This window comes from Caballeronia sp. LjRoot31 (assembly GCF_964253885.1).
Classification (GTDB): Bacteria; Pseudomonadota; Gammaproteobacteria; order Burkholderiales; family Burkholderiaceae; genus Caballeronia.
In genome coordinates, this window is the sequence record NZ_CAXURX020000002.1 from 1,658,342 (window position 1) to 1,716,012 (window position 57,671).

50 protein-coding genes, 1 tRNA gene and 4 riboswitches (2 of these 55 running past the window's edge) are annotated in these 57,671 nt (G+C 60.1%); of the genes, 8 read left to right on the top strand and 43 right to left on the bottom strand.

The window, feature by feature from the left end:
- The 5 genes in view from ACSQ8V_RS25825 to ACSQ8V_RS25845 are tightly spaced (at most 13 nt apart) and all read right to left on the bottom strand, a layout consistent with a single transcriptional unit that may run on beyond the window.
- A protein-coding gene (locus tag ACSQ8V_RS25825) for a tetratricopeptide repeat protein (RefSeq protein ID WP_436207582.1) crosses the window boundary here: on the bottom strand, positions 1 to 265 show its 5' portion. It extends 281 nt beyond the left edge of the window; the window shows 265 of its 546 coding nt (coding positions 1-265); it begins with the start codon at positions 263 to 265; its stop codon lies off the left edge, out of view.
- A complete protein-coding gene (locus ACSQ8V_RS25830) occupies positions 262 to 1,242 on the bottom strand; it encodes a vWA domain-containing protein (RefSeq protein WP_436207583.1) in 981 nt (326 codons plus the stop codon). Before ACSQ8V_RS25830 ends, ACSQ8V_RS25825 begins: the two co-directional genes overlap by 4 nt.
- Positions 1,239 to 2,111, bottom strand: coding sequence for a calcium incorporation protein MxaA (locus ACSQ8V_RS25835; protein ID WP_436207584.1), 873 nt, complete (start codon positions 2,109 to 2,111; stop codon positions 1,239 to 1,241). Before ACSQ8V_RS25835 ends, ACSQ8V_RS25830 begins: the two co-directional genes overlap by 4 nt.
- Complete coding sequence (locus ACSQ8V_RS25840; RefSeq protein ID WP_436207585.1) at positions 2,108 to 2,971, bottom strand: DUF58 domain-containing protein; 864 nt, start codon at positions 2,969 to 2,971, stop codon at positions 2,108 to 2,110. The genes ACSQ8V_RS25835 and ACSQ8V_RS25840 overlap by 4 nt, the downstream gene beginning before the upstream one ends.
- 13 nt (positions 2,972 to 2,984) lie before the next feature.
- Positions 2,985 to 4,004, bottom strand: a complete 1,020-nt coding sequence (locus ACSQ8V_RS25845; RefSeq protein ID WP_213765730.1) for an AAA family ATPase — start codon at positions 4,002 to 4,004, stop codon at positions 2,985 to 2,987.
- Between the two features lie 381 nt (positions 4,005 to 4,385).
- Between ACSQ8V_RS25845 and ACSQ8V_RS25850 the strand changes: the two genes are divergently transcribed.
- Positions 4,386 to 4,646, top strand: coding sequence for a hypothetical protein (locus tag ACSQ8V_RS25850; protein ID WP_436207586.1), 261 nt, complete (start codon positions 4,386 to 4,388; stop codon positions 4,644 to 4,646).
- Positions 4,647 to 4,978: 332 nt separating this feature from the next.
- Here the strand turns inward: ACSQ8V_RS25850 and leuD are convergent, their stop codons facing one another.
- Positions 4,979 to 5,620, bottom strand: coding sequence for a 3-isopropylmalate dehydratase small subunit (gene leuD, locus ACSQ8V_RS25855; RefSeq protein WP_436207587.1), 642 nt, complete (start codon positions 5,618 to 5,620; stop codon positions 4,979 to 4,981).
- The gene (leuC, locus tag ACSQ8V_RS25860) at positions 5,621 to 7,027 is read right to left on the bottom strand and encodes a 3-isopropylmalate dehydratase large subunit (protein WP_436207588.1); all 1,407 of its coding nucleotides are present in this window, start codon (positions 7,025 to 7,027) and stop codon (positions 5,621 to 5,623) included.
- Between the two features lie 146 nt (positions 7,028 to 7,173).
- Between leuC and ACSQ8V_RS25865 the strand changes: the two genes are divergently transcribed.
- Positions 7,174 to 8,091: a LysR family transcriptional regulator gene (locus tag ACSQ8V_RS25865; protein WP_436207589.1), complete on the top strand. Its 918-nt coding sequence runs from the start codon at positions 7,174 to 7,176 to the stop codon at positions 8,089 to 8,091.
- Positions 8,092 to 8,184: 93 nt separating this feature from the next.
- Here the strand turns inward: ACSQ8V_RS25865 and ACSQ8V_RS25870 are convergent, their stop codons facing one another.
- The 14 genes from ACSQ8V_RS25870 to ACSQ8V_RS25935 form a co-directional block, all read right to left on the bottom strand.
- Entirely contained in the window at positions 8,185 to 9,006 is an 822-nt protein-coding gene (locus tag ACSQ8V_RS25870) for an IclR family transcriptional regulator domain-containing protein (RefSeq protein WP_213765723.1), read from the bottom strand.
- Positions 9,007 to 9,098: 92 nt separating this feature from the next.
- The gene (locus ACSQ8V_RS25875) at positions 9,099 to 10,187 is read right to left on the bottom strand and encodes a porin (RefSeq protein WP_436207590.1); all 1,089 of its coding nucleotides are present in this window, start codon (positions 10,185 to 10,187) and stop codon (positions 9,099 to 9,101) included.
- Positions 10,188 to 10,314: 127 nt separating this feature from the next.
- Positions 10,315 to 11,661: an MFS transporter gene (locus ACSQ8V_RS25880; RefSeq protein ID WP_436207591.1), complete on the bottom strand. Its 1,347-nt coding sequence runs from the start codon at positions 11,659 to 11,661 to the stop codon at positions 10,315 to 10,317.
- A gap of 76 nt (positions 11,662 to 11,737) precedes the next feature.
- Positions 11,738 to 12,871, bottom strand: a complete 1,134-nt coding sequence (locus ACSQ8V_RS25885; RefSeq protein ID WP_213765769.1) for a CaiB/BaiF CoA transferase family protein — start codon at positions 12,869 to 12,871, stop codon at positions 11,738 to 11,740.
- 52 nt (positions 12,872 to 12,923) lie between these two features.
- Positions 12,924 to 13,700: a citryl-CoA lyase gene (locus ACSQ8V_RS25890; RefSeq protein ID WP_213765720.1), complete on the bottom strand. Its 777-nt coding sequence runs from the start codon at positions 13,698 to 13,700 to the stop codon at positions 12,924 to 12,926.
- A gap of 1,105 nt (positions 13,701 to 14,805) precedes the next feature.
- A complete protein-coding gene (locus ACSQ8V_RS25895) occupies positions 14,806 to 15,909 on the bottom strand; it encodes an extracellular solute-binding protein (RefSeq protein WP_436207592.1) in 1,104 nt (367 codons plus the stop codon).
- 57 nt (positions 15,910 to 15,966) lie between these two features.
- Positions 15,967 to 17,484, bottom strand: a complete 1,518-nt coding sequence (locus ACSQ8V_RS25900; protein WP_436207593.1) for an amidohydrolase family protein — start codon at positions 17,482 to 17,484, stop codon at positions 15,967 to 15,969.
- On the bottom strand, positions 17,481 to 18,371 hold the full coding sequence (locus ACSQ8V_RS25905) for a phytanoyl-CoA dioxygenase family protein (RefSeq protein ID WP_436207594.1): 891 nt from the start codon (positions 18,369 to 18,371) through the stop codon (positions 17,481 to 17,483). The genes ACSQ8V_RS25900 and ACSQ8V_RS25905 overlap by 4 nt, the downstream gene beginning before the upstream one ends.
- A gap of 25 nt (positions 18,372 to 18,396) precedes the next feature.
- Positions 18,397 to 19,476 (bottom strand): ring-opening amidohydrolase, encoded by a 1,080-nt coding sequence (locus ACSQ8V_RS25910; protein WP_436207595.1) that lies wholly within the window; start codon positions 19,474 to 19,476, stop codon positions 18,397 to 18,399.
- Positions 19,473 to 20,336, bottom strand: coding sequence for an ABC transporter permease (locus ACSQ8V_RS25915; protein ID WP_436207596.1), 864 nt, complete (start codon positions 20,334 to 20,336; stop codon positions 19,473 to 19,475). Before ACSQ8V_RS25915 ends, ACSQ8V_RS25910 begins: the two co-directional genes overlap by 4 nt.
- On the bottom strand, positions 20,329 to 21,219 hold the full coding sequence (locus tag ACSQ8V_RS25920; protein WP_436207597.1) for an ABC transporter permease: 891 nt from the start codon (positions 21,217 to 21,219) through the stop codon (positions 20,329 to 20,331). The genes ACSQ8V_RS25915 and ACSQ8V_RS25920 overlap by 8 nt, the downstream gene beginning before the upstream one ends.
- A gap of 11 nt (positions 21,220 to 21,230) precedes the next feature.
- Complete coding sequence (locus ACSQ8V_RS25925; RefSeq protein ID WP_436207598.1) at positions 21,231 to 22,331, bottom strand: ABC transporter ATP-binding protein; 1,101 nt, start codon at positions 22,329 to 22,331, stop codon at positions 21,231 to 21,233.
- Positions 22,332 to 22,427: 96 nt separating this feature from the next.
- Complete coding sequence (gene hydA, locus ACSQ8V_RS25930) at positions 22,428 to 23,918, bottom strand: dihydropyrimidinase (protein WP_436208014.1); 1,491 nt, start codon at positions 23,916 to 23,918, stop codon at positions 22,428 to 22,430.
- Complete coding sequence (locus tag ACSQ8V_RS25935) at positions 23,918 to 24,646, bottom strand: maleate cis-trans isomerase family protein (RefSeq protein WP_436208015.1); 729 nt, start codon at positions 24,644 to 24,646, stop codon at positions 23,918 to 23,920. The genes hydA and ACSQ8V_RS25935 overlap by 1 nt, the downstream gene beginning before the upstream one ends.
- Before the next feature lie 467 nt (positions 24,647 to 25,113).
- Here ACSQ8V_RS25935 and ACSQ8V_RS25940 point away from each other — a divergent pair, with 467 nt between their 5' ends.
- Positions 25,114 to 25,824, top strand: coding sequence for a GntR family transcriptional regulator (locus ACSQ8V_RS25940; RefSeq protein WP_436207599.1), 711 nt, complete (start codon positions 25,114 to 25,116; stop codon positions 25,822 to 25,824).
- Between the two features lie 244 nt (positions 25,825 to 26,068).
- Here the strand turns inward: ACSQ8V_RS25940 and ACSQ8V_RS25945 are convergent, their stop codons facing one another.
- From ACSQ8V_RS25945 to ACSQ8V_RS25995, 11 genes are all read right to left on the bottom strand, one after another.
- Complete coding sequence (locus tag ACSQ8V_RS25945; RefSeq protein ID WP_309788488.1) at positions 26,069 to 26,416, bottom strand: DUF190 domain-containing protein; 348 nt, start codon at positions 26,414 to 26,416, stop codon at positions 26,069 to 26,071.
- Positions 26,417 to 26,445: 29 nt separating this feature from the next.
- Positions 26,446 to 27,756 carry a voltage-gated chloride channel family protein gene (locus ACSQ8V_RS25950; protein ID WP_436184503.1) on the bottom strand — a complete coding sequence of 437 codons (1,311 nt, stop codon included), beginning with the start codon at positions 27,754 to 27,756 and terminating at the stop codon, positions 26,446 to 26,448.
- A gap of 76 nt (positions 27,757 to 27,832) precedes the next feature.
- Positions 27,833 to 27,899, bottom strand: a riboswitch (Fluoride riboswitch).
- A 137-nt stretch (positions 27,900 to 28,036) separates the two neighbouring features.
- A complete protein-coding gene (locus ACSQ8V_RS25955) occupies positions 28,037 to 30,028 on the bottom strand; it encodes a proton-conducting transporter transmembrane domain-containing protein (RefSeq protein WP_436207600.1) in 1,992 nt (663 codons plus the stop codon).
- Positions 30,018 to 30,827, bottom strand: coding sequence for an NADH-quinone oxidoreductase subunit NuoB (gene nuoB, locus ACSQ8V_RS25960; RefSeq protein ID WP_436207601.1), 810 nt, complete (start codon positions 30,825 to 30,827; stop codon positions 30,018 to 30,020). Before nuoB ends, ACSQ8V_RS25955 begins: the two co-directional genes overlap by 11 nt.
- Positions 30,828 to 30,839: 12 nt before the next feature.
- Positions 30,840 to 32,327 carry an NADH-quinone oxidoreductase subunit C gene (locus ACSQ8V_RS25965; protein ID WP_436207602.1) on the bottom strand — a complete coding sequence of 496 codons (1,488 nt, stop codon included), beginning with the start codon at positions 32,325 to 32,327 and terminating at the stop codon, positions 30,840 to 30,842.
- Entirely contained in the window at positions 32,324 to 33,799 is a 1,476-nt protein-coding gene (locus tag ACSQ8V_RS25970; RefSeq protein ID WP_436207603.1) for a hydrogenase 4 subunit F, read from the bottom strand. Before ACSQ8V_RS25970 ends, ACSQ8V_RS25965 begins: the two co-directional genes overlap by 4 nt.
- Positions 33,800 to 33,801: 2 nt before the next feature.
- Positions 33,802 to 34,482 (bottom strand): hydrogenase, encoded by a 681-nt coding sequence (locus ACSQ8V_RS25975; protein ID WP_213765706.1) that lies wholly within the window; start codon positions 34,480 to 34,482, stop codon positions 33,802 to 33,804.
- A 19-nt stretch (positions 34,483 to 34,501) separates the two neighbouring features.
- Positions 34,502 to 35,449, bottom strand: a complete 948-nt coding sequence (locus tag ACSQ8V_RS25980) for a respiratory chain complex I subunit 1 family protein (protein WP_213765705.1) — start codon at positions 35,447 to 35,449, stop codon at positions 34,502 to 34,504.
- Positions 35,450 to 35,686: 237 nt separating this feature from the next.
- Positions 35,687 to 35,757: riboswitch (Fluoride riboswitch) on the bottom strand.
- A gap of 48 nt (positions 35,758 to 35,805) precedes the next feature.
- Entirely contained in the window at positions 35,806 to 36,174 is a 369-nt protein-coding gene (locus ACSQ8V_RS25985; protein WP_213765704.1) for a DUF190 domain-containing protein, read from the bottom strand.
- A gap of 492 nt (positions 36,175 to 36,666) precedes the next feature.
- The gene (locus tag ACSQ8V_RS25990; protein ID WP_213765703.1) at positions 36,667 to 37,344 is read right to left on the bottom strand and encodes an MgtC/SapB family protein; all 678 of its coding nucleotides are present in this window, start codon (positions 37,342 to 37,344) and stop codon (positions 36,667 to 36,669) included.
- Between the two features lie 25 nt (positions 37,345 to 37,369).
- On the bottom strand, positions 37,370 to 37,819 hold the full coding sequence (locus tag ACSQ8V_RS25995) for an NUDIX hydrolase (RefSeq protein WP_436208016.1): 450 nt from the start codon (positions 37,817 to 37,819) through the stop codon (positions 37,370 to 37,372).
- Positions 37,820 to 38,099: 280 nt separating this feature from the next.
- Between ACSQ8V_RS25995 and ACSQ8V_RS26000 the strand changes: the two genes are divergently transcribed.
- Positions 38,100 to 38,903 carry an HAD-IIB family hydrolase gene (locus tag ACSQ8V_RS26000; RefSeq protein ID WP_436208017.1) on the top strand — a complete coding sequence of 268 codons (804 nt, stop codon included), beginning with the start codon at positions 38,100 to 38,102 and terminating at the stop codon, positions 38,901 to 38,903.
- A gap of 135 nt (positions 38,904 to 39,038) precedes the next feature.
- Here ACSQ8V_RS26000 and ACSQ8V_RS26005 read toward each other — a convergent pair whose 3' ends face one another.
- The 10 genes from ACSQ8V_RS26005 to fdnG form a co-directional block, all read right to left on the bottom strand.
- The gene (locus ACSQ8V_RS26005; protein WP_436184508.1) at positions 39,039 to 39,368 is read right to left on the bottom strand and encodes a DUF190 domain-containing protein; all 330 of its coding nucleotides are present in this window, start codon (positions 39,366 to 39,368) and stop codon (positions 39,039 to 39,041) included.
- A gap of 378 nt (positions 39,369 to 39,746) precedes the next feature.
- A riboswitch (Fluoride riboswitch) is annotated at positions 39,747 to 39,813 on the bottom strand.
- 43 nt (positions 39,814 to 39,856) lie between these two features.
- Complete coding sequence (locus tag ACSQ8V_RS26010) at positions 39,857 to 41,419, bottom strand: MutS-related protein (RefSeq protein ID WP_436207604.1); 1,563 nt, start codon at positions 41,417 to 41,419, stop codon at positions 39,857 to 39,859.
- Positions 41,416 to 42,951 (bottom strand): MutS-related protein, encoded by a 1,536-nt coding sequence (locus tag ACSQ8V_RS26015; RefSeq protein WP_436207605.1) that lies wholly within the window; start codon positions 42,949 to 42,951, stop codon positions 41,416 to 41,418. The genes ACSQ8V_RS26010 and ACSQ8V_RS26015 overlap by 4 nt, the downstream gene beginning before the upstream one ends.
- 300 nt (positions 42,952 to 43,251) lie before the next feature.
- A riboswitch (Fluoride riboswitch) is annotated at positions 43,252 to 43,315 on the bottom strand.
- Between the two features lie 598 nt (positions 43,316 to 43,913).
- Positions 43,914 to 44,009: transfer RNA gene (locus ACSQ8V_RS26020), tRNA-Sec, on the bottom strand.
- 48 nt (positions 44,010 to 44,057) lie between these two features.
- Positions 44,058 to 45,971 (bottom strand): selenocysteine-specific translation elongation factor, encoded by a 1,914-nt coding sequence (gene selB / locus ACSQ8V_RS26025; protein WP_436207606.1) that lies wholly within the window; start codon positions 45,969 to 45,971, stop codon positions 44,058 to 44,060.
- Complete coding sequence (gene selA / locus ACSQ8V_RS26030) at positions 45,968 to 47,404, bottom strand: L-seryl-tRNA(Sec) selenium transferase (protein ID WP_436207607.1); 1,437 nt, start codon at positions 47,402 to 47,404, stop codon at positions 45,968 to 45,970. Before selA ends, selB begins: the two co-directional genes overlap by 4 nt.
- Positions 47,405 to 47,417: 13 nt before the next feature.
- Entirely contained in the window at positions 47,418 to 48,413 is a 996-nt protein-coding gene (gene fdhE / locus ACSQ8V_RS26035) for a formate dehydrogenase accessory protein FdhE (RefSeq protein WP_436207608.1), read from the bottom strand.
- Between the two features lie 78 nt (positions 48,414 to 48,491).
- On the bottom strand, positions 48,492 to 49,148 hold the full coding sequence (locus ACSQ8V_RS26040) for a formate dehydrogenase subunit gamma (protein WP_213765695.1): 657 nt from the start codon (positions 49,146 to 49,148) through the stop codon (positions 48,492 to 48,494).
- Positions 49,135 to 50,067: a formate dehydrogenase subunit beta gene (fdxH, locus tag ACSQ8V_RS26045; protein ID WP_213765694.1), complete on the bottom strand. Its 933-nt coding sequence runs from the start codon at positions 50,065 to 50,067 to the stop codon at positions 49,135 to 49,137. Before fdxH ends, ACSQ8V_RS26040 begins: the two co-directional genes overlap by 14 nt.
- Before the next feature lie 9 nt (positions 50,068 to 50,076).
- Positions 50,077 to 53,145 carry a formate dehydrogenase-N subunit alpha gene (gene fdnG, locus ACSQ8V_RS26050; RefSeq protein ID WP_436207609.1) on the bottom strand — a complete coding sequence of 1,023 codons (3,069 nt, stop codon included), beginning with the start codon at positions 53,143 to 53,145 and terminating at the stop codon, positions 50,077 to 50,079.
- Between the two features lie 306 nt (positions 53,146 to 53,451).
- Here fdnG and ACSQ8V_RS26055 point away from each other — a divergent pair, with 306 nt between their 5' ends.
- The gene (locus ACSQ8V_RS26055) at positions 53,452 to 53,697 is read left to right on the top strand and encodes a beta-xylosidase (protein ID WP_255631485.1); all 246 of its coding nucleotides are present in this window, start codon (positions 53,452 to 53,454) and stop codon (positions 53,695 to 53,697) included.
- 28 nt (positions 53,698 to 53,725) lie between these two features.
- Here the strand turns inward: ACSQ8V_RS26055 and ACSQ8V_RS26060 are convergent, their stop codons facing one another.
- The gene (locus ACSQ8V_RS26060; protein WP_436207610.1) at positions 53,726 to 54,853 is read right to left on the bottom strand and encodes an aminotransferase; all 1,128 of its coding nucleotides are present in this window, start codon (positions 54,851 to 54,853) and stop codon (positions 53,726 to 53,728) included.
- 175 nt (positions 54,854 to 55,028) lie between these two features.
- Between ACSQ8V_RS26060 and ACSQ8V_RS26065 the strand changes: the two genes are divergently transcribed.
- The 3 genes from ACSQ8V_RS26065 to ACSQ8V_RS26075 all read left to right on the top strand — a co-directional run.
- Entirely contained in the window at positions 55,029 to 56,207 is a 1,179-nt protein-coding gene (locus ACSQ8V_RS26065) for a succinylglutamate desuccinylase/aspartoacylase family protein (RefSeq protein WP_436207611.1), read from the top strand.
- A gap of 90 nt (positions 56,208 to 56,297) precedes the next feature.
- Entirely contained in the window at positions 56,298 to 57,098 is an 801-nt protein-coding gene (locus ACSQ8V_RS26070) for an ABC transporter substrate-binding protein (RefSeq protein ID WP_436207612.1), read from the top strand.
- A 52-nt stretch (positions 57,099 to 57,150) separates the two neighbouring features.
- Positions 57,151 to 57,671, top strand: the 5' portion of a protein-coding gene (locus ACSQ8V_RS26075; protein WP_436207613.1) for a helix-turn-helix transcriptional regulator. The gene runs 208 nt beyond the window's last position; 521 of the gene's 729 nt are visible here — the first part of the coding sequence; its start codon is at positions 57,151 to 57,153; the stop codon falls past the right edge of the window.

The window sequence follows — 57,671 nt, forward strand, 5'->3', positions numbered from 1 at the left end:
CGCTGCCGGCGTCGTCTTGTATCTGCGCCTCATAGAGTTTCTGCGCGTCAGCGTATGCACCCGCTTTCGACAGTGCCATCGCACGGGCCAATCGAGCCTCGGGTAGATCGGCCAGATGGGACGGCACACTGGTGATGATGCGTGCTTCGGCGACAGCCTGGCGCACATCTTCAGCATGTTTCATTCGTAATCCGTCATCCGCCGCCACCGCCGCACAACCCAGCGCAACAAGTCCAAACGCGATGTGAGTCCAGGAGCGTCTCATGTCCAACTCCTGACCTGAACCAGATTCAACGCGAGCAGGAAAGCGCAGAAGACCAGCGCGGCCGCAAACCAATAGGCACTGTGATCCTGTCGCGGCAACTGCTCGACAAACGACACCTGATATTTTTGTTGCCGGTTGATATCGGTCATGGCGGCGGCCATCGCATCCGCGTCGCTTGCTTGATAGAGGTGATACGGGGATTTCAACGTGACAAAAAACCGGTGCAGCTCGGCCTCGGCGGAGGTATCGTCGGCGGTGACCGCCCGCAGATCAGGGCTGTATACGCCACTGCGCAGGTAGATGAAATACAAGTCGATCTGATTGCGTGCGAGACCTTCCGCTATATCGCGACGCGCTTGTGCGTCGAGTCTTGCGCCGCCGTCCGAGACAAGTACGATCGCCCGGTGGCTGTCGTAACGACGTCCGTCAAATTGTCCAATCGCTGCATGCAAACCGCGATCGAGCTGCGTGTCTGCCATGCCGCGGCCAATTCCCGTGCCGGCTATCGCGGCTTGAATAATTTCATGATTCGCCGTGAACTGAATGACCGGTATAGCGCTGATGCCGAACATCATGAACGCGAACCGGTCGTTCGGACGGTCATCGACGAAACGGGTTATCGCCCGACGAGCGACTTCATTCTTCGACATGCCCCGCGAGTCGATCGGCTGCCGCCCCATCGCGTCATCCATGCTGGAACTTCGGTCCATCAGGATGAGAATTTCGGCACCGGTACCGGTGTGCAAAACGTGCATGTTGGAACGGCCCGGGCTTGCCAGACCAATGACTATGCAAAGTATCGCCAGCACCGCGCAGCCTCGCCATAATGTCCCGACCGCACGCCCCAGCGGGTCGACCGGCAGCCATCCTATATACGAAAAGCTCAGCGTATCGCCGCGTCGACGCAGCAACGCAAGGCAGGCGAGCGGCATGAGAACAAGCACGTAAGGATGAGCGAAGTCGATAGGTAAAGTCATTGCTGCTGACGCCTCTCCGCGCGATAGAGCGCGCGGCTCAAGTCGAGCAAGGGGAAGCTTTCATCGGCTGAACGCGACGCAAAGAAACGCTCGCCCGAGTGCTGGTAGAAGAGTTCGAGCTGCGGCTGCAGCGCTTGCAAATGCGGCGCTCTTGCAAGCAGGCCCGGCAGTGAACCGGCATGCACGACCTGCCCTGCCGTCTCGTTTAATGCACGGTGCAGACACAGCCACCCGTGCGCGTTTTTATCGGATTGGGATGAATCGAAGCGCTGCATTTCCATGTACGCCCGGGCAAACGGCAAGCGCGCCGCTTCGCGTGTGTTACGCCATTTCCACCAGCCGAACCATGCGACAAGCGTCAATGTAAGGAAGCAAAGCGCCCACATGGCCTGCCTACGCAGCGGCGCAATGGCGGGTAACGGCGCTGGCCGGTCGGGACGCAGTGGTAGAAGGTCACCCGTGCCAAATGCCGTATTTGGCGTGAGCGGACTCACGCTTACCGGCCATTCCGGTACCTGTAGCGAACCCAGTGTCAGGGCGGGGAGTGAAATGGTGGTGAGCGTTTGCGGCGCGTTCACGATCTGATAGTCGATGACCATCCATCGCCGCCCTTCCCCATCCGTTTCAATGCGCGGATGGCGGCGCTCGAACCAGATGCCGATGCGCCCCGTCGATGGCGTCGCGGCGGCGCTAGAACCGTCGTTGCCCAAAGGGAGCAGGATGCGTTGCGAAAGCACATCGCCTACCGTGTAGCCGAACGCGCGCGGTTGCTCCATGGTGACCGGCGCAGGCGCCGCCCTGGCAGCATGCGTCATGCTTAGGATTACTGCCGTGATGACCAGGAATAGCGGACGCGCGAATAGGCTCATGCGACTGCTTCCAGGAAGTATCGCGACAACGCTTCGGCCTCGAATGCGCCCTGAACGTAGAACGGCCGTATCCCGCGTTTATCGAAAATCCGCTCGATTTCGGCACGCCGCCGCACGACGGCGTCGCGCCAATCCCGACGCGTTTTACCCTGCAGCCACACTGTTCGGCGCTCTCCCGTTTCGGCGTCATCAACAGCCAGCAGCCCGCCATGCTCCGGTGGTTCGACTTCCGCGGAGTCCCATATAACCATAGGGATGGCGTAGGCATGGGTCAATGTATCCAGGATCGTCGGCAGCCGTTTCAGCGGCCAATGAAAATCCGAGACGATAAAGACAATCCCCTGCCTCCCGGCAAGTTTCGCGACCGATTTTTCCAGTCCATCGATACCTCCCGCCACGCCGGGAGATTGCGCGGCACGGCGCACTGTGGCCGCCATCACGTCGCCGACACCCTGACCATAGCGCGCCGGTGAATAGAGATCTTCACGCTCGGCGGCATCGAACGCGAGCATGCCGACCTGATCGCCCGCACGGAACGCGCTGTAACCCAGCGCGCCTACAAAATCCGCCGCAACGTCGAGCTTGGATTTGAGCCGCCCGAAGTGCATCGACGCGGATACGTCGATCAATACGTACACCGGTACGGCCACGCGCTGCAGATGAACGCGAACGAGCCACTCGGCGGGAATAGCCCGCAAGCTCGCGCGTAAATCAATACGGCGTGGATCTGGATGATCGAAAAGACGCGCGTGCATGGCGAATGCCTGACCCGCGCCGAAACTGGAACCGGGATGCGATCCGGGTCGCGAACCGCCGGCGCGCATTGGCAACCGGTAGTGAAATTCTGGCATTGGGCTCATCGCATTCATGACGTTACGGCACCGCGACTCTCGCCATGATCTGCGCAATTAGCGCTTCCGCAAGTTCCTGTCGGCGCAGTTCGTAGATTGGCGTGAAGAACACGCGATGCCCGAGCGCGGGCAACAACACGGCATGAATATCCTCCGGTATCAGATGCGAGCGCCCGGCCAGCCACGCGACCACACGCGCTGCCCGCAAGAGCGCGCTCATGCCGCGCGGACTCGCACCCACGAGGATGAGCCGCTCCATGTCAACACCGTCCAGGGCAATATCGAATTGCAGCGGGTTCTCGGTCGCGCGCCAGATGTCGAGCACGTAGCGCTCGATCGTTGCGCTGGCGCTCACGTTGCGTTGAATGCTGGCGCCGATGTCGTTCAGCTCTGCCCATCGGACCACGCCAGGCGTCACCCGCTCGAGCAATGCGTCGACGTCGTGGAAAACGGGATCAAAAACCAGCGCGCGTCTTACTTCGGAATCTGACGGCGTCGGCATATTCAGCTCGAAGAGAAACCGGTCCCGGGCAGCCGATGCCAGCTCGAAGGTCTCCTCGCGTTCAACCTTGTTACGATCCGCGAACACCGTCATGTGAGGAAAGTGATATTCACGGTCGAACGCGGAAACGGAACGCTCGGCCATCGCGCGAAGCAGGAGCGACTGGACCTGCGGCCGCGCCCGGTTGATCTCGTTGAAGAAGAACGTCGTCAGGCTTTCACCGTGGCGCAGCAAGGGACCGGGATCAATACGAGGCCTTCCGTCTGCGTCTACATACGTGTGATAGATGAGGTCGCCCGGCATCATGTCGATGGTGCCTTCCACGCGCCCGAAGCCTCCGCCGATGGCCCGCGAAAATGCGCGCAGCACGGTCGTTTTGCCGACCCCGACGCCGCCTTCCAGCAACACGTGACCGCGCGCAAACAGCGCAACGTTAATCAGGCGGATAATTTCATGCTGGCCTGCGACGGCGGCGGTGACGCTCAACTCCACCCGCAATGCACTCTCGCGCCAATCCTGAAGTTGCTCCTCGAAAGCCATCGGCCCGGTCTCCTGTTGCACGGCAGCACTGTGTAGGAAACAATGCGCCGGAGCGAGAGAACGCAAGAGTCGTACCGAGTTTAAACACGCGCGGGCTCATGTTCAAAGGCTTGCCGGCGAGGGTTTTAATCAGCAATGGCATGAACGGCTGAGAAACACACTGTCACAGCCGGCGGTACACGTTGTGCCTGCGATTCAACGTAACTAATCGCGCAGGTTCATAAGGTCCGGGCACAACGGAGGCTTTGTGCCGTCATGCTTTTCCTTCTGTGCATAATGGGCGCTCACTCTATTCCGGGTTCAGCGCGTGCCTGTACCCGATGGCGGCTCTCGCGGTCGAAATCGCGCGCCGCAATAAGCAATAACGATCAAGATCGTTCGATGCTTGCCCGCTATCTCCACGGCTTGCTTGACCGTTTTGTCATGGGTTTTCGCTGGGGCAAACAGGGCCGCAAACACGGCAGCAAGCGCGACCAGGCAATTCTGGTGACTGCGGCAATGCTCGGTGCGGTGATCATCGCTCGCGCAGGCGACGATCCAGAACTTTCGGATGAGATCCGAATTACCAATGAAGTTGGCCGCCGATCTTCGCATCGGCGCTGTAGAGGAACTCAATTAGCTTCCGGAAAATTAACCAAATAACTTCCGTATTTCCCGCTTTTAAACCATATAACTTCCGTGCTCTCTCCGACCCTCTTCGAGCGAAAGACGAGCATGAGATGTCCAAACTCGTAGAGATAGGTACGGCTTTGCTCGGCAGGTCATCGGCCTTGGCGGATTTGGTCCATCGACGATGATATGCCGGCTTGCTGCTGCAGACCGGCCATTCGCCAACGACGATAGCGAGCGTCCGCTACGGCCGTCGATGATCGACGATCTCTCCATCGATGATAATGTCGAGAGGCGTTTTCACGTACCTCGCTCGCGTCAGCGTTATCGTGCTTTACGTGTAGCTCCACTTTCTTGATCCCACGTCATGCCAACCAAGGTTCAGCAGCGAAGTGGGCCTTTTCGAACGCCTTTATTCGCTCGCTGTAGCTAGCCAATATCTGCTCGATTTCATCAAGGCCCGACAGCAGAGAATTCTTGCGGGAGGCGTCGAGGTCAAACGAATAACTCTTCCCACCCTGGCAAACCACCCGCTGCTCCGGGAGGTCGATTGTCATGGGAGTCGGTTCGTCTATCCGGGCCAGCTCGCTGAACAACTCTTCGACAAGTTCTGCCGGCAGCCTTATTGGAAGTAAGCCGTTTTTGAAGCAGTTGCCGTAGAAAATATCGCCGTAACTGGGTGCGATGATGGCTTTGATCCCCCAGTCGGCCAACGCCCAGACAGCATGCTCGCGGCTCGATCCGCATCCGAAGTTCGCGCGGCACAACATGATTTGCGCGCCATGATAACGGGGCTGATTAAGTGGGAAGTCCGGCCGCTTGGTCCGTTTCGTTATGTCGTCACCAGGCACGCCCACTTCGGCATATCGCCAGTTGTCGAACAGGTAATCGCCAAATCCGACGCGACTGGTCAACGCCATGTACTGCTTCGGCAGAATCGCGTCGGTATCGACGTCGGCCCGGTCGATAGGCACCGCGTAGCTATTCAGTATAACGAATGGTTTCATTCAGAGCTCCGCTGGGTCGATGAAATGTCCGGCGATAGCTGCTCCAGCCGCCATAGCTGGGCTCACCAGATGGCTGCGGCCACCACGCCCTTGTCTTCCTTCGAAATTTCGATTCGAGGTTGAAGCGCAGCGTTCGCCCTCACCAAGACTGTCGTTATTCATCCCGAGGCACATGGAGCAGCCCGGTTCGCGCCACTCAAACCCGGCCTCGACAAAAATCCGGTCCAGACCTTCTGCTTCCGCCTGGTACTTGACGTTCCCAGAACCGGGTACGACCAATGCCTGCCGGATCGTGGATGCGACCTTCCGGCCCTTCACGACATCGGCGGCAATGCGCAGATCCTCGATGCGCGCATTGGTGCATGAGCCGATGAAAATCTTATCGAGCCTGATTTCCCGAATCCGCGTTCCCGCATCCAGTCCCATGTAATCCAGTGCGCGCGTTGCTGCTGCTCGCTGCTCGTGCGTTGACTCGGCAGCCGGGTCGGGCACGCATCCATTGATACCCGTGACCATGGCGGGCGTCGTTCCCCACGTCACCTGGGGCTGCAGGTCGCTCACGTCGAACACCGCCGTCTTGTCGAATTCGGCCGAGGGATCGCTGTGCAATGTCGACCATAGCTGCGTTGCGTCATCCCACTCCGTACCAACCGGGCTGGACGGGCGTCCGTCGAGATAATCGATCACCTTCTTGTCGACACCGATCAGGGCACAGCGAGCGCCCGCTTCCACTGCCATGTTGCACAACGTCATGCGGCTTTCCATGCTGAATCCGGATACCGTCTCACCTGAAAACTCCAATGCAAACCCAGTGGCAAAGTCGGTTTTATACCGGCCGATGAACGCCAGTGCGACGTCTTTCGCGTAGGTACCGCGCGGTAGTTCGCCCCGGATTTGCACGTTCAGTGTCTTGGGCCGGCGCAGAACCAGACATTGCGTTGCGAGAATCTGCTCCACGTCCGATGTGCCGATACCCAGCGCCAGCGCACCGAATGCACCGTGCGTCGTGGTGTGGGAATCGCCACACGCGATCGTCATGCCAGGCAGGGTCTCGCCCAACTCCGGCGCGACGACGTGCAGGATTCCTTGCCTGCGGTCCGTCAACTCAAAAAAACGTAAGGCATATTCGATGCAATTCTGCTGTAGCGCAACGAATTGTCGCTTGGCCGATTCGTTGTGCATCCCCGCAAGGCGATTTGTTGTGGGAATATTATGGTCTGCGGTCGCCAATACCGATGAAGCGCGCCACGGTTGGCGCGAGGCGGCACGTAAGCCGTCGAATGCCTGAGGACTCGTCACTTCGTTCAACAGGTGCCGGTCGACATACAGCAAAAAATAATCGTCATCCAGTTGTGAAACGACGTGCCGCTGCCAAATCTTTTCAAGCAGGGTTTGGGGGTAAGCCATGGTTATCCGTCATCGAAAGCGTGGGAGATGCTTGACGATGAGGATAGCAAGCCGGGGATCGGATTGAATTGACCGTTCGCGACAACTGCCGTCACGGGCCGGCAAAGCTCTTCGGCCCGGGTTTTATGTGAAGGATCTGTCAGACCATGCGTTTCGATATTGAAACTTTGCGCCTCTTTATTTTTGTCATCGAAGGAGGAAGCATTTCCGCCGCTTCCGAACGGGGGAATATCGTAGTGTCCGCTGTCAGCCGCCGCATCTCGGACCTGGAGCGGGACGCCGGAACGCCGTTGCTGCATCGCCGTAGCCGCGGCGTCGAGCCGACGCCCGCAGGCAACGCGCTATACCGGCGAGCGAAGATCCTGATGGACCATTTGCAGCAGATCGAATGTGAGATGGGGCAGTATGGAGACGGGGTGCGAGGGCTGGTGCGGCTGTCCGTCAACCTGACGGCGATGGCGCATTATTTGCCGAAGGAACTGAAGTCGTTTGTCAATCGCTTCCCCAATGTTCAGATCGGGCTTGTCGAGCGTCTCAGTGAGCAGGTATCGCGGGATTTACTCGGCGGTGATGCGGACATAGGCATAGCCGCGGCATGCTACATCGACGGAAGCCTGTCGGAACGGCCGTTCCGCACTGATCGGCTAGTCCTGATCACACCCGCAGACCACCCCTTAGGTCGACGTAAAAGCGTGAAATTCGCAGAGACCCTCGATTACGAGCACGTCGGCATGCAAGACGGCGCCTCCATTCTGGCCCTTGCTATCCAAGCGGCCAAAGCGCTGGGACGTCCTATGCGTCTCGCCATCCAGGTCACCAACTTCGAGGCGATTCGCAATATGGTCATTGCCGGACTGGGCATTGCCATCATCCCGGAAATCGCACTTGCCGACCGGGATCATTCCGACTACGCGAAGGTGAGGCTCGACGAACCGTGGGCCGGGCGGCAGCTCAAGCTCTTGTTCAAACCAACGGCGCCTTTGCCGATAGCGGCCATGCACCTTCTCGACCACCTTTGTACGAAAGGCGGCAAGCCAGAGATGGGCCCGGATCCAATGGAATGAACGCCCACGATAAAGATTCAACACCCATGGCACTCGGCGCCAGCTGAGTTGGCCGGCTATACGACTTGGTTGTCAATGGAGCTACGTCGCGCGCTAGGACGAACGGATCGAATGGACAAGAGCAGGCGCCCGGCGAATGGCCCATTCGATATGCGCGCGAGCCTCCCTCAAGACCGGTAGGCGCGTGGCAATCAAGTCATCGGTCGTGGTGCGGTCCGTCTCCGAGGAGCAATTAATCGCAGCGATCACGTTACCCTGGGGATCGCAGACCGGCACCGCGATCGATACGACGCCCATTTCGATCTCGTCCTGCTGAGTGGCAAAGCCGTTGGTCAGCGCCTTCGCGAATTCGCGGGCGAGGTCGTCGCGCTGGACCAGGGTCCTGGCCGTATATTGCGGAAAAGGCGCGCGGGTCAAGAGGCGCTGCTGTTCTTCGAGCGGCTGATTGGCGAGCAGGATCCGCCCGAGCGACGTGCAGAAGGCAGGTAGCCGATATCCCACGGACGCCCGTCGCGTAATGCTGCGCTTGCTGGGTACATGGCCAAGATAGACCACGTCGTCGCCATCGAGGACCGCAAAGGACACGGAATCGCGATACTCGTCCGCGACTTCCTGCAGGTACGGGTTGACCAGGTCCTTGAAGTTCATCGAGCGCAGATACGCCACCCCAAGCGACAACACTTTCGGCAACAGCAGGAAACGCTTGCCCTGCATTCCCACGTACCCGAGCGAGTGCAAGGTGAGCAGCGCGCGCCGGGCAGTGGCGACGTTCATCTGCGCGGCCTGGGCGACCTCGCTCAACGTCATTTCCGGCTGATCTTCGGTAAAGGCCTGGATCACCGAGAGGCCGCGCGCAAGCGCGGCCACGAAATCCCGATGAGTCTCATCAATGCGTTCAGACGGCGTTTGAGTCATGAAAGAAGGTAGGCGGTCATCGACAGGGCTCAACTATACTGTTTTTCGCCCTGCGAAAAACAGTTCGGCGGCAAAACCCTGGCAGCGACGCGTCAGAACCGATGCCGGATGCCCAGGCTGACGATGGTCTGGTTGCCGCCGCTCGAAGGCGTTGCCGTGAACAGCGTAGCCTGGACGTCGCCGCCATGCACGTGCTCATAGTTGAGCAGGGCATAGAGGTCAGTTCGCTTCGAGAGGAAATAGTCAGCCGAGACCATGTATTGCCCCCAGCGGGTTTCATTCAGCTTCGAGTAGGCGTAGCCGCCGAGCACCGATACCGCCGGCGTCAGCCAATAGGTCACACCGCCCTCCCAGGTGCTCAGCACGGCGGTTGAATTACCGCCCTTCATGTCGGTGAGCGAATACACGCCATGCAGCAACGCGGGACCGAACTTGTAGCTGCCTCCTGCCGCGAAAGTCGAAATCCGGTTGAGCGCAACCGTTCCGCTTTGCGGCGTGCCGAACAGGTCGGGAACGCCGATCGTCGCGGCCGGCGTGATGGTCGTATTGTTCACGCTCGTGTACGCGGCGGCGAGATTCAGATTGTCGCTGCTGTATGAGATGCCGTAACTTTGCGCGCTGCCTGCCGCCAGATGGCCGGGCTGGCCGCCCGGCGCGTAGAGCACGCCCACCTTCAATCCGTCGAACGTCGGGGTCTGGTAGGCAATGACGTTATTGAGCCGTTCCCCTCCGAGGCGATCGTAGTCTCCCAAATGGAAACCGTACGTACCGGCGTTGAACAGGTTGGTCATCGAGTACAGGTAGATCAGGAAGTCGTATTGCCGTCCCAACGTGATCGTGCCGGCGGGCGTCGTGAGTCCGACGAAAGCCTGGCGTCCGAACTCCAGGCCGCCCTGACCGAATGCCCCGTTGTTCAGCGCGAAGCCGTTTTCCAACGTAAAGATGGCCTGATAGCCGCCGCCCAGGTCTTCCGTGCCCTTGATGCCCCAGCGGCTGCCCTGCACGTTGCCGGACGTTTGCGTGAAAGCACTGTGGCCGCCTTCGTTGCTCACGTAGTTGAGGCTTTCGTCAATCAAACCGTACAGCGTCACATTGCTTTGCGCGTACGCGGTGCCCATGCCAACCAGCGAGCATGCGATGGCAGCCGACGACAGCAACGCCGCCTTGATGGAAGTTTTCATTATCGGTCTCCGGGAGATTTTTCTTTTAGCTATGAAATACGAATATATTTAAAGGATTACTAAATAATTAACAACAACTTGTAATTCGCTTGCGCCGGTTACCCCGGCGCGCGCGAGGAAACCTGGCTCAATCAGGTCGTCCGGTGGACGCCATTGCGCGGGGAATCGAAAGAATCAGGCAGCAGCACACCAGCAGGCATCCGCCCAGCACGTAGGTGCCGCTGTTGACGTCGCCGGTCACGTTCTTCGCCATGTTGGTGATCATTGCGCCGGTGATGCCGGACAAGCTGCCAATGGAGTTGATCATCGCGAGGCCCGCCGCTGCCGCTGCGCCCGACAGCAGGCGGCCGGCGAAGGTCCAGAAGATCGGCATGATGCTTATGATCCCGGATGCGGCGATCGAAATGAGCAGGATCGACACCGAGAGCTGGTGCGTGAATATCGCGCTGAGAATCAATGCGATACCGGCCAGCAGCGCTGGAATGGCGGCATGCAGGCGCCGCTCCCCGGTGCGGTTTGAATGCATGGCGTTCGCGACCATCACAATGCTGGCGGCGACATACGGCACGGCGGCAAGCAAACCGATATGAAAAGCGTCCTTGAGCCCTGCGGCGCTGATGATGGACGGCAGCCAGAACGACAAGCCATAGAAGCCGGTGTTCATGGTAAGCAAGATGCCGCACAGGAGCCATACGCCCCGGCTTTTCAATGCGGCGCGAAAGTCGTGGGTCTTCGTCACGTTCTCCGACGAGATGTTGCGCTTCAACAGCGATTTCTCTTCGGGCGTGAGCCAGCGGGCATCGTCGATCGTTTCCGTCAGCGTGAGCAGCACCAGCACCCCAAGGATGATGGCGGGCAGACCTTCAACGATCAGCATCCACTGCCAGCCGCGAAAGCCGAGCGTCTCGTGCATGTTCTGCAGCACCCAGCCCGAGACCGGTCCGCCGATACACAAGCTCAGCGGCAGCGCCACCATGAAGCCAGCCATGACGCGGTTCTGCTTGTGCGATGGGAACCAGCTGTTCAGATAGAGAACCACGCCAGGAAAGAAGCCCGCTTCGCACACGCCCAGCAGGAAACGCAGCCCGTAGAACATGGTCGCCGAACCCGTATGGAAGAACTGCCCCAGCGGCCCGATGTACATCAGCAGGATGGAGACGAGGCCCCAGGTCACCATGATCCGGGCAATCCAGCGGCGCGCTCCCACGCGGTGCAGCACGATGTTGCTCGGCATTTCGAACAGGACGTAGCCCCAGAACAGCATGCTCGCGCCCAACGCGTACACGTTGTCGCTGAGATGCAGGTCGCCGAGCATCTGCAGCTTCGCGAAGCCGATGTTGACCCGGTCGAGGTACGACACCATGTAGCAAAGAAAGAATATCGGTACACAGCGCCAGAACACCTTGTCGTACGTTGCTTTCTCCAGGTCCTGCGAAAGCTGGCTCATGCCGGCTTTTTCCACGCTCAACGCCATGACAGTCTCCTGATTGTTGTTCCCGCGCCGCCCGGCAATGTGTTCCGGGCCCATCTCTGGCGAGCGCGGCGATGTCTCACGCGCGCAGAGGCCCGAGGATTTCTTCGTTGTGTTCGCCGAGTACCGGCGGCGGCACGATCGAAAGCGAGCGCTCGCCGTTATAGCTAACCGGGCTGCGCACGGTCTTGTACTCGCCCATCGTCGCGTGGCGCGCGCTCACCAGTAATTCCAGGTGCTTGGCCTGCGGGTCTTCCAGCGCTTCGCTTGCGTCGTACATGGGCGCATGAGGTACATCCTGCGCGAGCAGGAGGCTGCACCATTCGTCACGCTCACGCTCGACGAATATTCCCGTTAGAACGTCGATCATCGCATCCTGGTTGTCGATACGGCCCTCGCGCGTCGAGAAACGCGGGTCGTCCAGCAAGCCCGGGACGCCGATCACCAAGGCCAACCCCTGCCAGAATTTTTCCGGCGACGACATATGCAGCGCGAGCCATTTGCCGTCCCGGCATTTCATGACATATGACTGCGAGACCATCGGCCGGCTGTAGGGTCCCATGACCTCGTTCGCCGAATAGTAGTGCGTGAATGCGTCCATGTTGAAATGCGTCATGGCCTCGAGCATCGACACTTCCACGCTCAGGCCCGTTCCCGTGCGCGCGCGCTCCTGCAATGCCCCGAGAATGCCGTAGGCGGCGTAGAAGCCCGTGATCGAATCGGCGATTGCCGGTCCGACCACGCGCGGGTTCTCCGGATTGACGAGCAGTCCGAGGAATCCGCTCGCGGCTTGCGCGACCGTATCGTATGCAGGACGTCCCGCTGACGGCCCCGACTGGCCGAAGCCACTGATCGAGCAGTAGATCAGGCGAGGGTTGATTGCGCGAAGACGCGCTTCGTCCACGTTCAGGCGCGCCGCCGCGCCGGGCCGGAAATTCTGGATGTACACGTCCGCAGTACGGATCAGCTCGTCGAAAGTGGCGAGGTCGCCGGCATCCTTCGTATTGAGCGTGACGCTGCGCTTGTTGCGGTTGTAGGTCTGGAAGTGCGGGCTGTAGAGGCCGCCGCGAAAGGCCCGGAAAGGGTCGCCCGAACCGGGCTGCTCGACCTTGATGACGTCGGCGCCGAGATCGCCGAGCAGCATCCCCGTGGCCGGCCCGGTAATGAATGTGCCCTGCTCGATGACACGAATGTTCTGCAATACCTTGATCACTTCGATTGCTCCATGTGCGGCAACCGCCGCGTTGTGTTCCGGGAGTGCTTGTTCAGCCGACGTATTCGATCGCGCTTTCGCCGGCATGGGCCAGCGCGAAGCCGATCGGCTCCATGCTCTCCTCCAGCAGATGCGCGACGAGGCTCACGCTCCGCGCGACGAGCGGCACGCCTTTCAAGGCCTTGAGCGGAAAACCGACGTCGAGCAGCACGGCTGGAATCGCGCCCGACACGTTGATCGGCAATGCCCGGCCATAGATTTTCGGCACCGCGGCAGCGATCTCGCGCAGCACCCGCACGTTCGCGCCCGCGGTGCCGTGTTCGTCCGCCATGGCGAGCAAGCGCGTGGCGCGGGGATCTTCCTGCTGGTGCAGCGGATGCCCAAAGCCGGGTAACGGCGCCCGCCGCGCCCGCAGTGCCGAGATTTCACGCTCGACCACCTGTTCGAGCGTGCCCTCTTGCGGCGTTTTCGCGAGCAATCCGGCGAACAGCTTGCCCGCCTCTTCGGAACTGCCGAGGACGACCGACCCGCATCCCAGCAGGCCGGCTGCCACCGCGCCCTGCAAAGCCTCGGGGGCTGCGGCGAATGTCATGCGGGCGGCTTGTATGGACGGCACCAGCCCGTGTTCCGAAATCGACACCAGGGATGCGTCGAGGAACAGGCGCTGGACGTCCGTGGGCGGCTGGCCAGTCAGGAGCAGACAAAAGAAGTCGGTCAGGCTCATGTGGCCTATCAACTCCTTGCAGAGATCCCGGTTACGGACCGTGATGCTGTCAGGCGTTGCGGTAGAAATCGACGTGCGTAGCTGACTGGGTTTTCCGATTTGCATGGCGACCTTTGAAGATGCGATGGATAGCGATGTTTCAGCTGAAATAATTTCGGCTAACGCGCATTATTTCGGTAGACGAAACTGTAACGAAGCTCCGAGCTGATCGCCAATAGGTGGTTTCACCTAGCGAATATATTTTCGCACAGCGAAAATAATGCTGACCCATGCATGGTCCACACTTCCAGGAGCGCCGACGCAGTGAATCTGTAAACAACCAGTTCAACCGTTTTTCATTGTGATGGGAGCAACGGACACGCAAGCTCGAATGACTCGGAAGGGTCGGAAGGGTCGGAGGCGCTCGTTCGTTGAAGCCGGTAGCAGACGTTCGTCGCTGGCGTTAATGAATGGCTGGTCTTAAGCGATGAGCTGGCATAGCAAGGTTAACCGGCGAACGACCGCTCCGGCCGAACAGCAATCTTCCGAAGATCCAATCGTCGGCGCTTGCAAGCAACCCAACGAGGCCAAACGTCCCTGAAGTCGCCCTGCCCCGACGCTATGCGGCGAGTATCGCCGCGATAACCCGCGTTATCGCCGCAACCGGGCTTACGCACCCCTCTTGAGAAAACGTCAGCTAGAGCAGTTCGCCCGTACCAGCCGCTCGACGATGCACTCCTCACTGCTATTGTGTAGTTATCCGAACGAAACTGTATTCATGTGGAATATGAGCTTGCGTCAGATGTCTATTCCAAGGGTTGCGTATGGCATGTCGGTTACGCGAAAACATTAGATGCAGTCGTGAGCATCGTCGAGGGGAAGTATCGATCGAACATAGTCGCGCAACGCGAGTCGACTTCGGCTCACTGATCTGTCGACCCCAAAAAAACAGACGGACGAGCCAGCTTGATTGACGCGCTTCACACGTATATATGCTTCTGCACCGACTGACGCCGAACAACCGTACCTATTCGCCAGCGCAGGTCCGCTCCATCCGGAGACGGAGCTAAACGGTTAGCTTTTACCCGAACTTGAACGCTCCTACGTCACCGGTGGCTGCGACCGTAACTACCGCCGTCAGCGGACCGACGCCCGAAACCACAATAATTGCGTTGTCCGTCTTGTCTTCCCGCACCAACAGGCGCCCCGGAAAGACGCTAGCCGGTCCAAATTAGACCTTTACCTCCCGATTGAAGCGATCGATATACCCCTGACGCAAAGGCGCAAGTTTGACCCAGTCGATGGATTTGAAAGTGTCAAGTTCCGCAGCATTCCGAGCGTAATGCTGCAATCCTTTCGAATATGGGACCTGCGTATTGGTGGGTACAAGATAGTACGGCGCGTCGGCGAGTTTGTCTTGCACGCCCGCATCCAGCGCCGCGTTGATATACGCTGCCGCCAGCGCGGGTTCCTTGCTGTTCTTAACGACGTGCATCGACGTGAGCACGATGCCCCAGCCTGTATCGGGACGCGCCAGTTCGACCGGCACGCCTTTCGCCTGCAAATCGCCGACGTTGTTGCTGTAGTGCGCGCAAATATCAACCTGTCCTTGCTGAATCAGCGTCGCCAGTTGGCCAGGGCTCGACGCTACCGCACCAATGTTCGGCAGCAGCTCGCGCAGGTAGGCGAAAGCAGGTTCCATATTGGTTTCACTGCCGCCACGCATCTTCGCAACCTCGGTGAGCCATACCGGACCCACAGCTGAGCCAAATCCCACTACCCCCACGCGGCCTTTATATTCGGGCTTGAGGAGGTCGTTCCATGACGTGGGTGCGACTTTTATTTTTTCCGTATTGTAAGCAATGCCGACGACCTGAGCCGACACATAGACACCGAGACCATGCGGATCGACAAATTTCGCAGGAAGGTATTTCAGGTTCGGTAACAGCGCGGCCGGAATCGGTTCGATGAGCCCCTCCTGAACAGCGACCGCGAACGAGCCTTCGTCGGCGACGATAACATCGAATGGGGGGTTATTGCGGGCCGCGGCAGTTTTCGCGATGATCTCCAACGGCATCGTGGGCATCAAATTTACAGAACCGCCGCTCGCCTTCTCGAATGCAGGAATGAGGAAGCTGCGATGCGCTGTTTCCCATGCACCGGGAAAGGTCGCCGCAGCGATCCGGTCCGCCGCAAAGCTGCGGCGTGTACCGGCCGCACCGACCAGGGCCGCCGCGCCAACAGCTTTCAACACGGCGCGCCGTGACCGACTATATGTAGTGTTCATGCTGGATGCTCCTTTACGTTGTGAGGTAAATTGCGCGGCCCGGCGCACAGGCCGGCGCCTTATCTTGAGAGTGATCCGGCATCCGCCGGGTCGCCTGAATTGCATCTAGCGATCGAAGCGTGCCGGGTAGACCGCCGTATCAATGCCCGTTGCGCAGCAGCGGTCCCAGATACGCCGGTACGACGGAAACATTTTTTCGACCTTGGTTTCGCGGTCGGCGATGAGGGGCGCAAGTGCCGCCCACTCCGCCGCGATTTCCTCCAGCAGTGAGGTTTCGTCGACACGTGTCAGCCGGCCGTGCTCGAGCACCGGCTCGCCGTCGACAAAAACACTCGCCAGGTTTGCTCCGGTTTCGTTGAAAACGAGTTGCCTCAATGGATCGTTTAGTGGAACGAACGGAATTGAATCGGTACGCCACAAGCTCAGATCCGCCCGCATGCCAGGACGTATCTGGCCGATCATGTCGTCGAGTCCCAGCGCCTTGGCGCCCGCCGCCGTGGCCGCATGAAAGGCGTCGTCCGCGCCGACCCAGTGCGTATAGTCGTCGCCTCGCATCTTGTGGATCAGGGCCATCGCGTGCATGACTTTCAGCATGTTGGCATTTTCAATCGAGCCGCAGCCGTCGCTACCGAGGCTCACATTGACTCCGGCCTTGAGCATCGCGGGGACGGGTGCGATGCCCGAGCCCAGCTTCAGGTTGCTTTGCGGATTGTGCTGCACCGACGCCCCGCTCGAAGCCAGCAGGTCGATATCGCGCGGGGTCAGCCATACACCATGAATCAGACTGGTTGCAGGCTTCAGAAAGCCGATGCGATGCAGATACTCCACCATCGAACTGCCGTAGAACGCTTGCCCGGTGACCACCTGCATGCGCGTTTCCTGCACGTGAATGATCAACGGCAAGTCGTGCCGATCGGCGAGTTCGCGCACGCTCATCAAGAAGTCTTGCGTGCAACGCTGCGGCGCGCTCGGCGTCGCCAGGTAGCCAACGCGATGCTGGCGCGGATGGCGCGCGCGCGCCAGCGATTCGGCGTAGCTCAGGTACTCTGCAGCAGGCGTGGGCTGGGTCGCATCCAGATTGGCCAGCAGTACCGGGTCGAACTCTTCGTCGACGAATGGCAGTGCCCTGAAAAAAGGTTTGTCGAAAAGCGTGATGCCGACAAGCGCCCGGATGCCGAGATCCTCATATGCCTGGTACGCCGCTTCCACGAGCTCGGGCTGCAGCACCGGACTGGCGTTCATGTCGTCGCAGATCGTGGTGGTGCCGGAGCGCAGCGCATCGATCGCGCCGATCAACGTGCGCAGATAAACTTGCCGCGGCGTGAACGGAATGGGCTCCAGCGGCCGCACGTTGTTCATCCACAATTCGAGCGGTACATTGTCGTACCGTCCCTTATGAAAACCTTCATGGCTGTGCGTGTGTCCGTTGATCCAGCCTGGCGTGGCGAGCAGCGCGCGGCCATCAACCACTATGCCGCGCGGAGCTTGCGTTTGCGTCGCCACGACCTTGTCGATCCGAGTGCCGGCGATATGGATGTCCCAGCGCTGCTGCACTGGATCCTGCTGACGCAACCGATCCGGCGAACTGAGTATCCGGCAGCCCACGATAGTGCGTTCGTTCATGCTTTTTCTCCGCTGCTCTTGGCACGAAAGAACTTCTTGTCGAACCGCTGCTGCTGATCGTATATCTTGCCTGCACCGTAGGTTGCAGACGGATACGGCATGCGCAGGGCGACCGCTTCCATGCGTGGCGTATAAGTCGATTGACCACGCACCATGCGCTGGTTAAATTCGTCCCATTGCACGCCGTAGAACAGTGGCCACGCATCCGCGGCGGCGTATTCGAAGAACAGGATCCTTCGATCATGCACGCCATGATTGAATCCGGATCCGTGCACGGTGAACGGGTGGTGAATGGAGACCATGCCAGCCTTGCCGACCGCATGTTCCGCACGGTCGAGATCCAGTTCGGCGGGATCGATTGCACCGAAGAAGACACCGTCACTATGGTGATCGTGAAGCGGGCCACGGTGCGACTCCGGCAGAAAGCGAATCGGACCGTTCACTTCAGCGCACGGGTCCAGGCAGATCGCGACAATCGCCATGCCCGGGTAGGTATGCGGAATGAACGCCCAGTCCTGATGCCACTCCAGCGCCGAACCCACTGCAGGCGCCTTGATGTTGATCTTGCTGTGGTGGAGACGGATGTCGGGGCCGATCACCGCTGCGACCGCATCGAGGATGAAGTCCGCCCGCGCCAGCTTCCAGTAGAACGGGTCGATGTCCTGAGGCCGGCGGATACGTTGCACGCGCCGCCGCCCTTGTGCGTCGACTTCCGGCTCCCAGTCAAGCAGCGCAGACTTCTCGGCGTCGTCAGGAGCCCGCGCCAGCACGCGGTCGGTTACGGCACGCAGTTCTTCCAGCCAGTCCTGTGGAATCCAGTCGTGCAGCACAACAAATCCCTTCTCATGAAACGGCTGCCTGACCTGCAAATCGATATCGGTGATCATGTGCCATGCCTCGTGAAGAGCCGCATCAGCGATGCGCGCAAGTTTCGAACACCGTCGCAAGCATTCCGCCGCCGGGTACGCATTGATATTCCGCGCCACCGCCGATAAAGATTCGCGGCGAGCCGAGCGCGGCGCCGAATACGCCGCTCATCGCCGCGCGAAAGTGCCTGAACGCATGGATGTCGCTGTCGCTGCCCATCGTGGTCCGGGAGCCGCGCACGCGTCCGTCGGGCGGCGGGTCACCCTTGAAGAACCCGGCGAGCAACCGCTCGTGCCGCACGGCCGCGAGCGCCTGAAGGTCGAGCATGTCCGACATCTGGGTGCTCGCGACCTGCAACGCGCCACGCCATGCGGTGCTGTTGCCAAGCACCAGCGCGTGAATGCGGCCGTCTGTGTCGCCTGCGGTAACGGCAACACGCTTCACATGCCGGCTCGCCACCGGCCCCGCGCTGGTCCAGCGAATCTCCGGCCACTCGATCTCGTTCAATGCCAGTCCTGCGCCCAGCGCCGCGGCTGCGCGAATCGCCGGCTTGGACGCGTGAGCAGTGCGTGCAACCAAAGCCGCGTCCGACGGTGCCGACAAAACCAGTGCCGCGCTCATCCATGGTGAAAGCAGATGTACGTAGGCAACGTCGGACTCATCGAGCCCGGCGTCGTGGCGCGCGCGTTCGACGACATCGCGCGCGCTCAGTGCGTGCGCTTCATAGCCGATCTGGGTGGCATCGAGCGGTTCGGAAACGGCCGTGCCGATTGCCAGTGCCGCCGTCATCGACATGCGCTCACCCTCGCCCTGCAGCTCCTGCGTTTCGTCATCCACGCAGGCGAATACAACCATGTGCGGTGTCAGTATCCCTTCGCAGCCGCCCGAGACTACGCACATCGGTGCACGGGCATCCGCCCCCCGGGGCGCGGGCAGATGCGCCGACAGCGAACGCAGCGCAAGAGGCCGGCTCCAGTCGTTATCGAGCCCGTTGCCTTCTGTCTTGATGAAGACTGCGCGAATGCTGTCCGCTCGCAGCGGGCCCAGTTCGAGATCGCGTGCAAGGCCCGAACAATCTTCCGGATGCGCCATCTCGTAGACCAGGACGTGCGCGCGTCGCGTCATCGGAAATGCCTCGAGATACCTGTCATGCGCTCCATGACCACCATCAGTACAAGCGTCACCGCTATCAACACGCCCGATACCGCGGCCGCGCGTACGTCCAGGTTATCCTCGATGATGTGCCACATCCGGATCGGCAGCATTTCACTGCGCGCATCCGACAAAAATAGCGACACTGCAACGTTATCGAAAGAGTTCATGAACGCGATGAATGTGCCTGCTACCACGCCGCGCGCAATCAGCGGCAAGGTCACCGTGAAAAACATATAGCGTTGCGAGGCCCCCAGACTGCCCGCGCTTTCATGCAAGGCCGGGTCGATCTGCACGAGGCTCGCGATGGTCGTGCGCACAATGTACGGCGCGGTAATCGCTATGTGGCCTATCACCAGCGTCCAGAACGACAACCCTATGCCGGCCTGATTGAACAACATCAACAGGGCGAGTCCCAGTGCGAGACTCGGCAACATCAACGGCGACAGAAAGGCTGACTCGAGCACACGCGCCCAGGACTCGCGCCGGCGAGCGAGAGAAAGCGCAGCCGGGACCGCCGCCGCCACCGATATGCAGCACGCGAGCGCCGCCACCTGGAACGACAACGCGAAGGCTTCGAGAATTTCCGGCGAGTTGCTCCATAACGCCTCGTACCACCGGGTCGAGTATCCAGGCGGTGGAAATTTCAGCGAATACGCACTGGTAAAAGAGGTGATCAGAACGATCACCGTCGGCGAGATCAGTTGCAGCGCCGCGATCGCGCCAAGCCCTCCGAACACCAGTTCGAACGAACGGCGCTCCAGCGACCGGCCCGGCGATTTCGGTCGGCCAGCGGCCTTCGCGATGCTCGTTTCTCGTTGGATTTCACCCATGAATGAACCCCTTGCTGCGACGGCCGAACACGTTGATCAGAACAACCACGATAGCCACGAACGCGAGCAGCAGGACTGCCACCGTTGCAGCGAACGGATAGTTGCTGGCCTCGATCGCCTGCTGGTACATGTAGAACGGCATGAACACATGCTGGCCGCCGCCTACCAGCGTCTGCGTCACGAATGCGCTGACGCTCGACGCGAAAACCAGCGTGCAGCCGGCCAGCAAACCTGGCATCGACAATGGCAGTGTTATCCGGAAGAACGTGCGCCAACTGCCCGCGCCCAACGCGAGCGATGCTTGACGCAGATTCGGGTCGATGTTCATCAGCGACGTGATGAGTGGCAGCACCATCAGCGGCAACTCGATCTGCGCAAGTGCGACGACCACCGCGCCCTGCGTGAACAGGAGTCTGAGCGGCGCATCGATCAGGCCCGCATGCAGCAGCAGCGTGTTGACAATTCCCTCGCGCCCGAGAATAACGACCCAGGCGAACGTCCTGACCACTGCGCTCGTCAAAAGCGGCAACACGATGACAAGCATCAGCGGCCCTTGCCAGCGCGCTGGCGCACCCGTGTAGAGACTCGCGAGCGGAATGCCCAGCAGCAACGCAAGCGCCGTGACCTTCACACCCAGCCACAGCGTTTGAACCAGCACGTTGACGTTGAAACTGTCGGTGAAGAACTTGCTGTACTGGCCGAACCCGAAATGAATCAACGCCGGGTCGTTGTGCAAACTGACAAAGACGAGCAACAGCAGCGGGCCGAGCACGAATACAATGAAGAAGAGGCCAAGCGGCAGCGCCAGCGAAAGCGGCGAAAGGGCAACCGGCTGTGTATCGACGGCAATTGGCATGGCGATGGATGGCGAGGCGGCCGTCATGATGTCCCCGTTCAGGCCGCAAACACGCTGGCGGGGGAATCCGAGCGCAGGCTCACGCCGACCCGTTGCCCAACGGCAAAGCGCGGCGCTTCCGCTCGCCGCGGTTGTGTGATTTTTATCGGCTGGCCATCCGCCAGTGACAGCTCGTACAGCACCGAAGCGCCGAGCGGCAGGGCCATCTCGACGGTAGCATCGAGCGATGTCTGCGACGGCATGCCCATCACCAGATGCTCGGGCCTCGCGGCAAGCACCACCCCGCCGCTACGGGAGCAAGGCGTGGCGCGTTGCAGCATCATCTGGCCGCCTGTCGCGCAGGCCACCGAGAAGCGGCCGTCCGCATCCCGGGCGAGCCTGCCCGGCAGCAGATTCGCCGTGCCAACAAAGGTCGCGACAAATAGCGACGACGGCGTGTCGTAAATCGCCTCGGGCGAATCGAACTGCTCGACCCGGCCGGCGTTCATGACCGCGAGCCGGTCCGCCATCGACATCGCCTCTTCCTGATCATGCGTGACCAACAACGTGGTGATGCCGAGTTCTCGCTGGATACGTTTGATCTCGATCTGCATATCGAGCCGCAGATTCTTGTCGAGCGCGGCGAACGGCTCGTCGAGCAGCAGCACCTTGGGGCGGACCGCGAGTGTGCGGGCGAGCGCGACCCGCTGCTGCTGGCCACCCGACAGCTCGCGCGGATAGCGCTTGCTGTAGGCCGTCATCTTGACCATCTCCAGCATCGCCGCGACCGTCCTCGCGCATTCCGATTTCGGTACGCCCCGGGCACGCATACCATAGGCGACATTGTCTTCAACCGACATGTGCGGAAACAGCGCATAGCTTTGAAACACGATACCCGCGCCGCGCTCGCTGGTGGAAAGACGGTCGACCGTGTCCGCACCAATGCGCACCGAGCCGTGGCTTTGCCTGAGCAAGCCGGCAAGAATCCGCAGCAACGTGCTCTTGCCGCAGCCGGATGGCCCCAGCAGCGCGACCAGTTCGCCACCCTCGATCGAGAGATTGAGATCCTCTATGACGGACGTCGCGCCGAATCGGTGCTGGATATTTTCCAGCGCGACGGCAACGCCCTGACGCACGCGGGTGCCCGGCTCTGCCGTCATGTCGAAACCTTGAGATGAAAGTGGCACGTCGGGTGCGCCGCGCGAATGCCTGAATACATGGCCGATCTCCTGTGAGGTCCGGTGAGGTCCTGTGCGTCAGGGCTGGAACCGATACGCTGCTGGCATCGCGAATCCGGACAGAACCTTGTGCGGCCCGCTGCGCGGTTCGAGCGAATGTCGCGGCCGCGCGAGTTGCGGCCTCAGCGCCTTCAAAAACAGGCCCCGCCCGTATGCGCCCGTGGGCCGGGTACCGTCCCAGACCACTTCGCCACGCGAAAGCGTGCAGGCGGGCCACGCCCTCATCCGCCAGCCCTCATACGGCGTGTAGTCGACGTTGTGATGCAGATGGTCGTTGCTCAGCACGAACTCGTGCTCCGTATCCCAGATCACCAGGTCGGCGTCGCTGCCAATCGCGATCGATCCTTTTGCCGGATAGAGCCCGTAAAGCTTCGCCGCATTTGTCGCCGTCAGCGCGACAAATGCATGAATGTCGATGCGTCCGCTCAGCACGCCGTCCGACATCAGCAACGGCATGCGGGTTTCGATCCCCGGCATACCGTTCGGCACGCGATCGAACGACGGGTTGTCGCCCGCTGTCAACTTGCCGCCAGGGCCCGCGTATGTGAACGGCGCATGGTCCGATGACACCAACTGGAACGTACCGTTATTCAAGCCATCCCAGACCGCCTGGCGGTTCGCCTCGTCGCGTGGCGGTGGGCTGCAGATGCACTGGTATCCGCGCGCGCCATCGTCGAGCATGTCATCGGTGAGCAGCAGATAATGCGGGCAAGTCTCGGCAAACACTGACAGTCCCCGCCCTTGCGCCCAGCGAATCTGGTCGATCGCCTCCGCACCCGACACGTGAACGATCAGGATCGGCGTATCGACGAGCTCGGCGAGACTGATTGCCCGATGCGTCGCCTCGCGTTCGACCAGCATGGGCCGTGAAAGCGCATGCCCGATAGGCGCGGTGATGCCCTGCTCGAGCAGCGCCTCGGTAAGCCACGCGATGCAGTCGGCGTTCTCCGCATGGATCATGGTCATCGCGCCATGTTTGCGGGCTGTGGCCAGGACCTCGATCATCTGCCGGTCATCGAGCTTGAGCGCGTCGTACGTCATATAGATCTTGAACGACGTGTAGCCCTCTTCGATCAGTTGCGGCAATTCTTCGTGAATAACGTGCGGCGTCGGATCGGTCACGATCAGGTGAAACGCATAGTCGATCACCGCCCGGCCCTCGGCGCGCCGGTGATAGTCGTCAATCGCCGCGCGAAGCGACTGGCCCTTCTGCTGGCACGCGAATGGGATGACGGTTGTGGTTCCGCCGCATGCAGCCGATACCGTGCCGCTCGTAAAATCGTCGGCCATCACCGAGTCGTCGCCCGTCGGCTGGTCGAGGTGGCAGTGTCCGTCCACGCCGCCTGGCGTGACCAGCCGCCCGTTCGCGTCTATCTCCTGCAAGCCGGCGGCGAGCTTCACGCCGAGCGCCGCAATGCGTCCGCCGATGATGCCGATGTCCGCGTGAAAGCGGTCCACAGCAGTGGCAATGTCCGCGCGGCGGATGACGAGGTCGAAGGTTTCGTTAATCACGTCAGGTCCGCGAACAGGCGGCCCCATCCTTTGACGCGAGCGGTATCGACGCGTGCGAGTTGCAACGATTTCCACACTGCCGTCGATATCGAGTCGTAGATCGGAATGCCGAGTTCAGATTCGAGTTCGGCTGCGAGCGGCGCGCCCGCCAGATTGGTGCACAAGATAGCGATCGCATCGGGCTTCGACGCCGCAACCTCACGCACCATCGTATGGATCTGGCTCGCGCTGACTTCCGAAAAGGAAAAATTGTCCTGCAGCTTCAAATGCCGCTCCGCGACGCATTCGAATCCGGAGCTGGCATAGTTTCGGACGATCCGTTCCTGCACATCGTCGCGATACGGCGTGACGAGACCAAAGTGGCGCACTCCCGTGCGCTCGAAAATCTCGTTGAGCGCAAGGACCGACGTGCATGCGGCAATGCCGGTGCGCTCAGTGATCAGGCGGCACAAACGCTCGTCGGCATCGAAACCCAGCCACCCTGCGGACGTCCCATTCCACGCGATCACGTCGAGGCGGGCATCGGCAAGCAAGTCGACGGCCGCCAGAATTTCCTTGTCATTGAATTGATCGAGCGCGCGATCGGTGAGCCCGATTTCGGTCACGCGAAAACGTCCAAAGTGCGCGCTGACCTCGGACAGTCCAGCCAGCATCGCAGCCGTCACGGGCTCGAGCGTGGTGTTGGACGATGGCGTCAGCATGCCGAGCAAAGTCCGTTTTGTCATGATGGAATCAGACATCGTTTTGTGAATCTCCTTTCGCCCTCGCCGTTTCAATATCCGCCTGTTGGATTGATCGGTGGTGAGGAGCGCCAATCACATTGGCGCAAGCTTCATGCCAGAATGTAGAGTCTATTGCATGCAATTATTTTAGTGATCGTATGCAATGCTGGACAAGCGATTTGCCCCAAGCGGGATAGGTTTCCTGCCCGGTGCTCACAACATGTGCATGGACTCACGAAGTACTGTATCTGTGCAAAGCGGCACCGCTAGAACGATTTTCAGCACTGCTGCGGTGCGATGCAAGGCTGCTGCCCGTCTTCATGTGCTCTTCGTTATCGGAAGTTGCTTTAAATCCCGCTCAAGCCACTTTATAATGAAGCTGATGCTGTACCTATGTCCGCTTATTACTTTGTATACAAACTGTATACAAGCCGAACCGATTGATTTCAGGTTATCGACAGGAGAGATTTTTGGCTGCGCCCTTTCTCGAGCCCGCTGAGGCGGCGCGATCCGGCAAGACTTATAGCAACGAAGAAATCTACGCACGGCTGCACAAAGCCGTGCAGGAGCAGCGGCTGGCGCCGGGTACGCGTCTTATCGAGGATCGGCTGGCGGAGCTGGCAGGCGTTAGCCGCACCAAGATTCGCGAGGTCTTGGGCAGGCTGGCGCACGAGGGACTCGTCACGTTGGTCCCTAACCGTGGCGCATTTATCGCCAGTCCTAGTGTCAAACAGGCACGGGATGTGTTCGTGACGCGTCGCATGGTCGAACCGGATATGGTACGCATGCTATGCAATACGATCACGCCGGCGCAGATTCGCGCGTTGCGCCGGCATAGCCGGCTAGAAAAAGAAGCGCGTGCAAAGGATGACCGTCCGACGATCATCCGGCTGTCCGGCGAATTTCACACGCTCATCGCGGAGATGGCTGACAACGAGATCCTGCTGCGACTGATGCGCGAATTGACGTCGCTCACCTGCCTGATCATCACGCTCTACGACAAGCCGAACGTGCCCGCATGCCCGCATACGGAACACGTCCATCTTATCGATGCCATCGAGGCGGGCGACGCCGAACTCGCGGCGTCCTGCATGACTGAACATCTGGCCCATGTCGCAGAGACCTTGAAGCTGGACGCGCCTCAGAACGACACTCCGAATCTCGAGTCACTGTTCGACTAAGGGCTTTCCGACGTGCAGGGAATAAGCTTGACGCAACGCGCGTGGGGAAAGGCACCGTCAACGCACCGAAGGCCGCAAACCAGACGGGCGAGATGCTGCCATAGACAGAATTCACGGCCGTGGACACAGCATCCAGGCCATGACCTGGGTTCACGAGCACCGCAAACCCGAGCACTGTGAACTGCCCTGCCAACCGCATCCTGGTCTGTGGTTTCATGGTCGACTCCGCCCGCGTGACCGTTGGTCACGTCGCCTGCATCGGTAGTTCGCACGGCAAGAAAATTGCCCTCACGTTGTCCAGTCCCTTGCCATGCGTACGCCAGAAGTCGCGCACTTTGGCATCCAGGTCGATGAGTTCGATGCAGTGCGGGAAACGGTGATGCGCAATCTCGATGTGTTCGTGATGCAGCCGGTCACCTTTCAGGTAACCCGCATGGACGCGATGCAAGAGCGCCTGTTCGATACCCGCTTCCTTCGCATGGCGAAGTAAGTGCGCGGCAAGGCTCGGTCGCGACACCCGATGCCAGAAGCGTGTCGGACGAGCCCTTTCGGAATGGTGGAAATACAGGCGAAGTGAAATCAGCTGAGTCATGGTGATGGGCAGGGAAGTGTTGGAAGCGTTCAGGATTGCGCGGAGACGGTCGCGGCCTTGCGGCGCGCGCGGCGCCAGGCCGGGATATCGGCCAAGCGCATGCCGGCCGGAATGAGCGGATGTTTTGCGTGGCCGACCCGTTGCGCGCGGTAAATTCCCGTGTGACCGGAAAAGAGGTAACTGACCACGCACGCCAAGGCGGCATACACGCCGATCTGAGGACCAAAGAGTTCGATTGCCATCACCGTCGACGCGATCGGGGTGTTCGCCGCACCGGCGAACACGGCGACAAAGCCGAGCCCCGCGAGCACCGGTATCGGCAACGCCAGGATGTGACCCAGTGCGTTGCCAAGCGTGGCGCCAATATAGAAGAGCGGAGTCACCTCGCCGCCCTTGAATCCTGACGCAAGCGTGACCACGGTGAAGCCGAATTTGCCGGCAAAGTCATAGACCGGCAATGGACCGTTGAAGGCCTGCACGATGGTCGGTATCCCGAGACCCAGGTACTGCGGAACGTTCAGGACGGTGGCAAGGATCGCCACCACGGCACCACCAACTACGGGCCGAAAAGGCGCATAGGCGATCTTGCGTTTGATGAGGGCGGACAACGCATGCGTCGAGTCGGCAAAGAGCATCCCCACTACACCGAATGCGATACCGGCAATGATCGCGGATCCAAACCCGAGGGCCGTGACGGGCGGCACGAACGGGATCGAATACACGGTGTGGTGAATGCCCCATAGACGGCATACCGCGTCGGCCACGACAGACGCGGCGAGACACGCCAGCAACGCGTCATAGCGCAGGCGGCCGATCGCAAGCACCTCAAGGCCGAAGATCGCGCCGGCGAGAGGCGTGCCGAAGACCGACGAAAAGCCCGCTGCGATGCCGGCCATCAGCAGGATGCGACGGTCCTCTCGACCTAGATCGAAGAGGTGCGTGACCCGGTCAGCCAGCGCCCCGCCCATCTGGACCGCTGTGCCCTCGCGGCCCGCGGAGCCGCCGAACAAGTGAGTGATCACGGTGGCCACCAACACGAGCGGCGCCATGCGCTTGGGCACGATCTTCTGCGGATCGTGAATCTCGTCGATCAGCAGGTTGTTGCCGCCCTCGACGCTCTTGCCGACGCGGTGATAGATCCAGCCGGTCAGGAACCCCGCGAACGGCAGCAACCAGACGAGCCACGGATGATCCAGGCGTGTATCAGTGGCGCGGTCCAATGCAAAGAGGAAAAGTGCGGAGGCGGAGCCAGCCAGGGCGCCGAGCACGGAGGAAAGCAGCAGCCAACGCGCCAGATACGGCACCATGGCGATCTGTTCGACAGACTTGAGACGTTTCATGATTTTTAGGTTTGACAGAACATCAAACCTGGGCGACAGGGCGTCGCACGGACGACCTACGACCTCCTGCACCCAGGAACTCGTAGGCATCATCAGCCGAAGGATCGGCGGTTGTTTGGAGGAATGCCATCTCCAGAAACACGGATTTTACGGATTAAATTTGCGCAACGCAACAACGGCGTGCGCCAAGAGGCGCATGACATAGGTCACAATACATAGGTCACAACAGCGCGTTCGCCAGTATTCTGCAAGGGGACGCACCCTGCCCTTCGCAAGCGATCTATACCAGCGTCAAGGCCAGTATCGCGACAAGCAATCCGCCGATCAGTGCGAGATAGAAATTCAGGTTACCGGACTGCAATGCACGCAACTTCTCGGCGGACCACGTCACGATCCGCGTCGCAGGCGCGAACAGATGCCGCTCGAACAGATCGGTCACGCCCTCGGAGAAAACCAGCCGCTTGATAAAGTACTCGCGCTGTTCGTGTTCGCGCTCGGTGCTCATCGTCGGTTGATATACGAAGCTATAGAACGTGCGCATCGCGTTCGAGAATGTCAGCGGCGTGGTCATCGCCTCGCGACCATCCGGGGTCATGCTACCGAACCAGACCGCCGTGCGCCGCACCGGGCGCGTTTTCGTGAGCCTCAGGAGTGCGAGCGGCAGAAGCGCCAGCAACGGCATCACAATGATGAGCTTCGACGGCGAGATAAAAGCGAACTTGTCGGTCAACGGTACCAGCAGCCATCCGGCAACCATTGCCTGGGGACTGTTGACTTGGAACAGCGTCTGGGCACCGCTCGCCAGCGCGTTGAGCCAGAGCGGTGCACCGACGGCCACTGCGAGCACGCATAGTCCCAGCGTCCCGACGACTGCCGCATTCCGTCGCGGCACCGGCCGCGCGTAGTCGACATCCGGCATGCCCAGGAGCCCCAACCCGAACAGCTTCACGAACGTAGCAAGCGCCACCGCTGCCGCGAGTGCGAGGCCCGCTCCAGCCAGTACGAGCACGAGGCGTCCTGTGAAGGCCGAGAGATGAAAGCCTTGAAACACCGTTTGGAAGACATACCATTCACTGACGAATCCCGCTTGCGGTGGAACCGAGGCGAGGCTCATCACGGCAAAGGCCGCGCCGAGCCCTAGCATGAAACCGCTATTTTTGAGCCACCCGCGCGGCACGATATCGTAGGTGCCGGTCGACGCCTGGATGCCGTCGGCGACCAGAAAGAGCGCACCTTTGGCGAGCGAGTGGCCGGCGAGGTGAAGCAACGCGACGGTCCACGCGAGTCCCGCGAGGTCGCCCAGTTGGTCACTGCGAAAGAGTTGCGTCACGCCGAGCATCGCCACCGCGACCGACGCGTTCTCCGCCGACGAGTAGCTAAGCAACGCTCTCCAGTCGTCCTGCTGGAACGCGAACAAAATCGCCAGCACCGCGCTGACCACGCCGATTGCAATCGCGACGACACCCAATCCGAATGCGGTGCCGCTATCGCTCGCGACGCCCAGCCAGCTATTCCAGCCACGGCTCAACGCGAAATACGCCGCGTTCAGTACGACCCCGGAAAACAGCACGCCGGTCGCACCACTGCCGCTCGAGTACGCACGCGGAAACCACTCATAGAAGGGGATGAGACCCAGCTTCGCACCGAAGCCGACAAGCAGCGCGACGCCGGCCACCCACGAGAGAAACGCTGACGCGTGGGGCGCATGAGCGCTGAACGCGTCGAAGCTGATGCCGCCCGCCGCGTGGTCCAGCAGCAGGATCGCGAGGACGAGTGCGATTGCGCCCACCTCGAGCAGCGCAAGCATGAGCAGCACGGAGTTGCCATTGGTGTCGCGTGCGCGCTCGCCTGCGAGCATCACCGCTCCGCCCAGGCTCATCACCTCCCAGGCGACGAGCATCGAGATGCCGTCTTGCAGGCCGAACACGCCCAACGCACCCAACAAGCTCAGCGATGCACCCATCCACCACGTCCCTGTGCGACCCGAGAGCGGCGAGCCCAGCCAGCAGGCGAAGGTGGCCGGTACCAGACCAAAGCCCAATAGCCATAGCGCTGACGGCTCAAGCTTGAACGCGATTCGCTGCGACGCGAGCGCAAACGGAAATTCGACGCGCGGCGTCGCAGTAGGCAAAGCGAGCAGACACGCAACGACTCCCAGTACGCAACCGGCGGTCAGCGAATATCTGACCAACACGCGAACCGGGCGCAGCGGCGAAAGGATGGCGGCGGCGAACCACAGAGCGCTCGCGGCCAGAATCAGATCAGCGCTCAAGCTGTCCTCCTCGCATCCGTTGCTCGGCACGGCCGAGGAGCAACAGCAGCGCGTGAATGATCGCAGCCGGGTTCGGCGGGCAACCCGGCAGATAGATGTCGACCGGCAAGACGCCATCAAGCCCGTTGCCGCACGCGTAATTGCCGCCCGTGACACCACCCGACACCGCGCACGTGCCCGTCGCGATGACCCACTTCGGGTCCGGCATCGCCTCATAGGTCTGCAGCAGCGGCGCGCGCATCGCGTGCGTCACGGGGCCGGTGACGAGCAGGACATCGGCCGAGCGCGGGGACGCCGTGAAGAAGATGCCGAGCCGATGCAGGTTGTAGAACGGATTGTTCAACGCCTGCAATTCCGATTCGCAGCCATTGCACGACCCTGCGTCGACGTGGCGGATATGGAGGCTACGCCGAAACGGTCGGCGCGTTTGATCGGAGAGATCGCTGGCTGCACCGGACGCGAGCGCCTCGGCCCACACCAGGTCGTCGCGCTGCCTCACACCGAGCGCCCAATCTTCAGACGGTGTAAAAGCGCCTGTCGGACACGCTTCAGTACAGAGCTGGCAGACAATGCAGCGGCCCCAGTCCACCTCTGGACGCGCATTCTCACCAAGCTCCGGCGAAAACGTGATGGCATGCGTCACGCACGCCTGCACGCATGCGTCGCACCCTTCCTGGCATTTGGCCGCGTCATACCGCGGCATGCCAAGCACGCCTTGCTGGCCGTGCGCGTCACCCTTGAGCGGCCAGCCGGTACTGGCGCTGCCGCTGGTCAAGCCGAACCAGGTCCATAGAGACATAACCGCTCCGTCCTATCGTGCACAACCCGAAATGGTCAAACCGAAACTTGCCTCGTTGATCGCATAGTCCATCATGTTGCTGTCATGCACGGTGAAGGGAAAAACCCGCCAGTTCGAAAACGAAGGCGACTTGATCTTCGCGCGCGCAATGCGTGACCGGTCGTCGAAGTGCAGCGCGTAGAGTACGCTCCCACGCGACGATTCCGCCCACCCGAGCCCCTCCGCGTTCGGCACGCGACGACAAGGCTCAAGCAGCGGTCCCGCAGGAACGCCGCGCATGATGGCGTCGTCGAGCAGTTCCAGACTCGCCCGGAGTTCCGCGATACGCACCTTCATCCGGGCATACGCATCGCCCTCGCTACGGGTCGCGACAGCGGGCGGCAGTTCACCGTACGCGGCATACGGATGATCCCGCCTGAGATCACGATCGATGCCTGACGCCCGCTCGATCGGCCCGGTAGCGCCTTGATCAAAGGCGAGTTGCTGACTGAGCGGCGCGGTGGAAATGAGACGGTCGAGATGACTGGTGGTCCGCTCGATGAGATCGACGTACCGGTCCAGTTCGCCTCGGAGCGTCGCGACGCCCTGGGAAATCGCAACCAGATCGAGATCGCGGCGTACGCCACCCGGCCAGACAATGCTGCGCAATAGTCGGCTACCCGATGCAAGCGCATTCATTTGCTTCGCCCGCTCCTCCAGCAGCTTGCCCTGGGCCTCGCCAACCTTCAGCGTCGTCGTATGGCACAAGTGGCCGAGGTAGTGCAAGTGGTTGTAGGTACGCTCGAGTTCCGCCGCGATGACACGAAGCCACCGTGCGCGCGGCGGCGGGATGCACCCCGAGGCGTCCTCGACGGCCTGCGCATAAGCAAGCGCATGCGCGACAGTGTCCACGCCCGACACACGCTCGGCCAGCAGAACGCCTCGTTCAATGTCGATCCCCTCGAATTGTTTCTCCATCCCGCGGTGCTTGAGGAACAGGTTCGGGTGATAGTGAAGAATGCCTTCGCCGACGTAGTAGAAAATGAACTGGGCGGACTCGACGACATCCGCTCGCACGGGACCGAACGGCAATCGCTGGACGTGCTTGCCGGACATCTGCGGCAGCGTCGATGCCGCAAGCGCGCCCGCTACGCTTGCACGCGACGTATCTGCCGGTTCGAGCGGCCCACGCGCTGTCAGCGGCAAAAATGCGGTTACCAGGCGCTCCGGCTCCGGATGGCCGGCAAACGCAACACCGCTCATTTCCATGATCTCGCGCTCATGCCAGCCGAGCAGCGGAAACTTATTGGCAAGACTCTGGACCGGTGCTTCGCCGGCATCGATGCGCCAGCCCATGAACTCCCGCCGGCCGGGCACGGTCGCGATATAGCGCAGTTCCGGCCTATCCGGTCTCGGAAACCACGCATACGCAACCTGCATGCGACCTGCATGATCAAGGAGATCGGCGGCGGCCGCGTTGAGTTCGGCAGGCGTTACGGTCTTGAGCGTGCAGTTGTTCATCGCGCAGCTCCTCCCAGATCAGCGGCAACCCGTTCGAAGAAGCGCCACAGGTCATGCGGCCACCACATGCCGAGGATCAACACCGGCACCAGGGCGAGCCACATCGGAACCGTCATCCAGGCGCTCACGCTCACCGTGCTATTCGTCCCGCCCGTGTCTGCCGTTGGCCGGGTTTCAAAGTACATGGCTCGGAAGTGGTTGAGAAAGCCGATGAAGATAACAATCAGCAGCAGCAACATCACGATCACGGCCCAGGCGTTCGAGCTCGCCATGCCGGCGCGCATCAATGTCAGTTCGCTCAGGAACAGGCCGAACGGTGGTGCACCCGTGATCGCTACGGCACCGGCCAGCCACAACGCGCCCGTGACCGGAAAACGGGTCCACACATTGCGTATTTCGCCCATGTCCTTGGTGCCGAATACGCGCATGACGTTGCCGGCGCCAAAGAACATGAGCGACTTGTTCAGTGAATGGTTGAGCATGTGATACAGCACTGCGGCGATCGCCAGCGGGCCGCCGAATCCGAATCCGAGCGCCAGCACGCCCATGTGCTCGACGCTGGAATAGGCCATCAGCCGCTTGATGCCCTGCTGCTTCACGATGAAGAGCGCGGCGACGAACAGCGAAAACGCGCCGAACGCGACCAGCACCGTGCGCGGCAGCAGCGAGGAACTCTCGGCATCCGTGATGGTCAGGAACCGCGCGATGCCCAGCATCGCCGTATTCAAAAGCGCACCGGAGAGCATGGCGGACACTGGTGCGGGACCCTCGCTGTGTGCGTCGGGCAGCCAGGTATGCATCGGCGCGAGGCCCGCTTTCGTGCCATAGCCCACCAGCACGAGCAGGAACGCCATCTGGGTGAGAGCAGGACTCATCTGTGGGGCCGCATGGCGCAGCGCGTCCCAGGTCATGTCGTAGGTCGGGCCAATGACGAGACTTCCCGCCCAGTAGAGGAGCACGGTCCCGAGCAGCGCAAGGCTGATGCCCGCCGACACCACGATGATGTATTTCCATGCCGCTTCGATCGCTTCCCGGCCGCGCTCGAAGCCGACGAGGAATGTGCTGACGAGCGTGGTCAGCTCGATCGCGATCCAGTAGACACCGATATTGTTCATGATCGGTCCGCAGATCATCGTTGCCGCGAACAGAGCAAAGAGCGCATAGAAGTTCGGCAAGCGTTCGCGTTCCTCGGCGAGCAAGCGCATGTAGCCAACGGCGTAGATCGAAGCGAGGCAATACACCAGCGCGGTGCAGACCAGCGTCCAGACGGCCAAAGCGTCGACCACCACGTAGTCGTGCAGGAAGCGATACCCGTCCTTGACGTTGCACGCCAGCGAAAACGCCGCGAGCACGCAGACGAACGACGCGATCAGGTTCGCATACTCAGCGGCGCGCGCATGCCGGAACGCGGCGCAAATCACTGCAGCAACGAGGGGTGAAACAACGATCACGATGCTCCACGTTTCGATCATGGTCACCCCACCAGCCGCGTGAGTTCACGGCTGCTCGTGCTGCCGACGTGCTCGACCAGATAGCGGACCAACACACCGAAGCTCACGACGATGACGAGCAGATCGAAGAGCAACACCAGTTCGATCAACATCGGCATGCCGGGCACGAGGATTTGCGAGCCGAGGAAAATGCCGTTCTCCAGGATCAGCAAGCCAAGCACCTGGCTGATCGCCTCATGACGCACTGCCAGCATCAGGAAGCCAATGAGCTTCATCGAAAGCATCACCGTGAGCGCCAGCACGACCACGGTGCCGCCGAAACCCAGCGCGTTGCCCAGATGGTTCGATACGACAAAAGCAAAGAGCACCAGAAGCGCGCCGAGCACGATGCTTGAGCTCGGCTGCAGGATGACATGCAACTCGCGCTCGACTTTCAGCCGAACGATGATTCGCCAGATCAGATAAGGCAGCACCAGTCCCCGGAAGAACGCAGTCAGGATTGCGATCAGGTACAGCTCGTGATAGTTGCCGTAGTAACCCACGGCTCCGGAGAGCGCCGCGATCAGCCACGACTCGGCCATGAACGCGAGCAGGTAGTCTTTCAACCAGCGCGAACCCAGCATCACGAACGCAAGCAAGAGGCTGCCGATCGCCAGCAGGCTGAACAGGGATGCGGCAAGCGGACTCAGATGGGCGAGCAGCATGATGTGTCACCTAAGGGGGTCACCTAAGCTGGTTGGCGGCGATCGCAAGCACCGCCAGCATGAACGATGCAGCCAGCGGCTCCTGATAACGAAAGAAGCGCAAGCGGGATTGCGCCGTCTCGACCAGCACCACGACGAGTGCAATCATCAGCATGCGCAGGAAAAGCCCGATCGCGGCACCCAGTACACCTAAGGCCGTACCCCGTTGCGAAAGTCCCCACGGCAACGTCAGCACATTGCAAAAGATGGTGTAAAGAATGAACTGCTTCATCATCGAGGCCCACTTGAGCAGCGCGAGAAGTGAACCCGAATACTCGAGGATGCGCGCCTCTTCGATCATGTACACCTCGATGTGCGTGCTCGAATGGATCGGCAGACGGTCTGTTTCCACGAGCAGCAAAACAAAGAAGGCGAACACGAGAAAAAGATGTGCCGGACTCCAGTACACGGAAGGTTGTGCCACCAGCAGATGATTCACGACGAACGGCAGCATGGCTTTGGCGAGGAGCGTAATACCGACCAGCACGAGGATGAGCGTCGGCTCCGCGAGGATGCCAAGCATCACCGAGCGGCTCGAGCCAATGCCGCCATAAGCGCTACCTGAATCAAGCCCCGCGAGTACAACAACAAACGACCCGAGCGTCAGGATGAGGCCTCCGCCCAGGATGTCGCCCATATCGGATAGCGGCAGCGGAAAGTCGGTGAGCACCGGGATGAGGATCGGTACCGTGAGCATGCAGGTGAACGCCACGACGGGCGCAGCCCAGTAGATCCACGAGGCGGTTTCGGGTACCACGAGTTGCTTGTGGAAGAGCTTCCACAGATCCCGATACGGTTGGAAGATGCCAGGGCCCCGTGCGCGTTGCACACGCTCTTCCCATTGCAGGATGACGCCCTGCAGCAGCGGGGACACTGCGATGACGGTTACCACCTGGGCCACCTGGAGAGCGATGTCGCGCGTGCTCATGCGCCCTCCGCTGAAACGAAGGGCTCGCTTGCACTACGATGTGGACGCGTCTCAACGCACGCGCGGATCGCCAGACAATGACACGACCAGACGCGGTGGCGAAGGCAGGAACGACTGCAACACGGCGACTCGCTGATACGTCCCATATTCTTGTGTTCTTGTAGGCAACAATATGCCCGGGATGCTCAAACAAGAAGAGCCGGCGTAAAAATGCCTACCGGCCCCGAAGCGCCCGGGGACCATGTAGGCATCATTAGCCGCTAAGCTGCTAGCGGCGGTTAGGGAGGAATGCCATCTCCGCCAGATTCAAACTTGAGTATAGGTGACGCGCCGATGTGTGCAAGGCCGGCGTCCAACTATCTAGGCGAGCGGCCGTAGAGCGAAAAATGCTTCGACGGCTTAGGCGGTAAATCATCGCCGATGATTCCGAACTCGATGGGAAAGCGCGTATAGAACACGTGCACGTTTTCGGCACGCACGACATTCAGAATGTGTTCGGCCTCGTCCTCCGTCACAGCAAGAATGATCTGCAGCGGCTGATCGGTGAGTTTCAGCATGTGCGCCGCGTGATGCGCACCCGCGTGGCCGATGCCTTCTGCGCAGCTGATGACGGTCGCACCGCGGATCCCAAGTTGGCGAACCTCGTGTAACAGCCACTCGCATACGGTCTGGTGGCCATGCTTGCGGTTCTGCTCGGTATAGAACGTCAGTTGATAGCCGTTCATCACCCACCTCCCGTGGCGCAATGGGCGCCTCCCGCCGCGAGAGGTCCGCTGTGCGGTGCTGCGACACGCTACCAGACTGACAAGGGCCCCTGCCACTATTCATTCTAGTTCATAGGTCCGGTGACGCACGATTGTGCAGTGCGATATTGGGCGTACAGCGCGAGCAATACCGCGCGAGCAATAACGAGAGGTATCGCAGCTTCGGCGAAATGCCGTGCGTGTCAGCGTCAACATGTATCGGGAATGTGTTGAACAAAAGCAATATTGAAAGCGCTGGCCTCGGGTGATCGGGGTGATCGGGGTGCCATGCTGATTCATCCTGCAACAACTCCATTCCCGGTTTGGGGTTGAGCGGCCACAAGTGAACTTCGGCTCAAGCAAAACGACCGTCTCAACGCTTGGGGGCACCGGACATTGTTATGCCGCTGCCGCTCACGTTAGCTCGCCGATTAGCGCTCCATATTCATATGTACGCGTCATGGCCTTCCACCTTCAACTGCCATTCCTGCATTCACGGACACCCGACATTGCTGCCAGCCGTGTACGGATCGTCTCGAACTCACTGGCTGCCGCTCGCGATAGCCCAATCTGTACGTGGTCGAGTTCAGGGTCGTCTTCAGATTGCTGGACGATGAACTGCTTGACTCGAACGCTTCCCTTACCCAGAGCGTTGTGAACACTGTCGAGTGATACGCTGCCGCGCTCGACCAGGAGGGTTATGTTGCGCTCCTGTTTGACCGCAATGAATCGACGCTCCAGCGGCTTCACTCCGGCAAGAATGATAAAGATGATGACCGTCGCGCCGACGGCTGCGGTGTACATGCCGCCACCGACCGCCAGACCGATTCCCGCGACCGACCAGAGGCTGGCGGCGGTGGTCAACCCGCGCACGATTTCGCCACGCAGCAGGATCGACCCCGCTCCCAGGAACCCAATGCCTGATACCACCTGGGCGGCGACCCGGGAAGGATCGAGCACGACGTTCTTCGCTCCCAGCACATCGGCAAATCCGAACGCAGAAACCAGCATCATCAACGCCGCACCGACACATACAAGCATGTGCGTGCGCAAACCTGCCGCCCAGTTCATTCTTTCGCGCTCAAAGCCGATGACGCTGCCGAGTAGAGCCGCCAGGAGGAGGCGAGATAGAAGCTCGATATTGCCGATCACGAATTACCCCTTTGATAGCTTGGCTTTAGACCCGTTGTGAAGCCGTGTCGGCGACATCAGCGGCGGTTGGCCCGTTCCGTTTGTCGGTGACCGCTGACAGCGTTTCACCGTGAGTCTCGTGCGTGCAAAAGAGATCGACGATTTCCCGGGTCGGTATGCTGGTGATGAGCGTCGATATTTTTATCGGGCTGAACCATCTACACCTCGAAATTTCGTTACGCGGTTCGGGGGACGCGTCCTGAGGAAGATCGACGAAGAAAACGAGATGTCGTTTGCTGAGACCGCCAAACTGGAACAGGTACGTGAACGCTGTACCAACGAGCGAAGTCTCTTCTTCCAGCTCGCGCCGGGCGGCGTCCAGCGGCGACTCGGAACACTTTATGGTGCCACCGGGCAACGACCACCGTGACCGCGTGCGCGCGACCAAAAGTACCTTGCCGTCCCGACTGCATATGATGGTCGCCCTGGCTTTCATTCTCTCCCTTCCCCTATAGGACGCGCGGCTGCTGTGTTTCAAAGGCGAATTATGGACCATGCCCAGGCGGCCGATCAGCGGCAGGCAGAGGCCGGCCCATGCCCGGTCGTCGGATCGATTGTCGAACGCGTTCGTTGACAGAGGTACAGCGGGCATTGGGCGGCTTGGCGAGTCGTTCAGCTCGCCTTCAGCTTTCGTCATAATAAACAATCCAGAAATGGGAAGAACGGTCCTCGCGTCGACCTTCATAATCGGTGTCATTTATTTTATGAAGAAGAACATGCAGCAATTGTCGTTAGCTCCAGGCGATCAATTCTCCACCGTCCAATTCGTACTCACCGACATGGACGAGACATTGACCTATAAGGGACGCCTGGCCGCAACCACATACATGGCTCTCGAACGGTTGCAAGCTCAGGGCATTCGGGTGGTACCTGTTACCGCCGCTCCCGCTGGTTGGTGCGATCAGATGGCGCGGATGTGGCCAGTCGATGGCGTTATTGCAGAGAATGGCGGCCTTTTTCTCAGACGAAGCGGCAACGGACACAGCGTCGAGCGGAAATACTGGCATGCGCATGAGAGTTTTGCAGACATGCGCAAGCAGCTCCAAACCATCTCCGGAATTGTCGAAAAGGCAGTGCCTCAGGCACGACAGGCGGACGACCAGGCCTTTCGGTTGACCAGTCTTGCATACAGGCGTTCCGGGACCGATTTGGATGACCGCATCGTCGAAGCGCTCATTGACGCGGGGGCTAATGCAACCCTCAATAACCTTTGGGTGCTGGGCTGGATTGGTGGCTACGACAAGTTGTCGATGTCGCTACGGGTGCTTGCTGAGACATTTGGGATTGGCGCAGAAGTCGCAACTGAGTTGGTCGCTTATTCCGGCGACTCAACTAATGATGCGCCGATGTTCAGCTTCTTCAAACATACGGTCGGAGTGAGCACCGTAGTTGATTACCTACCGCAACTGCCAACGCCGCCCGCATGGATCACCCACGGTCCGGGAGGCGCCGGATTCGTCGAGTTCGCGGACGCGATCCTTGGGGCACGCCTGAACATGCCCAGCGGAACCTCTGCGTGAAGCATTTGTTCGTTTTCGTCACCGTAGCGGACAGATCACGACCGTTTGATGTGGCTGAGTCCTTCATCGGGATCTCGATGATGGCGTTGACCTCATGGGGTACCTTCTCGCCAGTCGGAATAGCATTGAAGCCCATTACGCGCCTCCCTTTGCACCAAGCACTTCGTACTCGATAGGACACCGGGTATAGAAAAGTGGAACACCGCCCTGCTTGAGGCGGTCGAGCAACGCATCGACGTTCGCGTCCTCGGCCGCCACAGTGACCGCCACCGGCTGGTCGACCAGTTCGAAGAAACGCGCTGCATGATATTTGCCATGTGCGTCGATAGCTTCGGTCACTTCGATCACAGAAGCACCATGAATATTGGCCCTCTTCGCTTCGTCCAGGATCCAATCGACCATCGTCATATGATTCTTGCGATGGCTCTGGTTAGCTGCGAACACCGTTAGCTGACTGCCTTTCATGGGTAACTCCGATTGGCTCAAGGGAGAAATAAGAACCAACGCTGCGCGCAGGCACGCCGCAGCGAAATGCGTAGGGACAGCGGTATAGGCGGGAGCATCTTTCGCGCTGCACACAGAGCGCGCCATGTGCTGGGCCGCAACGGAGGCGAGGCGTGCCCGCGCGCCGCTTGCGGGAAGTGGCCAAGGTCGCGCCGGCCGCATCCCGGACGAACCGGCCGTGCGCGATTGGCGTCGGACAATGCGTTGCAATCCGATACGGCGGACTGTGGACGCGCGAACTTGTGAAACTATAGGGATATGCATATGAACCCGATTCGAGCGATGTCAAATCTGGGCAGCAGGACCGCGCGAACACACGCCTACAGCTTCCTGACCCGGGAACTTGTAGGCATCATCAGCCGGCCTGGCCGGCGGTTCGCGGAGGAATGCCATCTCCGTCAATCGAGTTTAACACTCGTAATTGACCACTGCGCGTGGGATACGCGTCCTTACGAGTCCGATTCTTCAACTTTCGACAGACTGACGGAGATGGGCTCAGCATGTGCTTCCGATTCGTCTTTCGAGAGGAATATTCGCCTGTACAGATCTTCCCCATAGCTGGTTTGCAAGGGTTCAGCCTCCGTCAACTTGAATGTACGCTCGCCGTCCGCACGCCGCTCCGCTCTCAGGAACATCATGCTCTGCGCCTTCTGCTCATGCAGCCCGTGAGCCAGCGCGTACAGATGCGTCACCAGTACAATTTTTACGCGCTTTCGCAACAACGCCGCGATGATCTGGCGCGCGATCTCGGAACCTTCGCGCTCGTTGGTTGCCGCGAATGACTCGTTGCACAGCAGCAGCGAGTGTTCGCGAATGTGATCGACGATTTCGCTCATCCGCTTGAGTTCCTCATCGAGCTTTCCGCTCTTCATCGACGCGTCTTCCTCGCGCTTGTAATGTGTAAAGATCCCGTCGCATACGTTCGCCGAAAACGATGCCGCCGCTACGAACATTCCGCATTGCATCATGACCTGCGCCTGCCCGACGCCGCGTAAGAACGTCGACTTGCCGCCTTGATTTGCACCGGTGATGACAACGAGGCCGCAGCCATCCCCAGTTACGTCGTTGCCGACAGGGGCATGCGCGGTGCGCAGTGCCAGGCTGGCGTCGTACAGCCCATCAAAGGCGAGCCTCCTGTCAGTGCGTTCGCGTGGCACGGGAACGCACACGGCCAGGCGCAGCCGCGTCAGTTGGTGATGCAGATTGACGCATCCGATGTAGAAAGCCAGTTCAGTGCGCAGCATCGTGAAAAAGCTGAGTATGTGTTCCGCTGACTGGGCAAGTGCATTCGCGACGAGATTGATGCCGCGTGCCTCCAGGTCCGACACTGCTCTGGCGCCGGCCTCATCCCGGTCCGCGATGTGAAACGTCAACGAGCGCGGCCGTTTTGCGAATAACCGCCTCAGAAGATTGGGATCCTTCTCGTGAGGTTTCCGAAGCACGTAGTGGATTCCCTTGTTGCCCTGGCCCAGCCCCGCACTGATCAGCACGCCGTGGCTGAACCTGAGCTCCTTGAGGCAACGCTGAATTGTCACGAAATACTCGTCCGTTAACTCCCGCTGGATCATTGAAAAAAATTGAGTGAACCCTTCCGATCGAAACTGCGCCGCCTGCGTGTCGGCGAGATCTCGTATCTTCTTCAACACGCCCACGAATTGCTGAATCAGGTCACGTGCGCCGTGCAGCACCGAACCGGGTGACCCAGAAAACACCCCGTAGTAGCACTTTCGCTTCGTTTCAATCCCCTCGATCGCGATAGCGTATATCTGCCTCATTACCGCTTCGAAGACGATGCAATCGCTAACGATTGCCTGACGATAAGTAATTTCGTCCAGATTGATGGAACTCGCTGGGACCACTCGTTTGGTCACGTCGCAGACAAACGCATCGCCCTGCGCCATGGCCTGATAGAGCGCGTTCAACTCCAGGTCCTGTACGAGCGCCGCCTCATTCCACACTGCCTCCTGGCACATATCCAGGTCCCGGTCCCGGTATAAAAGATGGGCCTTCATAGTCCGAGCCGCTCCGTCAGATGATCATAGGTCAGGCCATAAAGCGCTGCGACCGACACTGCATACGCCCGGCCATCGGCGGGCCTTCTTCTCACCCGGAAGGTGCGGGAAGCCGGGTCTTCGGGCTTGACTTCGCTCACCATGCTCACTGCCCGTTCGTCGAGATGAGCGAGCTCTTCGATAAAGGTCACGCAAACGCACAAGGCATCGCGTTCCAGTATCTCGCCGATGATTTTCTTGCTCAGGAACAGCGCGTCGGTCAGCGTTGTAGAACTGAATATTTCGTTCATGATGATGACGCTTCGTGACGTGGCATGCGCCAGGATTTGATGGACACGCATCAGGTCGTCCTGGAGCTTGCCGCGCAGATCTTTCGTATTCTCTTCGCGCTCGAAGTGCGTAAACAACTGGTCGCACAGAAAAAGCGCAGCGTTCCGGCCTGGTACCGGACAACCTATCTTCGCCAGGTAGTGCAGTTGGCCGAAGGTGCGGGCAAAGGTCGTTTTTCCACCGTTGTTGGGACCCGATACGACAATCAGGCGTTCTTCGCCATCGAGATGGCAATCGTTACAAACCACGTGTGATTTTTCGATCATGAGCTTGTATGCGAGCGCCAGATCGAACGTCTCGTCGCAGCGCATCGCTTTGCTGGTTGACGACATCCGCGGATAGCAAAAGCTCAAACCTGCTGATTTGCAGATGCTGACGTAGTCGCGGTACGCCAGATAAAACTGAACTTCACGATCGAACGTCTGGATCGTGGCGTCGAGATAGTCCGCGTTGTTCGCGCAATACGTAGCGAGTTCGACGAACACCTGAGGGTGCAACTGCGCGACGAAATCCAGTACACGGGCTTCCACATGGTTCATGTCCAGCCAGTCGCGCAGCTCTGCGCTGTGATCCTTAACCGTGCCTTGCTTGAACTTTCCGAAGATACTCAGGACGTCGGCACTCTGATCGATCTCTGCATCATAGTGAAGCACCGTGACCGAGCTCCCCTTGACGCGAATGCAATATCGGATCGCCGCCAGACTCTCCTTGGTATGGACCGCATCATGCATGAGCGACCGAAAGCGAGCTGATGCAACATACCCGCTCAGCGTTCGATGGAACTCTCGCAGACCTTTCGATCCGGGCGCCGCCAGCGGCAAATCATGGGCAAAAGTATCGAGTGTCTTGCAATACACCGCGATCGCTTCGAGGCGCCACCACTCACTTTGCATCCGGTAGTGAAGCTTCTCCGCCTGTGCCAGATGCTGGCGCATCTTGCGCATGCCCGCAGCGAAGGCGTTGATGCTGTCGAGCACGGCTGCATTGTCGAGATCCTGCATGACCTCATGCCGGTAGGTGATCGCCTCCTCGCGCGTCAGTTCGGTATGGAAGAATGGTTTTAGGTTGTAATCGTCCCGTCCCAGCGTGACCGCCGAGACGATCTGATCGAGATTGAGGTCGCCGAAAAACGGCGGCTCCGGCGTATCGTCGTGCCTTGGGCCGTCCTCCGGCTTTTCGAACAGGATGCTGTGAAAGACCACGCGTATCCCCTTCTTGTTTGAAGACTACATCCCCCCCGCAGATCAACGCGGCCTATACTCCGGGCAACGCGCACCCTTGCGCCCGTATCGAGCGGAATGTCCTAAGAGAGGCCCGTAGGCCGATAGTCGAGAGATAGCCAACCCATCATGCTGCCTTTCGACGAGCAGCCTGCGCAATCAAATCGGATTGCGCAGAGACCGGACGGACGGTGATGGAACTGGGATCGTGCGCCGGGCTAACGACGGAGCATGTTTTAAGGCAAGTGAAGCCGTTGGACGCGCGCCCACAGTGCCATACCCAGGCCTGTAGGCATCATCAGCCCGTTGCGGGCGGTTACGGAGGAATGCCATCTCCGACGTCAATTCAAAGTCTACGCCTCGCAAGATGCAGGGGCAACCCCTTGCCAAGCAGTGGTCGGACACCTGTTTATTCCGTGAGGGGTGTCCCGGGTCGCCGTATCCATTCCATGTGGTTTTTCCGCGCGACCGGCATCTCAGTTAGCGTTTGCGCATCTTCATCGATTGGCTCGCGGAGATGTTCGGCGAGCTGGATTTCGCTGGACAGGTTTCATAGCGAGAGAAACGAGCGCTTGTCGCACTGCTCTTACCTCGAGGGTTTGCGATCTCACCATTCGCTCAAGCTCGATGCGTTGTTTGCTGCTCGATTCTATCGGTCTCGCCGGCTTCATGACTCGCTCCATCGTCGGTACAAAGAGCATGACAATGGCAAGACACATTGGCTCCCTTGATTCAGAGGCACTACACCAGGTGCAGTTCGCAGCGTATGCTCTTGAGCCCACCAGTAATGGCATAGAGACCAATGCAGCAACATACTTATGGGAGCGGGCGCCAGATATAAAAAAATGTATTTTTTGCCGTCTTTTATTGAACCGACTAACTTCCATTCGGAAGTTTTATGATTACCGCTACAGCGTCGATTGAGAGCGTCTGATTGCCTTGACTGGCGGAAGGCAGCAGGAGTCGAACCTACCAGAGAGCGTCTGACGCCCTCTACTGGGTTTGAAGCCCAGCCGCACCACCGGATACGTATGCCTTCCTTCGATAAAACTTCGATAAAACATTAACCACCTACCGCTGTCGATCAGTCAGAGCAGATCCAGCCAGCGGCTGTCCGTGCGCATGACATGCAGGTCACGGTGAAAGCGAGTATACCCAACCCGATCGAAGAACTCCAAAACCTGGATCGCGCGTTTGCGGCCTAGCGCCGTGATATCGCGGAAAGGCGCGGCCGCAAGTTGACCATCGTTCCTGCTCGCTTCAAGCGCCGCCATGGTTGCCAGCTCGCGAATCGCCTCCCGATGATAGAAAAGATCGCGCACGACCTGGAACACTTCGCCCTGACGCGCGAGCTTGCGCATCAACTGGCGCACGCGCTCCTCAGGCAAACCGTGCGCGGCCGCAAGATCGCGAACCCACGGCGGATTGAAGCGGCCGGCCTGCACCGCCGGCAACAACTTGCCGGCAAGCATCTGCTCTGCATCGTCCAACGTGACCGCGTGGCCCGGCAGATGCAGCCATGGCCCGCTCTTCACAATGTCGCCGCGCGAAGAAGTGTCGTCGATCAACGCGCGCCACAACGCATCGTCTGCCAGCGGTGCGACCATCCTCCGTAAGCGCGATGAATCCGGACCTTGTTCATCGGGCGAACGCGCATGGAATTGCTCCAGCACAGCAACCACGCGAGCCGTCAACGCGCGCCATGCCGCGTCTGCGACCAGCAGGGCGTCGTCGCCGGATAAAGCGACCGCATGCGTCCCAGCGGGAAGTCGCAGTGCCGCTGCCGGCATGCCGGTCAGATGCTCCAGCAACGAGCGCGAAAGACCATGCGGCGCCCGGTCCAGCAATGCGTCGAGCGCGCCCGTGTCGAGCATCGCCTGCATTGCACCGAGCCAGGCCAGCCGCTCAGGCGTTCGACGTTTGCGCGCGGGACCAAACGGATCGAGTACATGACCCCCGCCTATCGTCCGGTTCGCCTGCGCGTTTCTCACGATAAACCGGTCCCCCGGCACCGAACACATCGGCCGCTCGAACACGAGTTGTACGCGCGCGGTATGCCCCGGAGCCAGCGACTCGCCATCAAGCAACGCCACGTGCGCGACCTGATGCTGCGTTCCCAGATGCACATGCAGCGGCGCCCAATGCTGCAACGTGACAGCGGCGTCGGATAACAGGTTCAGCGTGACATCAATACGCTCCGACGCCCGCGCCAAACGCGGGTCGACGATCCAGTCGCCGCGATCGATTGCAGCCTTCTCGATGCCCGCGAGATTCAGCGCGCAGCGCTCGCCCGCGCGCCCCGCGGAAGCCGCGCGATTCTGTGCGTGGATGCTGCGCACGCGCACGGGTTCGCCTTCGGGCGCAAGCAACATGGTGTCGCCGGCGTTCACGCGTCCCGAGACCACCGTGCCCGTCACAATCGTGCCTTGCCCGGTCAGCGTGAACACACGATCGATGGCCAGCCGGAACAGCCCGTCATCGCGACGCAGCCGCCAGGCCGCCGCCGCTGCTCGCAAGTGCGCGTTCAACGCGGCCACGCCGGGATCGTCAACGAGCGTCGCGTTGGTGTCGAAGACAGGTGCATCCTGCAGCGTGCTGCCGCTCAGGAATGCCTGTATTTCCTCATGCACCTCAAGCAAGCGCTGCGCTTCAACACGATCGATCTTGGTCAGCGCAATGGCGCCCTGCTTTACACCGAGCAACTGCAGGATCGCCAGATGCTCGCGTGTTTGCGGCATCACGCCGTCGTCGGCGGCAATCACGAGCAACGCGTAGTCGATACCGCTCGCCCCCGCCGTCATCGTGTGGACAAGTTTCTCGTGCCCCGGTACGTCAATCAGGCCGAGCACATCGCCGTTATCGAGCGGCACATACGCATAACCCAGTTCGATCGAAATGCCACGCGCTTTCTCTTCTTTCAGCCGGTCAGTGTCCACCCCGGAAAGCGCGCGTACGAGCGTGGTCTTGCCATGATCGATATGTCCCGCCGTCCCAACGATCATTGCGCACCGCCCCGACCCGACAACTGCGCGACGAGTTCCGCCTCATCGGCAGCTTCGAGGCAACGCAGATCAAGACACAGGGCATGGTCCGCTATACGCCCGATGACCGGTCGTGACATTCCTCGCAGGACTTTTTCAAGCGCAAGCAACTGCCGGCCACCGCGTTTGCCATCCGCCATCCTGACAACGAGGCCGTAGCTCGGCAGCACGTCGACGGGCAACGCGCCGCTGCCGATCTGGCTGAACATCGGTTCGACGGCGACCTCGTACCGCTCACCGGTCATTTGCTGCAAGACAGGTTGCAGGCGTTCGGCCGCGGCGCGCATGACGTCGGCGGGACGCGTGAGCAAGCGCAAGGTGGTCAAGCGCTCCGCCAGCATTTCCGGCGCGCGATACAACTGCAGGACGGGCTCGAGCGCGGCGAGCGTAAGTTTGCCCACGCGCAGCGCCCGCTTGAGCGGATGTTTCTTGATCTTCGCAATCAGGTCCCGGCGGCCGACGATCAAGCCCGCTTGCGGGCCGCCAAGCAGCTTGTCGCCGCTGAACGTGACGAGATCCGCGCCCGCGAGAATGGTTTCAAGCACGGTGGCTTCACGCGGCAAGCCCCATTGCGTGAGATCGACCAGCGTACCGCTGCCCAGATCGACCGCTACGGGCACGCCGCGCGCCCGGGAGAGCGGCGCCAGCTCCGCGACGCTGACCTCCTTGGTGAAGCCGCTAATGGCGTAGTTGCTCGTATGCACTTTCATCATCAGCGCCGTTCGCGGGCCGATCGCTTCGTCGTAATCCTTCAGATGCGTACGATTCGTGGTACCGACCTCGCGCAGCTTCGCGCCGGCGCGGCTCATGATGTCCGGAATACGGAATGCACCGCCGATTTCCACCAACTCGCCGCGCGACACGATCACTTCTTTCCTGGGAGCCAACGCAGACAATGTCAGCAGCACCGCCGCCGCGTTGTTGTTGACCACGGTCGCCGCTTCAGCGCCGGTCAGTTCGCAGATGATTTCATCGATCAGGTCGTCACGGTCGCCGCGCTTGCCGGTGTCGAGATCGAATTCAAGGTTCGACGGCTGCGTGAGCGCCTTGACCACCGCGCCGACGGCCTCGTCAGGCAACAACGCGCGGCCGAGATTGGTATGCAGCACCGTGCCAGTCAGGTTGAACACGCTGTGGAACTTCGCCCGCGCGCGTTCCCGCAGGCCTTGGCCGACAGAGAGCGCAAGTTGCGGCACCTCGAGTGAAACCACCAGCGCCTGACCCGCCTGCGCTGCCACGCGCCAGTTGTCCAAAGCGCCGCGCAATCCCGCCAACACCTGCGAGCGGCCGAACGCTTCAGTCAGCGCCAGGAAATCCGCCGACGTCATGACCTGCTCCACCGAAGGCACACGTGCCATCAGCGCCCGTAATTCGACGCTCGTTACATCGCTCACAAGCCGATCCTTTTTAATTGGACTTGTTGGGTTGGTCCGTTTTTTCGTCGACTTGTTCCGGCCAGAGCCACGGATGTGGCGAAGCACGCCGATACCCCTCCTCGCCCATCAGCAAGTCCAGCGTCAGGCTGGCCAGGTCGTCGGCGAAAGGTTCGAAATCGTAGTCCTTGTCCTGATAGCCGATCTTGCGATACGTATGGCATTCGTCGCACGATTCAGCCTTCAACGGAGCCTTCTTCGATTCGGCTTCCTTCGTCGGCGTATCGGCGTCCGGGCTTCCCAGCGCGTGATAGGCGATGCCTTTCGTCGAATCGCAATTCGAGCATTTCGAGCGGACCATATGCCACTCGGTCGCGCACAAACCGCATTGCAGAAAGCGGTAATTGTCGAACGCGCCCCCCACTCGCACGGTGCTCGCCACGGGATGCGACCCGCAGACCGGGCATAGTCCAAGCGTTTCCAGATACGGCACATCGCGCTTGTCGATGTCGGCGGCTAGATCGGTCCAGACCACTTGCAGCGCGGCCGATATGAACGGCGCACTTGCCGGATCGACTTCGGCGAAGCGTTGCGCGAAGATCGCATCGGCTTGCGCTTCGAGCGCTGCCGCGTCGAGCGATCTCAGTTTTTTAATCAATTGCTCAAGCGCGGGCGTAAGCGGGCCGGCAGCTTGCAGTTTATCGAGCAGGCTAAGTAAAACGTCTTGCCAGGCGGGATCACGCACGCCCGAGAGCGCGGGAATCAAGGGCATGGAATGCGCTTGCGCGCTTGCAATCAATTCGGCGCTCGGAGGCTTCGCCTTGAAGCTCGCGATAGTCTCTTGCTGCGCGTCCGCCAGCGCGGCCATCAGGCGCAGATAACCTGCTATGGGATTGCTGCGTTCGGCGAGTTGCCTTAGCCGCGCCGCGCGTGCGAGAAACACGCTCGCACGCTCAGGCGTGCGGATGCGGGGAATAGCCGACTGATCGAGCGACTCTATTTCGCCCGCTTCCAGGATGCGTTGGACCACGATTTTCGACCTCTTGAAACTGAAGGGCCGCCGCGTTTTTCTCGGGTGAAGAACGCCGGCGGCCCGCATACGTCGGACTCACTTTCCGATCGTTTCCTTGAACCATCGCGGATGATGCTTTTTCGCCCAGCCGTACGTCACGGTGCCACGCGTCATGGCGCCGATCGACCCTTTGATCCACAGCGCAGCATAAATATGCACCACGATTCCGACGATCAGAACGAACGCGGCAGCGGCATGAACTACGGCCGCGAGGCGAATGATCTCGATCGGAAAATAGATCGAGAAATAGCGTCGCCAGATCACTATGCCGCTTGCAAGCAACGCTAGCAGACAGATGACCATTGTGAAAAACAGCAGCTTCTGTCCTGCATTGTACTTACCAATGGCGGGCAGTTTTTCTTCACGATTGTTAAGCACGTCGTCAATCTGACGCATCCACTGAAGGTCGCTCTTGTCCAGATAGTTGTGATGCCAGAACCGCAGCGCAAGAATCAGGAACGAGAGAAACATCACGCAGCCAATAAACGGATGCAGGATGCGCGTCCATTGCCCGCCCCCTAAAAGCGCATACAACCACGACATGGCCGGATGAAACATGGCCAGCCCCGACAACGCCAGCAGGATGAACGTGATGGCGGTAATCCAGTGGTTCGTGCGCTCGTTCGGCGTATAGCGGACGATCAGCCCATTACCCCTTACGTCGCGGGGGATAGCGTCATTATCGTGTTTCATCGGATGGCTCCCGTGAACGGCGTGCTTCCTCGGCCTCATGTTGCGCTTCGGCTTCCTCCGCCTCTGACACCTCGTTCGGACCGACCCGCGTGTAGTGGAAGAATCCCGCCAGCGCCGCGACCACAATCCCGGCAAGCGCCAGCGGTTTCGCCAGCCCCTTCCAAAGATAAACCATCGCACTGATCTTCGGATTCTGCGGCAAGCCATGATAAAGATTGGCTTTATCGGCGTGATGAAGCACGTACATCACGTGCGTGCCGCCCACGCCGGCCGGGTCATACAGCCCGGCATTCTCGAAGCCGCGTTCCTTCAGATCCACAATGCGGTCGGCCGCCTGCTGCTTCATGTCTTCCTTGGTGCCGAACATGATCGCGCCGGTCGGGCAGGTCTTCACGCAAGCCGGTTCCTGTCCAACCGCGACCCGGTCTGAACAGAGCGTGCATTTATACGCGCGATTGTCCTGCTTAGAGATTCGCGGCACATTGAACGGGCAACCCGTCACGCAGTAGCCGCACCCAATGCAGTTCTCCTCGTGAAAATCCACGATCCCATTCGTATATTGCACGATCGCGCCCGGCGACGGACACGCCTTGAGACACCCCGGGTCCTCGCAATGCATGCAGCCGTCCTTGCGGATCAGCCACTCGAGATCGCCTTCGGTGTTCTCGTATTCCGAGAACCGCATGACCGTCCACGAGTGTTCGCTCAGGTCGCGCGGATTGTCGTAGACGCCGATTGAATCCCCTACTTCATCGCGCAAGTCATTCCATTCCATGCAAGCCGTCTGACAGGCCTTGCAGCCGATGCACTTCGATACATCGATCAGCTTCGCGACCGTCCCCGTGACCGGTACGCGAACCTGTGGTTCAGGCAGCGTCGTGGCGGAGAGACGTTTGATATCCAGTGATTGCAGTGCCATCTCTTCTCCTTATGCCTTTTCGACCTTGACGAGGAACGACTTGAATTCCGGTGTCTGCGAATTCCCGTCGCCCACGGAAGGCGTCAGCGTATTGACGAGATAGCCTGGCTTCGTCAGTCCCTTGAAGCCCCAATGCAACGGCAGTCCGACTGTCTGTACCTTTTTCCCCTCGATCATCAAAGGTTTGATCCGCTTCGTCACCACCGCCACCGCCACGATGTATCCGCGATTGGACGACACTTTCACGCGATCCCCCGCGACCACGCCAACCTCCTTCGCCAGATCCTCGCCAATCTCCACGAACTGTTGCGGCTGAATGATCGCGTTGAGGCGCGCGTGCTTGGTCCAGTAATGGAAATGCTCGGTCAGCCGATACGTGGTCGCCGTATGCGGGAAATTCTCGTGCGTGCCGAATGCGGCCCGGTCGTCCGGGAACACACGCGCCGCCGGATTGCTGACCACCGCCTTGTTGTGCGGATGCATCGGGTTGTAGCCGAGCGGATTTTCGAACGGCTCGTAGTGTTCCGGGAAAGGCCCTTCAACCAGACCGTCGCGCGAGAAAAATCGCGCCACGCCTTCCGGATTCATGATGAACGGATTCATGCCGTTCTCCGGCGGTTCGTCCACCTTGAAGTCGGGAATATCCGCACCTGTCCATGCTTTTCCGTTCCAGGCAATCAGCTTGCGGGTGGGATCGAACGGCTTGCCGCTGACGTCGCATGACGCGCGGTTGTACAAGATCCGCCGATTCGCCGGCCATGCCCACGCCCAGTTCAGCGTGTTGCCGATACCGGTCGGGTCCGAGTTGTCGCGGCGGCCCATTTGATTGCCCGCTTCCGTCCACGCTCCGCAGAAAATCCAGCATCCGCTGGCCGTGCTGCCGTCGTCGCGAAGTTGCGCGAAGCTCGACAACTGCTCGCCTTGCCTGGCGAGGACCTTGGTTTTGTCGGTGACATCGGTCACGTCCGCCAGCGCCTTGCCGTTGAACTCCATCGCGATTTCTTCGGGCGTTGGGCTCTCCGGGTCGGCGTACGGCCAGCTCATGTTGAGAATAGGATCGGGATATTTTCCGCCCTGCTCCTTATAAGCGGTCCGTATGCGCAGCCACAGCCCGGACATGATCTCAAGATCGCTCTTCGATTCCCCCGGGCCTTCCGCGCCTTGCCAATGCCACTGCAGCACGCGGCTGGAACTCACCAGCGAGCCGCGTTCTTCCGCAAAACACGTGGTCGGCAAGCGGAATACTTCCGTCTGGATCTTCGATGCATCGACGTCATTGAACTCGCCGAAGTTCTTCCAGAACTCCGACGTTTCGGTCGCGAGCGGGTCCATGATGACGAGCCACTTCAGCTTGGCGAGACTCGCGCCAATCTTAGACTTGTTCGGCGCCGCCGCGAGCGGGTTGAAGCCCTGCGCGATGTAGCCGTTCATCTTGCCCTGGTTCATCAGCTCGAACACTTGCAGCATGTCGTAGGACTTGTCGAGCTTGGGCAGATAGTCGTATCCGAAGTTGTTATCGGCGGTTGCGTTGGCGCCCCACCACGACTTCATGAAACTCACATGGAACGCGCGGTAATTGCGCCAGTAGCTCAACTGGTTCGGACGCAGCGGCTGCGTCGCGCGCTCCTTGATGTAGTTCTCGAAGTCCTGCTCGCCTTCCATGGGCAGCGTCATGTAGCCCGGCAGAAGATTCGACATCAAGCCAAGATCGGTCAGCCCCTGGATGTTCGAGTGGCCGCGCAACGCATTCATGCCGCCGCCCGCAATGCCGATATTGCCCAGCAGCAATTGCACCATCGCGCCCGTGCGGATGATCTGCGAGCCCACCGAGTGATGCGTCCAGCCGAGCGCGTACAGGATCGTGCCGGCGCGTCCCGGTACGGCGGTCGATGCCAGCATCTCGCAGACCTTCAGGAATTTCTCCTTGGGCGTGCCGCAAATCTTCTCCACTTGCTCGGGCGTATAACGCGAGTAGTGCTGCTTCATCAGGTTGTACACGCAGCGCGGATGCTGCAGCGTGGGATCGATCCTGGCGTAACCGTCGTCGCCGCGTTCGTAGTCCCACGTCGCTTTGTCGTAGCTGTGTTTTTCCGCGTCATAACCGGAATACAAACCGTCGGTGAACGCGAAATCCTCGCGGACAATAAACGGAAAGTCCGTGTAGTTCCTGACGTACTCGTGCTGGATCTTGTCGTTGGTCAGCAGGTAATTGATCACGCCGCCCAGGAACACAATGTCCGAGCCAGTCCGGATCTGCGCGTAATAATCCGCGACCGAAGCTGTCCGCGTAAAGCGCGGATCGACAACAATCAACCTTGCCTTGCGGTGTGCCTTGGCTTCCGTGACCCACTTGAAACCGCACGGGTGCGCCTCGGCTGCATTGCCGCCCATGACCAGAATCACATCCGCGTTCTTGATGTCGACCCAATGGTTCGTCATCGCTCCACGGCCAAACGTCGGGGCAAGACCTGCCACCGTCGGGCCGTGTCAGACACGTGCTTGATTATCGAATGCGAGCATGCCAAGACTGCGGACAGTCTTGTGCGTCAGGTAACCCACTTCATTGCTACCGGCCGATGCTGCGAGCATGCCGGTGGTCAGCCATCGGTTGACCTTCTTGCCGTCTTCCGTCGTCTCGACAAAATTGGCGTCGCGGTCCTCCTTCATCAGTTTGGCGATGCGATCGAGCGCATCTTCCCACGACATGCGTTTCCATTCATTCGATCCGGCCGCGCGATATTCCGGGTACTTCAGGCGGCTTGGGCTATGAATGAAGTCGATCAGGCTTGCGCCCTTGGGGCAGAGCGTGCCGCGATTAACCGGGTGATCCGGATCGCCCTCAATATGGATAATGCTGGACTTGGCATTTTTGGCGTTGTCGCCCAGACCGTACATCAGGATGCCGCAACCTACCGAGCAGTAAGGGCAGGTATTGCGGGTTTCAGTGGTGCGCGACAGCTTGTATTGACGGACTTCTGCTAACGCTGGCGCCGGTGAGAAACCCATGAGGGCCAAACTCGATCCGGCAAGCGTACTTGCTGAAACCTTCAGGAACTGTCGCCGGGACATTTGTAACATCGTGCGCCTCGGCGTTTTTAGGGACCGACATAATTATAAGGTCGGGCCAGGAATTACGCAGCGCAGAGCGTACGGCCGTTCGCATCGGCTAATTACGCCGGAAATAAGGGCCTAAGACCTTGGCGTGGAGGCAGGGCGGGCATTATTCCTGCGCAGGAGCGTGATCCCTCATCTTTATCACGCGCCATGATTCGATTATTTTTTACCGGCTCCGCTAACAATACCTGCAAAAAATCCGCTAAGCGGCGCTTGCCGCGCTCGGGCGCGTTAGCGTTAGTCTTAGTGGCCGGCACCACGCTAATGGCCATGACGACTTCCGCAATGGCCCAGATTCCGCAGAACAACGGCAGCTCTCAGCAGGAAAACCGGACCTCTTCGATGGGGTCGAGCCCTGACCCCTCCGCCTCCGCCGTTCATGAATCGAACAAGCCGCAATCGAAGGACGCGGCGGCCCAGGTGCGCGGCGCAACCGCCGGCAAAGGACACAAGGCCGAAGGCGCCGGCGGGTTCAATAACGGCTTATATGGAACCGGTGCGGGCAGCAATAAGTAGCTTGAGTAGCTTGGCCGCCCGCACTTGATCACCGGCGTCCGATGTCCCCGAGGAAGCTGGAAACCTTGACCAACCCTTCTTGAAGGACATTGAGCGGGTTGGCGAAACCGACCCGGACATACCCTTCCATATCGAACGCGCTGCCCGGCGTGAACATCACGCCCGTTGCTTCGATCAGCGCAGTGCAAAATTCGGTCGACGACATGTCGACATCGACCTTGAGCAGGCAAACCGTCGCGGCCCTGGGCTTGATATACGACACCAGCGGCTCCTTGCCGATCCAGTCGTCGAGCACGGCGAGATTAGTGCGCGTAATTGCGTGGTTGCGCGCAAGGATCTTGTTCCTGGCCTCAAGCGCAATGGACGCAAGATAATCGTCAATCATCCCCACGCTGATGGTGTTGTAGTCACGATGAATACACACCGCGCGAATCAGTTCGACCGGCCCCGCAATCCATCCCAGCCGCAATCCGGCCAGCGACCACGTCTTCGACATGCTGCCGGTACTGATACCCCGCTCATAAAGATCGGCGACAGACGCGGTGAATCCTGAGCCTTCCTGGTCCGTGCCCCGATAAACCTCGTCGCACAAGAGGTACGCGCCGCACGACTGGGCGATGGTGACCACCTCCTTGAGAAAGGCTTCATCCATCAACGAGCCCGTCGGGTTGTTCGGGTTGTTGATGGCGATGAGCTTTGTCTTCTGGTTTGCCAGTTTTCGAAGCTCGTCGAGATCAGGCAGGAAACCGTTCTCTTCGCGCAGCTTCATGGTCTGCACGTCGGCACCATAACTTTCGGGAATCGAGTAGTGCTGCTGGTACGTCGGCAACACCGCGATCACCCGGTCGCCGGGCTCGATCAGGGTTTCGTACACCAGCGCATTACCGCCAATGGCGCCGTGCGTCACGACAATATTCTTCGGCGTCTGCCGCTCATACAACGCCGCAATATTGGCCCGCAACCGGTCCGATCCTTCGATCGCGCCATAGGTCAGCTTCATGGGAAGGAGCTCGTCAAGCAGGCTGTCACGCTTGCCGGTCAGTTCGAGTAATTGCGCCACCGTCAGCGATTCGACGCAGGTCTCAGCCAGGTTATAGCGCGCCTCGTGCTCGTACCGGTCCATCCAGCGTTCGACAAGAAAGTCCTTGATCTTCATTGAAATCTCCGTGAATCGGCTACCCGCAACAATAGCCGACATGATGGGCGAAAAAATACAACCGGGCCAGGTCATCCCTGCTGAACCAGCCAACATCCATGCCGTTCTTTTTTTCGTTTGACCGATTATATTTTACAGTCTATCTTAGACTAATAAGTACATTCTGGAAAACGACATGACGCTATCGACCGAACATTCCGAGTTGCCCGCCTTGTCGCCGGGTGCCTCGCATCGCCTGTTGAAACACACCTTCAAGGGCGTTGGGTCGGTTGGGTCGGTTGGGTCGGTCGGGTCGGAACTCAGCGCTTATATCCAGGCGGGTTTGCATGCGGATGAGTTGCCCGGAATGCTGGTGATCCAGCACCTGCTCGACGCACTGGTCAAGCTGGATAACGCGGGCCGCATCCGCGGACGGATCGTCGTGCGGCCGTTCGCCAACCCCATTGGTCTGGGTCAACGCGTTTTCGGCGCGCATACAGGACGCTTCAATCTCGACAACGGCGAAAACTTCAACCGCCGTTTTCCCGATCTCACCAGCCGAGTGGAAACAGCATTGGCTACCCGCGATATCGGCCATAACGACGTCAAGAGCGCGAAGGCTTTGTTCGCCGATGTGGCGGCAGAACTAACGCCGCTCGACCCCGTTGCCGCCATGAAAGCGGCGCTGCTGACCGAAGCGTTGCAACACGACATCGTGCTGGACCTGCATTGCGACACGGACGGCATCCTGCATCTGTACAGCAATCGCAGCCAGCACACGCAAGCCGTCGCGCTGGCTCGCTGCATGCAGATCAAGGCGGTTTTTCTGGAAGACCGCGCAGGCGGAACGCCCTTCGATGAAGCCATCGCGCAATGCTGGTCCGTGCTTCAACAAGCGGGCGTAGTAGACGAAGAACACACCGCGTTTTGCACATCGGTCGAACTTCGCGGGCAGGCTGACGTGTCAGACGCTTTTGCGCATGCCGATGCCCAAGGCATCCTGCATTACCTCGCTTTGCGCGGCCTGGTGGAGCTGGATCCAAGCAATGACGACGGTTTTCATCCGCTCGCCGAACACGATGTCAGGGTGTTCCCGCTCGAAGGCGTGTCGCATGTACCGGCACCGGCCGGAGGTCTCGTCGCTTATAAGAAGCGCCCCGGCGATACGGTAAAAACCGGCGAGCTTATCGCGGAGATCATTCCGCTGCTTGGCGCAATCGGCGCCGCGCGTCATCCGGTATTCAGCGATGTCGATGGCCTGCTGATCGTGCAGCAATACATGAAGCTCGTGCGCCCCGGCCAGCGGGTTGCTCTGCTCGCAGGCAAAGAAGCGCTGCCTCATCGCAAGACCGGTCAACTGCTTAACGACTTTTAGTTGCGTCCAGGCGCGGGTTTCAACCAAGTCGCGCCAAACACGTTTTCCCTAGCCTTTTTCATTCTTTAAAACGCAGAAGTGAGGATAGCCATGAGGCAAAATGCGTTAAGTGCCATGCTCGCGGTTGCGCTATGTGCGGCGGTGTCCATGTCGGTAGCGGTGCAGGTTCAGGCGAAGGAAATTTCGACCATCCGCTTCGGTGTGGAAGCGGCTTACCCGCCGTTTGAATCGAAGGCGGCGGACGGGCAGTTGCAAGGCTTCGACATCGACCTCGGCAATGCGCTTTGCGCGCAGTTGAAAGCGAAATGCGTGTGGGTGGAGAATGCATTCGACGGGCTGATTCCCGCGTTGCAAGCACGCAAGTTCGACGCGATAGACTCCGCGATGAACATCAACGCGAAACGCAGCGAGCAAATCGATTTTACCCAGCCGCTGTACCGGACGCCCGCTCAACTGGTGGCACGTTCGGGGAGTACCTTGCAGCCCACGGCGGCGTCGCTGGCATCGCATAAGGTGGGCGTACTGCAAGGATCGATTCAGGAGCAATACGCCAAGCAAACGTGGGCCAAGAAAGGCGTGGACGTGGTCAGCTATCAAACCCAGGACCTCGTCTATGCCGACCTGGCCGCAGGCCGCCTGGATGCCACCTTCGTTGACGCGACCGCCGCGAGTCTCGGCTTCCTGAATCAACCTGCGGGTAAAGGGTTTGCTTTTGCCGGGCCAGCGGTCAAGGATGCAACAGTCATTGGCACAGGGGTAGGTATTGGCGTGCGCAAGGGTGACAAGGAACTGGTCGACGCGCTTAACGGCGCGTTTCTGGAACTGAAGCGCAACGGCACTTACCAGAAGTTGTTGAAGAAATACTTTACGGTCGATCTGGCGGTCGACTAAGCCGCACGTGCGGAACATCGCACGACTGTTCCGCACGAATCGACATTGAATCATGACTAAAGCACGTAATTTGAAGATCATCTCCGGAAAAGCCGCTGAGCTCGAGGTGAATCCGTCGTCCAAGCCGCCGTCCAGGCGGGCGGTCAAGCGCAGCGAACCCCGACCGTCAGCCGAGCTGCTGGCGCGCTATAGCGCAATCGCCGACGGCATCGTCTTGCTGTTTCCGCCGTATACGGAAGTCGTCATACACGATCTCAACACGCAAACCGTGGTGCACGTGGCGAACAATCAGTCCAAACGCGAACTGGGCGACGAATCTTCGCTCGACGACATCGAATTCGATCCGGACGAAAGCGTGATCGGTCCGTATGAAAAACTGGGCTGGGACGGCCGCAAGATCCGCTCGGTGAGTATTGTCGTGCGCAGCGATGCAGGTCACGCGATTGGCGTCATGTGCATCAATTTTCATATTGCGGCGCTGGAGCAAGCCAGGCAGGCGCTTGACCTGCTCCTCTCCACCACTCCTCTGCAACCGCAGCCCGAGAAGCTGTTCCAGGACGACTGGCAGGAGCG

Bases quoted from the DNA above. Each gene is read 5' to 3' on its own strand.
- ACSQ8V_RS25845 (WP_213765730.1), bottom strand. From the start codon at position 4,004: ATGGCTTTCGAGGAGCAACTTCAGGATTGGCGCGAGAGTGCATTGCGG.
- ACSQ8V_RS25840 (WP_436207585.1), bottom strand. From the start codon at position 2,971: ATGAGCCCAATGCCAGAATTTCACTACCGGTTGCCAATGCGCGCCGGC.
- ACSQ8V_RS25915 (WP_436207596.1), bottom strand. From the start codon at position 20,336: ATGGGTGAAATCCAACGAGAAACGAGCATCGCGAAGGCCGCTGGCCGA.
- leuC (WP_436207588.1), bottom strand. From the start codon at position 7,027: ATGGCTTACCCCCAAACCCTGCTTGAAAAGATTTGGCAGCGGCACGTC.
- ACSQ8V_RS26005 (WP_436184508.1), bottom strand. From the start codon at position 39,368: ATGAAAGGCAGTCAGCTAACGGTGTTCGCAGCTAACCAGAGCCATCGC.
- nuoB (WP_436207601.1), bottom strand. From the start codon at position 30,827: ATGTCTCTATGGACCTGGTTCGGCTTGACCAGCGGCAGCGCCAGTACC.
- ACSQ8V_RS25995 (WP_436208016.1), bottom strand. From the start codon at position 37,819: ATGAAAGCCAGGGCGACCATCATATGCAGTCGGGACGGCAAGGTACTT.
- ACSQ8V_RS26010 (WP_436207604.1), bottom strand. From the start codon at position 41,419: ATGAAGGCCCATCTTTTATACCGGGACCGGGACCTGGATATGTGCCAG.
- ACSQ8V_RS25980 (WP_213765705.1), bottom strand. From the start codon at position 35,449: ATGAGCACGCGCGACATCGCTCTCCAGGTGGCCCAGGTGGTAACCGTC.
- ACSQ8V_RS25900 (WP_436207593.1), bottom strand. From the start codon at position 17,484: ATGAACGAACGCACTATCGTGGGCTGCCGGATACTCAGTTCGCCGGAT.
- ACSQ8V_RS25920 (WP_436207597.1), bottom strand. From the start codon at position 21,219: ATGACGGCCGCCTCGCCATCCATCGCCATGCCAATTGCCGTCGATACA.
- ACSQ8V_RS25865 (WP_436207589.1), top strand. From the start codon at position 7,174: ATGCGTTTCGATATTGAAACTTTGCGCCTCTTTATTTTTGTCATCGAA.
- ACSQ8V_RS25835 (WP_436207584.1), bottom strand. From the start codon at position 2,111: ATGAGCCTATTCGCGCGTCCGCTATTCCTGGTCATCACGGCAGTAATC.
- ACSQ8V_RS26065 (WP_436207611.1), top strand. From the start codon at position 55,029: ATGACGCTATCGACCGAACATTCCGAGTTGCCCGCCTTGTCGCCGGGT.
- ACSQ8V_RS25925 (WP_436207598.1), bottom strand. From the start codon at position 22,331: ATGACGGCAGAGCCGGGCACCCGCGTGCGTCAGGGCGTTGCCGTCGCG.
- ACSQ8V_RS26040 (WP_213765695.1), bottom strand. From the start codon at position 49,148: ATGAAACACGATAATGACGCTATCCCCCGCGACGTAAGGGGTAATGGG.
- ACSQ8V_RS25945 (WP_309788488.1), bottom strand. From the start codon at position 26,416: ATGACTCAGCTGATTTCACTTCGCCTGTATTTCCACCATTCCGAAAGG.
- ACSQ8V_RS25830 (WP_436207583.1), bottom strand. From the start codon at position 1,242: ATGACTTTACCTATCGACTTCGCTCATCCTTACGTGCTTGTTCTCATG.
- ACSQ8V_RS25880 (WP_436207591.1), bottom strand. From the start codon at position 11,661: ATGGCGTTGAGCGTGGAAAAAGCCGGCATGAGCCAGCTTTCGCAGGAC.
- fdxH (WP_213765694.1), bottom strand. From the start codon at position 50,067: ATGGCACTGCAATCACTGGATATCAAACGTCTCTCCGCCACGACGCTG.
- ACSQ8V_RS25910 (WP_436207595.1), bottom strand. From the start codon at position 19,476: ATGACGCGACGCGCGCACGTCCTGGTCTACGAGATGGCGCATCCGGAA.
- ACSQ8V_RS26000 (WP_436208017.1), top strand. From the start codon at position 38,100: ATGCAGCAATTGTCGTTAGCTCCAGGCGATCAATTCTCCACCGTCCAA.
- ACSQ8V_RS26060 (WP_436207610.1), bottom strand. From the start codon at position 54,853: ATGAAGATCAAGGACTTTCTTGTCGAACGCTGGATGGACCGGTACGAG.
- selB (WP_436207606.1), bottom strand. From the start codon at position 45,971: ATGATCGTTGGGACGGCGGGACATATCGATCATGGCAAGACCACGCTC.
- ACSQ8V_RS26055 (WP_255631485.1), top strand. From the start codon at position 53,452: ATGACGACTTCCGCAATGGCCCAGATTCCGCAGAACAACGGCAGCTCT.
- ACSQ8V_RS25950 (WP_436184503.1), bottom strand. From the start codon at position 27,756: ATGAAACGTCTCAAGTCTGTCGAACAGATCGCCATGGTGCCGTATCTG.
- ACSQ8V_RS25870 (WP_213765723.1), bottom strand. From the start codon at position 9,006: ATGACTCAAACGCCGTCTGAACGCATTGATGAGACTCATCGGGATTTC.
- ACSQ8V_RS25970 (WP_436207603.1), bottom strand. From the start codon at position 33,799: ATGATCGAAACGTGGAGCATCGTGATCGTTGTTTCACCCCTCGTTGCT.
- ACSQ8V_RS25850 (WP_436207586.1), top strand. From the start codon at position 4,386: ATGCTTGCCCGCTATCTCCACGGCTTGCTTGACCGTTTTGTCATGGGT.
- ACSQ8V_RS26070 (WP_436207612.1), top strand. From the start codon at position 56,298: ATGAGGCAAAATGCGTTAAGTGCCATGCTCGCGGTTGCGCTATGTGCG.
- ACSQ8V_RS25890 (WP_213765720.1), bottom strand. From the start codon at position 13,700: ATGCAAATCGGAAAACCCAGTCAGCTACGCACGTCGATTTCTACCGCA.
- leuD (WP_436207587.1), bottom strand. From the start codon at position 5,620: ATGAAACCATTCGTTATACTGAATAGCTACGCGGTGCCTATCGACCGG.
- ACSQ8V_RS25905 (WP_436207594.1), bottom strand. From the start codon at position 18,371: ATGATCACCGATATCGATTTGCAGGTCAGGCAGCCGTTTCATGAGAAG.
- ACSQ8V_RS25935 (WP_436208015.1), bottom strand. From the start codon at position 24,646: ATGACAAAACGGACTTTGCTCGGCATGCTGACGCCATCGTCCAACACC.
- ACSQ8V_RS25965 (WP_436207602.1), bottom strand. From the start codon at position 32,327: ATGAACAACTGCACGCTCAAGACCGTAACGCCTGCCGAACTCAACGCG.
- ACSQ8V_RS25985 (WP_213765704.1), bottom strand. From the start codon at position 36,174: ATGAACGGCTATCAACTGACGTTCTATACCGAGCAGAACCGCAAGCAT.
- ACSQ8V_RS25875 (WP_436207590.1), bottom strand. From the start codon at position 10,187: ATGAAAACTTCCATCAAGGCGGCGTTGCTGTCGTCGGCTGCCATCGCA.
- ACSQ8V_RS25975 (WP_213765706.1), bottom strand. From the start codon at position 34,482: ATGCTGCTCGCCCATCTGAGTCCGCTTGCCGCATCCCTGTTCAGCCTG.